The following is a 57671-nucleotide window of genomic DNA, read 5'->3' on the forward strand; positions in this document are numbered from 1 at the left end:
TTCGTGGCTCGTACATGTCTAATTGCTTGTCTACCCGCCTCTTTACTTTCGCTCTTATTGCATTGGACAAACAGCCATAATGCCGGATGCGCATAAAACCCCTTGGTAATACATGGAGTAAAAAGCGCCTTACCAGTTCTTGTGGCGTGAGTGTTAAAAGCGACTGCTTGCCAGAACGATAGTCTCGATATTGAAGGCTGATTTTATTGTTATTCCACACTTGGAAACGATTGTTAGATAAGGCAATACGGTGACTGTAACGCGCTAAGTAACTGACTAAGGATGAGCGATACTCAAGCGCTGATTTACAATAGACCACCCAAGGCTTTTGCATTAAAACATTCAGTAGCCGACTCACTTCCGTTTGGGATAACGCTGGCAGTAGCCCTTCGCTAAAAGCGGCTCTTAGTTGACTGACCATGGCACCTCTAAAACGATTTGATAACAGCTTTACTGGAAGAAAATAGTGTTTCCTCAGACTATGCCAGCCTTGATCTCTATACACTCCAGAAGGAACCAAGGCATGAAGATGAACATGTCGCACCAATGTTTGGCCCCATGTATGCAAGACTGCTGTCATACCTGCCCGTCCTTTGTGTTTTCGTTGACTTAACTCATTCAGCGCTCGCCAGGCAGCATGAAACAAGGCGTCATAAATGACTCGATCGTGTTTGGCTATCCAAGCGTTTAGCTCATGAGGCAGCGTAAAAACCAAGTGAAAATATGGTACTGGCAAACATCGTTCTTCCTGTCTCAATAACCATTGTTCGCTTGCTTTCTTTTGGCACTGAGGGCAATGCCTATCTCGACAGCTATGATGCCAAAACCAATGATGACCACAGCCATGACATTGATATTTGCCCGTGCCCATGCGCTCGGTTCGACAGTCTTCTATATGATGCAGCACTTGCCATTGTCTCGCATTGGCGTGTATCTGTTGTTGTTCGTGACAATAATGAATCACGCTCGCTAGGCTTACCCCACTCATGACGGACACCAGTCGGATGGCAATAAATCTTCGCTATCCCGTCTCTTTAGATCCATCATTGCGATCCATTGCAGATAACGAAACGTGGTTTGTATCTGCTTATGCCCTAATAAGGCTTGCAGCCGTGGTAACGGCATTCCAGCTAACAGTTGATGACAAGCAAACGCATGGCGCAGGCTATGAAAACGAATGCTCTTTTGAATCCCTGCTCGTTTCGCGGCTTCTTTCGTTTCTAATCGAAGGTATTTACTATGCAGAGGGCGGTGCTTATCCAATCCATAAATCACCACATCGCAAGGTTCGTATCGCTGCCAATAAGCACCTAACACCTGTTGTAAGCTTTGTGGAAACAAAACATAGCGATCTTGCTGCCCCTTCCCCTGCCTTACCTTGACGCAGTGATGGGTAAGGTCTAAATCATCGACTCGCAGCGCATTAATCTCACTGATTCTCACCCCTGTTGTATAAGCCAACACCATGGCGACATACACTTTTGGATGCTGACAGCATCTGATCATCGCTTGCACTTCATCTGGATAGAGCAAGTCGGGGATTTTCTGAGATTTATTAGGATGAGGAAGTGATACCGATGGCATCTCTTTGTTAGCGACTTTTCGGTATAGAAAGTTCAGAGCATGTAACGCTTGACGGCAACTTGACCAGCTCCATCCTCGTTCTCTAATTAGATACAACAAATATTGCTGGATATCGGTTTGGTTAAGCTGATCAGGAGGTAAACGAAAGTAGCGTGCCACTTCTGTCAGCTGATATAAGTAGGCTTTTTGAGTGGATAGAGAAAAACCCTCTAGGGTCATCTGATCTATCACCTGTTTGCGTAAAGGGGTCATGACTTAATCCTCCATTGTTGATTGGAAAATTAAGTGTGGTTCTAATTGAGGAAATTGGGGAATTCAAAGACCGCTCCGCGAAGCGGCTTAGTTCAACATTTTAATAGTGCGCATGCGCGTTTATACATATTTAAAACCTTCTTAACATCACTATAAGCAACTGACTTTAAAGCCATTAATAGAGATACCAACAAAATTCAAAACTGGAAAAACGAGCATGCGTGTTATTTACTTTATCCACAGCGCGTTATTTCGTCTGCCGATATTCTTATCCATTGATACTAAAAGACTTTCTTACTTCCTACCAGTACAAAACGCGCTCAACTGGTTTATTTAAAATGGCTAAACGCGCAAGAACGTTCACTATAAAAAATAAACTGTATATACAGACATAAAATACAGTTTTTTATTAGCTCTGAATCCGTTGTTTGTAGGGCTAAAGCCGCGACAATGAAAGCTCCGCTTTCAATCGGCACATTACGCTGCGCTCATGATGCCCTACCCTAGACCATAAGAGTTTGATTCCCGCCTTCTCGGGAATGACTTGTCTCAATTTTTTTTCCGCTCTAGAAGTCAGTTCGACGCAACGAAGTTGCGCGACTTTATGGAGTTTCAGAGTCATCAACAGAAAGACTCTCTCGAACAGCAAAACCAATCCATGCCTTACGATAAAAGTCGTGTTGCTAAACGCTACCTTAAACAAAGTGAATGAGACGTTTGGGCGATAGCCCGATAAAGAGACCTTTTGGTTACTTTTGCGGATCTGGGCAAAAGTTACCCGCTCAGCAGAGCGGAAAAAAGGTTGAGAATACAAAGCGTTTGAATGGAAACCAAAGAAGAGAACAACCCCACCCTAACCCTCACCTTGGAAGACATAAGGGGAGGGAATTTAATACCCAAGAAGTCAGTTCGACGCGACGAAGTTGCGCGACTTTATGGAGTTTCAGAGTCCGTTAAAAATTCCCTTCCTAGCACCCGCAAAAACAATCCATGCCTTACGATAAAAGTCGTGTTGCTAAACGCAACATAGACAAAGTAAATGAGACGTTTGGGCGATAGCCCGATGAAGCGACCTTTTGGTTACTTTTGTGTCGCTAGACAAAAGTTACCCGCTCAGCAGAGCGGAAAAAACCTGCAGCTAAAAGCAATTTAGAGGAAACAAATTCATTTGAAGACCCAAAGAACAACCCCACCCTAGCCCTCCCCTTGGAAGACATAAGGGGAGGGAAAAAGAGCTTTCGTCCCCTTGAAGAAAGGGGAGGGAAAAAGAGCTACAGTTCTATGACTCTCGCGTTGTCGCCGAGGCGACTTCCAACATGACTGACGAGGATTAGGATATCTGGTTTGTAGTCGTTTTGAAGCGAGTGACAAATGGTTTCTATGGTGGCTTTGTCTAGTCCGTCGAATGGTTCGTCTAGCAACAAGACTGGGGACTTTCTGAGTAATAGGCGCGCTAACGCGAGGCGTTTACGCTGTCCACCAGATAGGTTGCGGCCTTGTGCGCTGAGTAAGGTTTCTAAGCCGTTTGGTAGGCTGCGTGCCCAATCCCCCAAAGCCACGGCGTCTAAAACCGCCCAGAGTTCGTCGTCGCTGGCGTTGGTTTTACCAAGCAGTAAGTTGGCAGCGATGCTCTGTTGGAAAACATAAGGCGCTTGCGGTAAGTAGCTTAACTTGGCTTGGTAAGATGGGTTGCAGTAGATCTGGTGTTTTTCATTATTAATAAAGGCGTCGCCAGAAGATAGACAATCACCCGCGATAGAGGCAAGTAATGTGGATTTTCCTGAGCCACTTGTGCCTCGAATCCAAACAAATTCACCATGATTCACTTTAATGTCTGTAGCTGGGCTGCCCAGACCACTAGGAGCATGATAACCGCGCCATTGTTTGAATAGCAGCTGCTCGATCTGTGGGATCGGCTTTTCTACGATTGCTTCAGGTTGATGATGAAGTTGGTTGAGTCGACGTAAGCCAACTTGTGACTGTCCCTGTGCAACAAAAGATTGTACCAGTGGCAAGACCAGTTCATTGATGGCTAATATGGAAAGCACAAAGCCCACAATCCAAGTGCCCTGCACTGTGGTTATTAATGTCCATTTTCCTGTTTCTACATTAAAGCTGCTAACTAAATAAATACAGCTTACCAGTAATAAAATAGTGACAATGTAAGACAACAAACGCCCCAAACTTACGGCTTGCTGAATACGTATTTCCATACGACGCTGGCGTTCATCCAATTCGCATAGACGTTGCGCGTAATCTTCCCAGTGTCCACGGATGGTCAGAGTTATCAAAGCAGAAAACAAGCTGATAAAACGACTGCGGCGATGTACGCCTAATATTTGCCCAACGTGCACCTCGTGGCTCGCAAAGCGACCACACACATAAGGCACGACCAAAACATGCAACAAGGCAGCAATAGATAACGGCCACAAAAGTACAGGTGAAATAAAGTAAGCAAAAATAGAGACGGCTACATAAGCCAATAACGCATAAACCCAAGGTAAAAAGACGACTAAAGGCCAACGAATAATTTGATCAAGGTCGCTGACTAAGCGCTGTAGCAAATCCCCTCGGCTTTGTTGATGCAGGTTCGAAGCGTCTTTAGCCACGCGCTGATCCCAAACCCAAAGGCGCAAAATCCGCAGTAATCCCAGTAAGTGGTTGTGTGCGGTAACCTGTTCGCCATAACGCCCTGCGGTTCTTAGAATCGCAAGCCCTCGAACAATGGCGCCGGGGGTGAGATAGTTAAAGAAGATTCCCACGCCCATGGCAGTTGCCAACCCAGCAGCGGAAATAAACCAACCCGAAAGCCCTAATAACCCAACGCCCGCTAAGGTCGCGGCGATGCCGGTTAACAGGGGAATAACAAAGCCCCAAGGGTTTGCTAATAAAAGGCGCTTAAGCGATAGCTTGGCGGTTTTCTTTACGTGACTGCTCATGCAAACCTCCTTTTGTTAGCGTCCAATGTTTGTCAGCCCATAAAATCGGGTGAGTATCGTGACTGACGATCAATAATGTTTTTCCTTTGGATGCGGTTTTAACTGTATTGAGTACCGCTTGTGCTGTGTCGTTATCCAAACCGGAACAAGGTTCATCGAGCAGCCACATATCGGCTTTTGACAATAAAGCTCGGGCAATAGAAAGACGCTGCATTTGCCCACCTGACAGTCCAGCACCTAGCTCGGTAAGTGTCGTTTCTAGCCCTGCTGGTAGCGCTTGAATAAAGTCATCACATTGGCTTTCTCGCAGTGCTGCATTTATCTCGTCTTCGCTCGGGGTTTGAATCCCGAGCAATAAATTACGACGAATGCTGCCGTTTACCCATTCAGGCGTTTGTGGCAACCAAGCAAGTTTGGCTCGCCAAGAGGCGAGATCCAGTTCACTAAACGGCAAGTTATTGATAAGAAACGTCCCTTCGTAGCTGTCTTCAAACCCTAATAAGAGGTGCAGCAAACTGGATTTACCAACACCTGATTCACCACTTAACCAGACCCGTTCCCCTTGGCGAATTGTCCCGGTAATTGGTGCAAGTCGATAACGTCCCTCTTCACACCAGCTTAGGTTTTCAAACTGTATGGATGTCAGTTGATCAGCGATGGCAGAATTTTTCGCTTGCGTGGTACAAGAAGGTTCACTTTGTTGCGAAGCAGCGTTATGCAAAGGCGCGTCTAAAATTTCTAATAAGTCTGTCGCGGCGGCTTCGGCTTTTTGTTTCGCATGGTAGTCATTACCAAGCTGACGTAGCGGCAAATAAAATTCCGGCGCAAGCAACAAAAGAAACATAGCTTGCGTCAAGGTAACGGGGGAGCTGCCCACTTGCCATGGTAAGATTTCTAATAAGCCAAGCCCTAAATACAAGGCAATCATGGCAATGGATAAGGACGCAAATAGCTCAAGAGTAGCAGTCGATAAAAACGCTAATACCAAAACCCCCATGGTTGTCTTTTGGTATGAAGTAGCACTGTCGGACAAACGCTCGCGCGCTTCATCGGTTCTATTCAGGCGTTTTAATTCAGACAAGCCTTGGCTTAAGTCCATGAATTGATTAGACAACATGGCCAGTACATTAAACTGACGACGGTTGGCTTGTGCTGCTTTGTGGCCCACAAAGATCATGAAGATAATCACCAATGGGGCTGTCATCATGAAAACAAAGAAGGCGATCCATGAAATAGACACAACGGAAAGCAGGATCACACAAGGGATTAGGGTCACCATAAACACTTGAGGTTTATAGCGACTAAAGAAATCGTCTAACGCGTCTACTTGTTCGTAAACACGAGTAGAGAGTGCCGCATCTTCTTCTATTCTGAGGCGCGCTGGCCCAAGGTTTGTAAGGTGCGACACCAATTTACTGCGCAAGCCATAACGAATATCACGACTTGCGCTCGTGCAAATACGTTCTCGGCCAAAGTTCGCCAAGGCGCGTATTAATAGAGCAAATAAACCAATAACGAAAAGAGAAAGAGAAAAAGACTGGTGCAACGCCATGCCTGAAAACACATTAGCGAATGCCCAAGCCTGAAGCACCAAAGACACGGCAAACAACACACCAAAGCCTTGAGCAAGACGGTACTTTGATGACTGCTGATTCGCTAACTGGCCTAAAAACACGGTTTCCGGTGTTTTCATTCGACCAGTTCGACGGGCCTTTTGTGTTCCCTTTTCTCGCGTCATAAAGCTTACTTCTGCTCCTCTTCACCTTCGTAGCCGCTAAATTCTAACCATACGGCATTAACAATACCGAACGAACAGGCTAACAACACGCCTAGAACCCAAGCAAAATACCACATAACTTATTCCTCTATTTATTGCTAGAAGACAGAGCTCAAAGTGCTCTATCTTCTATATCAATGACTAGTAAAGTGAATGATTGTTTTCTTCGATGTGCTTCTTAGTCAGACGACCATACATCACAAAGTAGTTCCATAACGTGTAACCCAGAACAATCGGTACGAAGATACAAGCCACCACAAACATGATCATCATGGTGTTTTCACTTGAAGTCGCATCCCACATGGTCAAACTCATGTTTGGAAAACTTGAAGACGGCATCAAGAATGGGAACATTGACCCACCCGCTGTAACAATAATGCCAGCAATGCCCAGTGATGAACTCAAGAAAGACAAAGCGCCTTTTCTCATAACACTCGCCACAGCAGCCACTAACATACCAACAATACCAACAATCGGAGCCAACATAAGTGCAGGCACTTTGTCGTAGTTTGCTAACCATGCGCCAGGTTGAACTTCTGCTGTTTTCATCAAAGGTGTTACCACTGCATTGCCATCGATAGCGCTGGTCAAAACATAACCATCAATACCGTAAGCCAACCACACACCCGCTAAGATGAACAACACAGCCGCTAAGGCACCTGTGACTGCAGTGATACGACTGGCTTTTTCAAGTAGCGCATCGTCTGTCTTCATTTGTAACCAAGCACCGCCTTGCGTCATTAGCATTAACAAGCTTACCAAACCACAAAGAATCGCAAATGGGTTTAGCAGAGCAAAGAAAGAACCGGTGTAAGTGGCACGCATATATTGATCAAATTCGAACGGCACGCCTTGTAATAAGTTACCAAACGCTACACCGAAAATGATTGGCGGAACCGCTGAACCAAAAGTGATCCCCCAGTCCCAGCTTGTACGCCATTTGGTATTTTCTAGTTTTGAACGGTAGTCAAAGCCGATTGGACGGAAGAACAACGCGGCCAATACCAACAACATTGCAAAGTAAAAGCCAGAGAACGCTGTCGCGTACACCACAGGCCAAGCGGCAAATAACGCACCGCCTGCTGTAATAAACCAAACTTGGTTGCCGTCCCAATGAGGGGCAATCGAGTTGATCATGATACGGCGTTCAGAATCCGTACCACCGATCACTTTAAGCAGACTGCCTACGCCCATATCAAAGCCATCAGTCACAGCGAAACCGATCAGTAATACGCCGATCAATACCCACCAAATCACTTTTAATAATTCGTAATCCATCTTACACCCCTTGTTTTAGCTGAGCCGTTTCTTGTTCAAGTGCGTAACGCCCAGTATGCAAGCTAGAAGGGCCTTGTTTCGCAAAGCGAATCATTAAGTACATCTCAGCAATTAGGAACGCTGTGTAAAGAAGCCCGAAGCCTGCAAGGCTGATCCAGATCTCTGTTGCTGTTAAGCTAGAGACCGCAACATGAACCGGTAATATTTCACCAATAGCCCAAGGCTGACGACCGTATTCCGCAACAAACCAACCTGCTTCATTGGCAATCCAAGGAAGTGGCAAACAGATTACGATAAATTTCAGGAACAAAGGGCTTTGACCAATGCGACGACGCGCGTTTTGGTAAAAAGCAGCAGCGAAGACAAACAGCATTACGAAGCCACAGCCGACCATGATGCGGAATGCAAAGAACAATGGCGCAACCTGCGGTATAGAGTATTCAACCGCTTGATCGATCTCTTCAGATGTCACTTTGTTCATGTCTTCGTTGAATGCTGTTACCAACAAACCGTAACCAAGATCGTCTTTTACTTTGTCGAAGTTTTCTTTCACTAATGGATCGGTAGAACCATTACGTAGTTTTTCAAGCAGCTGGTTTGCATATATACCATTGATAATACGTTGGCGGTTATGCTCTTTCAGCTCTTTGATACCTTCTACTTCTTTGTCTAGAGAACGGGTCGCAATCAAGCCCATTAGACCAGGAATCTTGATGGCAAATTCGGTTTCTTGAAGCTCTTGGTTTGGGAAGCCGATCAGCGTGAAGTCAGCAGGCGCAGCCTGTGTTTCCCACTCTGCTTCTACCGCAGCCAATTTTACTTTTTGCACTTCACCAAGCTCGTAACCAGACTCGTCGCCTAGCAAGATAACACTTAGGATAGACGCCAAACCAAACGCAGAAGCGATGGCGAAAGAGCGACGAGCAAACGCAAGGTCACGGCCTTTCAATAAGTAGTAGCTTGAAATAACAAGAACAAACATCGCCCCTGTTGTGTAGCCTGCTGATACTGTGTGAACAAATTTTACTTGGGCTACTGGGTTAAGCAGCAAAGCACCGAAGTCCACCAATTCCATTCTCATGGTTTCGTAGTTGAACTCAGACCCTACTGGGTTCTGCATCCAACCATTGGCAATCAATATCCACAAAGCTGATAAGTTAGAACCTAGCGCAACACCCCAAGTCACCATTAAATGCTTCACTTTACTTAGGCGATCCCAGCCAAAGAAAAATAAACCAACCAATGTGGACTCAAGGAAGAAAGCCATCAAGCCTTCAATGGCCAAAGGCGCGCCAAAAATATCACCAACATAATGAGAGTAGTAAGACCAGTTTGTTCCGAACTGGAACTCCATTGTCAAACCCGTTGTTACACCCAGCGCAAAGTTAATACCAAATAACTTTCCCCAGAACTTCACCATGTCTTTGTAGACTTGCTTACCAGTAATTACATAGACAGACTCCATGATTGCCAATAAGAACGCCATCCCTAGTGTTAAAGGGACAAACAAATAGTGGTACAGAGCAGTGAAAGCAAACTGAAATCGCGATAAATCCACTACAGCTTCGTTAATCATATAGCTTCAACCCATTCATTTGATTGAGAAAAAAAGGCGATCGCAGACACTTTGCTTTACGCGGTGCTCTTATTATCCAACGCCCACCGAAGCCTTAAAAAATTTCAAGGCTTACTATAAGGCCAGATTATGAGTGCTGTTTTGATTTGAAACATTGCGTTAGATCAAGATAAAGAGAGTGAAAGGAATAAGTAGTAAAAAAGATGACAAAAACAAAAAAAATGACAAATTTGGAGTAACGAAAACACGAAAGGCAGAGGCATTATTGCAGTCAAGCGACCAAGTGATTAATCCCAATTACTGCGTCGCAAGCTTTTGATCTGGCCTTTTTGCTTTTTCTGATCCACTCGCTTTTTCTGTGAAGAGCGTGTTGGCTTGGTCGGTCTACGTGCTTTTTGTACACGAACCGCTTCAAGAATAAGCGCTTTAAGTCTTGCTAACGCGTCTTCTCGATTCAACTCCTGAGTGCGGTGTTGTTGTGCCTTAAGTACAATATCGCCCTCTTTCGTTAATCGAGAGTCGTTTAATGCCAACAAACGCTCTTTATAAAATTCAGGCAGCGACGATGCCGCCACATTAAATCTTAGATGGATAGCGGAAGAGACTTTATTGACGTTTTGACCACCAGCCCCTTGTGCTCGGATAGCGGTTAATTCTATTTCGTGATCTGGGATGGCAACGGCGCGAGTGATTTGCAGCATAAGATTGCTTAATTCTATCTAAATATCTATTTTAATTGCCCATTGTAACAGGCTTAAGAAGTGTTTGCTTTGGCGCATCGTTTCTCTGTACATTATCGGTTACAATCGCTGACTAATTTGAGACCTAATAGGAGTTTTTTGTGACCCAGTTCCGTCCTTGTATCGATCTACACCAAGGCAAGGTTAAGCAAATCATAGGAGGCAGTCTGAATGACAAAGGCGCCACTGAAAACTTTATCAGCGAATTTAACGCCGAACATTATGCCCTCATGTACAAAGAACATAACTTACTTGGCGGCCACGTTATTGCTTTAGGCAAAGGCAACCAAGAAGAAGCGCTGAGCGCATTACGTGCCTACCCGAACGGTTTACAATTTGGCGGAGGCGTTACCAGCAGTAATGCAGCAAGCTATCTAGAAGCTGGCGCTTCTCACGTTATTGTCACCTCGTATTTGTTTGAAAATGGTGAGTTCTCCTGGGACCGATTAGATAAAATCAAACGCGAAACGGGTACAGATAGACTGGTTTTAGATTTAAGCTGTCGCCGCACTAAAGACGGCTGGTACATTGCCACAGATCGCTGGCAAACTATTACGTCTACTCAAGTAAACCATGAAAACCTCATTGAATTAGCCAATCATTGTGACGAATTTCTAATTCACGCAGCCGATGTAGAAGGTTTGCAAGCGGGCATTGACGAAGATTTGGTTCGACTGCTTGGTCAAGGCTGCCCAGTGGCCGTGACCTACGCTGGCGGGGCTCGCTCTTTATCTGACCTTAAACGGGTCTGTGAATTGTCCTCAGGAAACGTTGATTTGACCATTGGTAGTGCCTTAGATATTTTCGGCGGACAAGGCGTTACACTGGACGAATGCATCCTGTGGAATCAATCTCAGCAATAAACTCACGTAAGAGGCAAGTATTTTGCTTGTCTCTTACGCTTTTCTCGACATAACCCCCGCCATACCTCATACTTAGTGGCCTATTTTTTCGCCTTTAATCTCAGGATTAGTTAATGCTTATACTTCGTTCTGGCCTTTTACTTGCGACGCTCTTACTTAGCGCCTGCTCGATGCCAATTTTTCAAGATTTACCGTCCTCCAAAACAGAGAATGTCGACCCAAGCGCATCCAACAACACGCCAGTAGACTCTGCGCAATCTACAGATGACACACCTATTTCATCGACGGCTGACAATACATCAAGCGAAAGCACATCAACCCCAGTTAATAAGGTGAGTGCGACTGATAATTTGACTCAGCAGCTTAGAACTCAACAAGCATTGGCTAAAGCCAATTATGCTGAGCTAACCAATCGCATGGGGAAAGCACCACAATTGCCAAGCATAGCTAATGTGAGCGGCTTGTCATCTCAACAGATAAATGACGCAACCCAACAGTTGCGCTCTTATGTGAGCAAAACGAACTCTACCCTAGCGTCTTTGAATGCACGTGTTGAAGATCGCCAAAAAGTGGCATTAAACGGAGATATCATTCGGATTTTCTTATCTGAAGCGACCGTTAGCCATGATAACCAATCATTTAAAGCTCAACCTTTGGTCGGTCAATGGATTCGAGGTGAAAGCAGAGCCATTCGTTTAAAAGACAATATTTTGTTTGAGGCTCCAAAATCAGAAGACCTAAACATCACCTTCTCTGAAACCTATCAGTTGATCGTTAATAACAAGGTTATTGCGACAATCAACCCTAACAGAGAAAAGAATGATGCGAACTTTACCGTTCCTACCCATGACAACAAAGGCTCTATAGTTGGCAAGCTAGACTTTAGAGTGGTAGAGGACGAATAGACGATCTATCTAAAAAAATGGCCTAACTGTCACCACAGTTAGGCCATTTTTCGTTGGGCGGCATGCAATGCCCATAACCAGCACTCGACTAAATTACCTTAGCATTGCTTCGCCATTGCTTCACCGTATCCAATCCCCTACGTAAATAGACCAAATAGTCTGCGATGACATTGGCAAAGACCTTGTCACCTAGTTGTCGTAGTAATACCTCAATTCTTTTTAGACTCCGCTCGTTTATCACCATCACAAGACTCAGAAGGCTCTGTCCTGTCGCCGCACCAAGTGCTGTCAAATACTCACGGCTGATATGGCCCGCCTCTTGGGTCATCATCTTTGAGTCTTCCAGCACATTACCAACAAAAGACAGCAAGCGATCAGCCAAGCGGCGAAACAAATAAGACAGCTTTTTAAAGCCATGCTTATCAATCGTGTTATCAACCCGTTCTGACAACGTCGCGTTGGCAAAAAAGCCATCAAAACACATAGAGATCATGTCATAAATCAACCCTGTGTCTTTATCAGACAGTGACCTTGTCGCTAAATCTCTATTGTTTATCACTATTGGCTCCTTTCAAAAAAGGGTGAGCTTTGTGCAAATACCGCTGATTAATTCCGTGTTTCATGAAAAGTCATGGGCTGCCCTCTTTGATCACCAGTAGCCCTATGATTTTATGAGCATACAAATTTGCACTCTATTCATTCAGGGAAAACGATAATGTCTTTACCAAAGCTTTTTTTGCATGTTCAAGATCCATTATTGGCTTCAGACCTGCTAGCGCTAAAAGGCGTTCAACAATATGAATTGAACGTCAGCTATCAAGAAGAATGCTGGCTGCAACAACTTGCCATTAGCCAATGTGATGTCGCCATTATTGAAGTGAGCTCTGCTGATAGCGACTCACTACAAGGGCTAGTTGATCATCCACTGCTTTCTCAAACCGAGTTTCTTTTTTTCAGTAAAGGTGAACCTGCACCTATGCTGGATCAGCTTATTCAAAAAGGCGCTGGTTTTCACTACCGAGCGCCATTCAATGTTAAGTCCGTTGAATCTTCACTTAACGAAGTTTTCAACGAGCTGAGTGTGCCGCAGCAATACGATAACCCCCAAGCCAGCTATCTAGATCAATTTGGCCTATTGGTCGGGTCTTCATCTGCTATGCACTCTCTTTACCGCACCATTCGCAAAGTCGCTAACACAAACACCAACGCATTTATTATTGGTGAAAGCGGCACAGGTAAAGAACTTATTGCTAATACTCTGCATGTAGTAAGTCACCGTGCAGACGGTCCATTTGTTGCGATAAACTGCGGCGCACTAAGTCCAGAACTGATTGATAGCGAACTGTTTGGTCACGTTAAAGGTGCTTTCACAGGCGCTCATAAGGATCACCAAGGTGTATTTGAACAAGCTGAAGGTGGCACATTGTTTTTGGATGAAGTCACTGAAATGCCTTTTGAGTATCAAGTAAAACTACTACGAGTCCTTGAAAGTGGTGAATACAAACCGGTTGGCGCTCAACAAGTCAAAAAAACCAACGTTCGAATTGTCGCCGCAACCAATCGCATATTGAGCGATGCCATCCGTGATGATGTCTTCCGTGAAGATCTGTATTTTCGCCTTGCGCAATTCCCTATTATGTCGCCACCTTTAAGAGAAAGAGAAGGTGACGCCTGCGGTCTGGCACAACACTTTTTGGCTTACCGAAACGCTCAAGATGGTCAACAAAAGCAACTTTCCGCCTCCAGTCTCGAAAAAATCAGCCAATATTCTTGGCCAGGTAATGTCCGCGAATTAAAACACGCTATCGAGCGCGCTTATATTTTGGCAGACCAAACCATTCTCCCAGAACACCTAATTACAAATGCGCTTAATGACCAAGCTGAAAACAGTAAAACATCCGGCATTCCTATTGGAATGCGCCTTGATGACATCGAAAAAATTGCCATCTTAAAAACACTCAAAAATAACGATGGCAACCGGACTGATACAGCCAATCAACTTGGTATTAGCATCAAAACGCTCTATAACAAGTTAGATAAATACGAATACGTTCAAGAATTGTAAGTATCTGACGCTTATTAACCTAAAGCCTTCCACTATCATTAAGCCACCAATAAGACATCACTGACTTATTGGTGGCTGACAGGATTAGCAATTTGTATTCGCGGCGTCTACGCCTTCTTTCACGTCTTCACACGTATCTTCCACCGCATTACCCGTGTCTGTCATAGTGTCTTCCACTGCATTACCAGCATTGTCTAAGGCTTCACTTGCGTTATCCATAGTTTGCTCGACTGCATCACCTGCACTAGACATTGCATCTTCTACTTTATTATTGTCTTCTGAATCTTGACCGCAAGCTGCTAGTGTTGCTGCTGTTACAAGAACCAATGCTGTGTTTAGTAAAGTACGTTTAATCGCCATAACAATAACCTCCATTTAACTTCTAAAATATTGAGTACGTTCAGCAAAATTGCCTGACGACTCACTAATTAACTCAATCAGCTCAGCACACTATGTTCGGGCTTTGCTGTTGATTCCCTTAGACTATTGCGAAGGCCGTGCCAGTTTTTCAAAAAAACCATAAGCGATTGATAAATAAGAAAATAATAAATTCAACCAGCAAAACCAAGTGGCTTTTATAACCACCTGACTAGTATTTTTTACAAAATCTCTCGGTAAGCCTTTCCGTCGAGCAATTGTAAAGACGGAAGAAATGTGGCCCTCACAGCCTAATCTCAGCAAAATAGACAAAAATCCACTTGAATGTTTGCGTCTCTACCATAAAATTGGCGAAAACCTTTATCCTAAAAAAGGTATCAAGTTTAACGAAGGATCCCCTATGAGCCAGTCGCTTTCTACCACCCCAAAACTAGATGGGTTTCGTATGCCTGCGGAACACGAGCCACAAGAGCAAGTCTGGATGGCGTGGCCAACCCGTGAGGACAATTGGCGAGATAGCGGCAAACCTGCTCAGGCTGAATTTGTTGCGGTGGCCGCCGCCATTGCTCAAGCAACCGATGTGACTTTTATTGTTGACGCCAAGCATTTTAATGAGGCTCGCACTGCATTACCAAGCCACATCCGCGTCATTGAAATTCCATCAGATGATTGCTGGATGCGTGATATAGGCGCAACTTACCTTGTTAATGACAAGGGTGATCGTCGCGCCAATAGCTGGGAGTTTAATGCATGGGGTGGCGAACTCGATGGTTTATACGACTCTTGGCAGCAAGATAACGCTGTCGCTGAGAAAATGGCGGCCATTACGGAAGACGACGTCTACTGTGTTCCTCTTATATTAGAAGGCGGCTCGATCCATGTGGACGGTGAAGGCACACTTTATACCACTGAAGAATGTTTGCTACACCCGAGCCGCAACCCAAATTTAAGCAAAGACGACATTGAAGGCTTACTAAAGACTTATTTGAATGTTGAAAAAATCATCTGGCTTAAAGACGGCCTTTATAATGATGAAACCAATGGTCACGTTGATAACATCATGCATGTCATCCGCCCAGGTGTCGTTGCGCTAACCGATTGTGATGACCCAAACGACCCACAGTATGCAATCAGCAAAGCGGCACTAAACGTGCTTAGCCAAAGTCATGATGCAAAAGGTCGAGCTTTAGAGATTATTAAACTTCCACTACCAGGGCCGCTTTTCGTTTCAGAAGACGAAGCCAAAAACCTAGTAGAGAGTGATTCAATGAATCGTCAGGCTGGAGAACGTCTGGCTGCGTCTTATGCCAACTTTTTAATAACCAATAATCATATTGTCTTTCCGACCTTTGGCGTTAGTACAGACAAACAGGCACAACAAATTCTGCAATCAGCGTTTCCTGATTATCAGATCATCGGCGTTTATGCGCGCAATATATTATTAGGTGGTGGAAACATTCATTGCATCACTCAACAAGTGCCGAAGAAATGCGTGGTTAAAGCAAATCCATAGCCTTTAATAGTGTTTAATTGATTATCCCGTTGCGACATTTTTTTGCTTGGGTAGTAATATTATAGAGGCTTGAATACGCCTTTTTTATAAGGGTAATATTTCTGTTTGTAGCTTACTCCCACTGTGCTAATCTCGCAGAGGTAACACCTTTTATATATGCGATGTAATGCATTGGTGTTTTGTGTAATTTTTGGCTAGAACATCAACATAATAGTTAATGTTTGGTTGTACTAATTGAAGCGCATTGCTTCTAATTTACGATGGCGTATTTCGCTTGGGGTAATATCAATGGATTCCACGTTTACTTTATTGGATCTAGGCTGGCAAGCTTACTTCCAACAACAGTTATCATTGGATGATTTAGAATCTAACCGTATTGCACGTATCTGCACTAAAACAGGCAGTCACTACGAGCTTGTTACTGAGTCTGGTTTTTTTACTTTAGAAGACCATTCGGATATGCCAAATATGGCAGTTGGTGACTGGATTGTTGCCGATACAGATAACAACTTCTTACGTCTTTTAGAATCGAGCTCTACATTTGAAAATATCGCGTCAAATATAGACACTGTATTTTTAATTTGCGCATTAAACCAAGATTTCAATCTCGCTTTAATCAAACGCTATCTAGAACTGACTCATGATGCACAAGCTGACGCTGTTGTTATCCTGACGAAAGCAGATACCTGTGATGACGTAATGGAAAAACGCGCACAAGTAGAAAAGCTGGACCCTTTACTCATCGTAGAAACAGTTAACGCCTTAGATTCGGAAAGCTTAACTTGCTTATCGCCGTTCCTTAAAAAAGGAAAAACCATCGCTCTATTGGGCGCGGTCGGCTCAGGTAAGTCAGCACTAATCAATACCCTGATGAAAACCAGCGATAGCACGAAGTCACCAGTAAACATTGGCACTTCCGGCTCATTGAAAATCATGCCTTCTGGCGCTATTTTGCTAGATACTGACAGTATGCGTGAGTTACAACTGAGCGAGTTTGATGGCACGACCATTGCCAACTTTGCCGATATAATTGCCCTAGAAAAGCACTGTCGCTTCAGTGACTGCCGCCACGAAGGTGAGCCAGGCTGCGCCATAAAAGCGGCTGTAAAAGCAAACCAGATTGACGAACAACGCGTCACTGACTTCTTGTTACTTCGCAATGAAGACGGCGATGACGATCAAGTGACTAAATCCAAGCCACAAGAAAAGTTCTATCGCAGTGCGCAATCTGATATCCGCGCGAGAAAGCACAGCTCTGCCGAGTAACATCTAGTACAGAGTCATACAGATGAACAGAAAGCGGGCTGTGTTTAACAGCTCGCTTTTTATATTTTCTACAATTTAAAAGCCTCCAGCCATGTCACTACCCTTTACAGCAAGCCGCTGAGTGTTTATAACAAGGCCTCAATTCATTTTTACCCCACTCTAACTGAGGCAGTTTTTCTGAATCTTCATGTCTAATACTCTATTGATTTACTCCACTACAGACGGCCACACCACTAAGATCAGCAAAAAAATACAAGCCATCATCGAGAGCCAAGATCATTCGGTCACGCTTTTACCTGTCGACGAAGTAACAACTGACACCCTAGCAAGCCATGACAAAATCGTAATCGGTGCCAGTATTCGCTATGGTAAACACCAAAAAAGCGTTGCGGATTTTATTGAGCAAAATAAAGCACTGCTTGAAAGTAAACTCAGTGCTTTTTTCACCGTCAATCTGGTGGCTCGTAAACCTGAGAAATGCCAGCCCGCGACTAACCCTTATATTATTAAATTCTTAGCACAATTAAATTGGAAGCCCACTGTTCAAGGCGTATTTGCAGGTAAATTGAACTATCAAAAATACAGCTTCATAGATCGCAATATGATTCGCTTTATTATGTGGATGACTAAAGGACCCACTGCCCCTTCTACCAATATGGAATTTACTAATTGGAATAGCGTTGAGCAATTCGCTCAAGCGGTGTGCGATATGCAGCCAACCGAATAGCGCTAACACCTGATAGAGATAAGAACATCCTCTTATTGAAAGCATAATAAGGAAACGATGAAATGACTGATGCCTTACTGTTAACCTTTATTTTTCTGGTTGCGGGAGTCATTTCTGTCCCGATTGCATCGCGGCTTGGCTTAGGTTCTGTTTTAGGCTATTTATTAGCTGGTATTATCATCAGCCCGCTGCTGACACTGCTCCAAGTGGATATCGTTTCCATTCAGCATTTTGCCGAACTAGGCGTCGTCTTAATGTTGTTCATTGTTGGTCTTGAGTTGAATCCCAAAAAATTATGGGAGTTAAAATCTAAATTACTCGGTTTAGGGGGCGGACAAGTTGCGCTAACCGCCCTTTTAATTACGAGTATAGGAATGTTTTTAGACCATGAATGGCGCACCAGTTTAGCTATTGGTTTGGTTCTCGCTCTTTCTTCTACCGCCATTGTGATCCAAACCTTGACCGAAAAAGGCTTGATGAAGTCAGATGGGGGTCAATCTTCGTTTGCAGTTTTACTCGCTCAAGATATCGTCGTTATTCCCATATTGGCTTTTATTCCCCTACTCGCGACACCAGAGTTAATCGCTTCTTTAAGCGATGCGGCAGCCGCATCTCAAGGTGATAGCCACTCTGTCTCTTTGGTAGATGGCTTAGAAGCATGGCAAACGGCTCTCGTCACTATAGGCGCTATTGGGATTGTAGTTTTAGGCGGTAGCTTCTTAGCCACACCTATTTTCCGTTTTATTTCAGTGGCCCAATTAAGAGAGCTGTTTACCGCAACTGCATTAATGTTTGTGATCGGCACGACTTTACTCATGTCTTTGGTTGGTTTGTCTCCAGCCCTTGGCACCTTTCTAGCGGGAGTGGTGTTGGCGAACTCGCCCTATCGCCATGAGTTAGAAAGTGATATCGCGCCATTTAAAGGCTTGTTACTCGGGCTCTTCTTCATGACCGTTGGCGCGGGCATTAACTTCTCTCTATTGTTTAGTGATTTCGCCTCTATTCTTGGTTTAACCATGGGGCTCATTTTCTTAAAAGCGACCACGCTGCTTATCTTAGGGCGCCTGTTTCACATTCGTGGCTCGAACAAATGGCTGTTTGCCCTCGGCCTCGCTCAAGCAGGTGAATTTGGTTTTGTATTGCTGTCTTTTACTGTCAGCAATGCCGTGATTTCGCAAGAAGTGGCCGATGTGTTGCTACTAGTCGTGGCACTTTCGATGCTGCTTACCCCCATATTATTCATTATTTATGATCGCATCATCGCGCCACGTTATGCCTCAGACCAAACAGCGGGCACCCATGACGAAGAAATGCCTGATGATAATAAAATCATCATTGCCGGTTCTGGGCGAATGGGCAGCACAATAGACAATCTGCTGAGATTAGCGGGTTACCACTCAACCGTGATTGACTTCAGCGTTAAGCGACTAAGAGCCCTAGAAAAATTTGGCGTGAAAAACTATTTTGGCGATGCCACTAGACCCGACTTGCTGCATGCCGCTGGTATAGATGAAGCATCCTTGCTGATCATTGCTATTGATGATCCTGAGCAAATCACCAAACTCGTCAAATACGTACGAGAAAGTCATCCAGACGTACACATCATAGCGAGGGCTTTCGACAACAATCACGTTTACGATTTATGGGCATCAGGTTGTCGGGACATTATTCGTGAAAACTTTGACAGTAGCTTACGGATGGGGCGATCGGCCTTTGAGGCGCTGGGCATTGCTCATCACAAAGCAGAGCAAATGATCGATGTCTTTAGCCAGCATGACAAAGTGTCTATGGTAGAAGTCGCCGATGCCCATCAAATCGGCGTCCCCTCCCATGAAAACAAAGTCTTTATTGATCGACTTAAAAAATATTTGGAAGAAAAGAATCCACAACTTAAAAAAGCCATGGAAGACATTCAAAAACAAGCCGATTAATGCAACAACTCTCTCGATTGCAGCTTGGCAAGTCGTTCATTCCATTTTCCACCATGAGAGCGCTCGCAGGCTTCTTCTGTGTCAAAGCTAAGCTGCTGACGTAATTTGTGATGACTGATATCCACCGCGCTTAGCTCACGCTTAATAAGTTGGTAAAAGTAGTCATCCTGCTTAGCGTCAATGGCACAGGCTAGAGCGTCATCCGTATCAAACACACAAATGATCTTTAATGAATGAGGAAATGCATTGTAATTGACTAAGTGCGTTAACCAAACAAATCCCTCCACGTTACCAAGCGCCGTTTCGCATACATTGGTCAAGGCGCCTCTTAATGCGTTATCGATTTTTTTGTCAGACTTCTTCATAAAAATACAGGGTAAAATGGGTAAGGTGAAAGTGTAACCTGTCGTGAGAGCATGACCAAGGCAGCCAGTACAATAGTGCCAAAACAAACTTTTTAAAGATTAAGCGTTTTTATCAACTATTCAGTCGCACCCTGATGCATTACACTATTTGTAACCATAGAATTCTTCTTAATTATTCGATAGAAAAGCAGATCATGCGTCTAAACGGCCTGCTTTTACTTTGAGACAAGACACCCAGTAAGGAATTACGCTGTGAAAAAAGTATTTATTGATGGCGAAACAGGTACTACCGGCCTTCAAGTAAAAGACCGCCTTGTAAAGCACCCGCACATTGAAATCATCAGTATCGATCCGGATAAAAAACGCGACGTAGAAGAAAAGCGCCGCCTGATGAAAGAAGCCGATGTAACGGTACTTTGTCTGCCTGATGACGCAGCAAAAGACAGCGTTGTGTTAGCAAAAGAAGAAGGTTGTCGTATTCTGGACGCCAGCTCTGTTCACCGTGTTGCTGAAGGTTGGGTATACGGTTTACCGGAACTTGATGCAAGCCAACGCGAGAAAATCAAAAACGCGCAGTTTGTCTCCAATCCTGGTTGTTACCCAACAGGTGCGATCTTGCTATTGAAACCATTGATTGAAGCTGGATTATTGTCTGCATCTTATGATTATTCTATCAACGCTGTATCTGGTTACAGTGGCGGTGGTAACGCGCTAATTGACCGTTATGAAAGCACTAACAATGCGCCGATATTCGGTGCTTACGGTTTGTCTTTCAACCATAAACACCTAGCCGAAATGAAAAAATGGTCAGGTTTGGATAATGCACCGATTTTCGTACCAAGCGTGGGCAACTTCCGCCAAGGCATGCTGACCTTTTTGCCTATCCATCTGAAAGACGGTGTCACCATGGCGCAACTACAAGCGAAACTGGCAGAAGTATACGCCGGTGATCGCTTTGTGACGGTTAATGAGCTGAATGCTATTGCTGATAGCGCAGCGCCATTTTTGACTCCTCATGGACTTGAAGATACCAACCAAATCGAATTGTCTGTATTAAGTGAGCCAAGCAATACATCCGGCATACTGGTTGCCAAACTGGATAACCTTGGCAAAGGCGCCTCTGGTGCAGCCGTACAAAACCTAAACATCATGTTAGGTTTTGACGAAGACATCGCTGTTAACCTTCGCTAAACAATTCAGGGTCTTCTTGATCAATCAGGCAGACCCTGCACCGTTACCCGATGCAACCTTCGGGGTTGATCTCCATAATCCGTGACCGCAAAATGCTGCGTCACTCGATTATCCCAAATCGCAACGGTACCTGCTTGCCATTTAAGTCGAACATGAAACCTATCTTGTCGGGCAATCGCAAAAAGCCGATCTAATAACGCTTGGCTCTGCGCGTCTTCCCATCCTTGCACCGAACGCGTGAATTGTTCATTGATAAACAACACCTCATCACCAGTTTCGGGATGGCGCGTCACCATAGGTCGCACAATCGACGGATAAGCCTGAGACTTTTGTGCTACACGGCTTTGCCCATTTGCATCTACCGCATCGTAGCGACTGCCTTCAAACGCATGTAATGCATGTATGGTGTTTAGTGTACGTAAGTGGTTTTGCTCTTCGTTCGATAAGTCTGCAAATACCGCAGCCATGTCACACCAAAGCGTGTCACCCCCAACGGGCGGAACGTACTGTGCGTGTAAAATAGAACATTTAGGCGGTATGGCTTGCCATGTCATATCGGTGTGCCAAAAACTCTCCCCAGGCGGATTACCGAGACTGGTTTCAATGATAACAACTTGATCATGTTGCGCTAAATGTGGAAAAAATGGATGGGCAAGCTCAAGCTCACCAAAGCGCTTTCCTAACGCTAAGTGCTGCTCTGGCGACAAGCTTTGGTCGCGAAAAAACAAGACTCTGTACTGTAAAAAAGCCTTATAAAGCACTTTAAACACCTCAGCGTTTAGTGTCGCTAAACTTACGCCATCAACAAATGCACCTAATGCAGCCCCACAGGGACGAATCACCATAAACCCACCTTCTTTGCCTCGCTTGCAGCTATTGTCGAAAATCCCTTAACCTAATCGCTCATTTTTATCAGCTTTTTAAACGAAAATATCGTATTATCCACGCTATTAGCCATTGACCCAGCATTCTAATTATTGATTCCTATGATACGACTTTCCAATATCCAACTTCCTCTTGATCACGATGCCAGCGCATTAGAAAACGCTATTTTAGCTATGCTTGAAATAACAGCCGACAAGCTAGTTAGCTTTAATGTCTTTCGACGTGGTTACGATGCACGTAAAAAAACCAACATCATGTTGATCTACACTCTAGATGTTGAAACAACGTGTAACGACGCTTTGCTCAGCCAATTCGCTGAACACCAGCAAGTAAAAGTCACTCCAGATCTAGAATACCATCCAGTGGCACAAGCACCAGCGACTTTAACTGAACGCCCGATTATTATCGGCTTTGGCCCTTGTGGCTTGCTAGCGGCTTTGGTTTTGGCACAAATGGGATACAAGCCAATCGTACTAGAGCGCGGCAAAGAAGTGCGCGAACGCACCAAAGACACCTTTGGTTTTTGGCGTAAGAAAATTCTAAACACCGAATCTAACGTACAGTTTGGTGAAGGTGGTGCGGGGACTTTCTCTGACGGTAAACTTTATAGCCAAGTAAAAGATCCAAAACAATACAGCCGCAAAGTCCTTAATGAATTTGTTGCGGCGGGTGCGCCAGACGAAATCCTCTACGTCAGTAAACCTCACATTGGTACTTTCAAACTGGTGGCCATGGTCGAAAAAATGCGTGCACAGATTATTGAGCTTGGCGGTGAAATTCGTTTTAGCTGCCGTGTAGATGATCTGCATATTGAAGATGGTCAGATTACTGGTGTGACACTTGCTGATGGTGAGCAACTGCACTCTAAACACATTGCCATCGCTATTGGGCACAGTGCTCGCGACACATTCGAAATGCTTCACAACAAAGGCGTATATATCGAAGCCAAACCTTTCTCTGTTGGCTTTCGTATTGAACATGAGCAATCCGCTATCGATAAAGCACGCTTTGGCCCAAATGCTGGCAATGAGATTCTTGGTGCAGCAGATTACAAACTGGTTCACCACTGTAAAAATGGCCGTTCTGTTTACAGTTTTTGCATGTGTCCTGGCGGCACTGTGGTTGCTGCGACGTCGGAAGAGAATCGCGTTGTGACCAACGGTATGAGCCAATATTCTCGTAACGAACGCAATGCAAACAGTGCCATTGTCGTAGGCATTGATCCTTCTGATTACCCTGGCGGCCCACTTGCTGGCATTGAATTCCAACGCAAGTTAGAAAGCTTGGCTTATGAATTGGGTGGAAGCAACTACGATGCGCCAGCACAAACCGTTGGCGCCTTTTTACGGAATGAAACACCTGAAAAATTGGGTACGGTCGAGCCGTCTTTTAAACCAGGCATTAAATTAACAAACTTAGCCGATGCCTTACCTGACTTTTGTATTGAAGCGATACGTGAAGCGATTCCAGCCTTCAATAAGAAAATTCGTGGTTTCGCATTTGACGATGCATTATTGACTGGCGTAGAAACTCGTACCTCTGCACCAATCAACATCAAACGCGATAGCGAAAGCCTAGAAAGCATTAACACCAAAGGCTTATATCCAGCCGGTGAAGGCGCAGGCTATGCTGGCGGTATCATGTCGGCAGCGATCGACGGCATCAAAATCGCCGAAGCCATGGCATTAAGCATTAACGCAAAAGCTTCGGCGTAAAACAAAAATGGGAATGCAGATTTCTCTGCATTCCCATTACCTATTGCGATATCTATATAGGTTAAATCACATCAAAACAAATCAGCTTATCACCCTGATGGGTAACACAATTCTCACCTAAAGAATCCGCGACAGCCACTAGTCCATTCAGGGTTCCAGTAATAAAAAAGTAGTCTTTATTACCATAACCACGTTGAACGCACTGAAGTATCCCTTGCGTTACGATATCTTTTTTCTCAGCCACGAGTGCATCTATGTCAGCTGAAAAAGTGTAGTCATTGCTACCACCTTCAAACGTCAAGCTTGCGCCAACCGCTTTAGAGGAAACAAAAACACCGTAGTTAAAATAAAAGTCGCAGGCCGAATGATTTGAGGGATGAATCTCACCGCGAATCAGTTCCACCGCAGCCAAGGGATCCAGTGATGCAACAAGATTTTCGACGCTATCCACCGTATCAGGAACGGCTATTTGAAAACACACTTCTAGCTCTGTACCACGAATCGCTTGGTGAGAAATTTTCTCTCCCATGCAAGAAAATACTTGGAAATCAAAAATGGGTGAAAGAATAATCACCCCGTCCTTGTTAACTATCTTCCAGCCAGCGATGGTGGCGCCCTTAGCAACGATCTGCGCAATTAACGCATCCTGCGCCTTACATACGTCATCAAAATGGCTTGTTAATGACAAGCCATTTTGATGCTCAAAACCTTTAACTATCTGAGAATATTCTTCGAAATTCATACAATGACAACTTTAAAATAAACGGTAAAACATGAGTTCAGAGCAGCTTCAATTCACTGCTTGTCTTCCCGAACATCATTTGGCTCTCAATTAATTTACGCTAAACGTTTGTCCATTGTATTGAGTCAGCAAGCAGTCTCCGCCCTTTTCTTTTAGCATCATGCAAAAATCCGAACTAAACGACTTACTATTAAATGGCCCTACTTTGACTTGATACATCATTCGACCATTCACCTCTTTTTCATTAATTAGAGGAGTTAAACCTTGAAACGACGTAGGAGATTTTTTTTGCATAGCTTGCCAGCCAGTAATAGCGTCTTCTTTTTTAAGATAAGCGGCAACCTGAACACCGTATTCTGATTTAGACGTCGCTACTGGTGCCGAAGCGACCGGAGCGGAAACAACAGGGGCAGCAGAACTTTCCATGGCAACGCTTGTCGTCATGCCGGTGTCATCTGTCTCTGAAGTGGGCGTTACTGCTGGGGCCACATTCACAGCGGCCATGCTTTGATCCGAAACGAGGTTTTCTTTAGGTTTAACCTCTTCCATGTCACCGGCATTCCCTTGTTTCAATGCCGCAAGTTCCGCTTCTAAGGCATCGATTCGATCTAATTTAGGTTGAATTGCCTGCCATTGCTCGTCATGAGCAATTACCTTATCTTGTAAGTCGTTATATGCCATGAAAGTGTTCTTTTCATCCACTGATGAGCAAGCACCAAGCGACAAGCCGGCAATAGCAACAACAAGTATTTTTTGGGATGTTTCCATAATTCTATTCTCCATGTACTTTATTTAGGCTTTCGCTTACGTTCACCTGAATAATCCAGTTATGAATTATCAGGCAAACAGTAAGTGTTGACCCCACAAAACTAAGGCATAACGAGCTGCTTTGCCAATAAAAACCAAGGGTAAAAAATACCAAATAGGCGTTCTTAACACACCTGATACTAATGCAATCCCATCACCCACAATAGGAAGCCAAGTAAACAATAAACTAACCATGCCATAACGATTGAAAAAATGCTCGGCTTTCTGACGAGAGGCGGCACTTATTGGGAACCACTTAGCCCCTTCAAAACGAATTAAATAACGCCCAATTAACCAGTTAGTTAAGCCACCTAAGGTATTACCTAGACTGGCTACCCCCCATAATAGGAATATGGATAAAGTCGCATCACTAGCATAATAAAGTAATATCCCTTCTGATCCCATAGGCAAAATCGTTGCCGAAAAAAAGGATACGAGAAATACCGATAAGTAACTCCACACAATATTGCCAACCTAATCTCTTAATTGAAAATTACTTTCTAAATAACAAAATATTGATCCAGCTCAATTTTATTGACTAGGCAATTTGCATAAAAACATCTAGTCTGTGGAAAATGTTTTTACGTGTTTATCTATTCAATTCATTCCCTAAATGAGCAGAAACTGTATCTGAGCTCTGGTTCGGTCTACTAAAACTAATCTAAATATTTCACCTATTCGGAGCAGGCATGCTGGAACGTGTTAATGATATCAAAATTCGCTATAAGCTATGGGCAATTATTGGCTTAATGTCTATGGGAACAGCCGCTCTTATTCTTGTTTCACTCACGTCCTTGTTTAACAGTCATGTGGATGCTCGTAAAGATCGAACTCAAGATATATTAAAAATCGTCAACACCACCATACAGCCGTTTTATGAAAAACAACAATCAGGTGAACTCACAGAAAGTCAGGCTAAGCAACAAGCCTTGACGCTATTGTCATCCATTAGATATGGAGACCAGCAAAGCCTTTGGATAATGGATCAAGGTAGCCAATTACTTCTAAGCTCACCTGCATCCTATAACAACACAACACCGCCAACCAGTTTGCAAAATGCACTAAAAAGATCGGCATCCACCCTAGCGACCAACCGCTATCAACCAGTCGAGTTTGAGTACCAAGGCAATAACAGTGTTACACATAAAATGATCGCCACAGCGTCAACTTTTGCCCCATGGAAAATAACCATTATTGCGACCACGTCGCTGAACGCTGTCATAGATTTCTTTCTGCTTGCTTTGGTGGATTATGGCATTCTTGTGGGTGTATTAACGGTAGTGGTTGGAGGCTCAGCTCTTTACATTATTCACCTAGTCACAAGTCGCGTAACATCACTCTGTAAAACGATGACATCGGTACAACATTCTGGAGATTTGACACAACGAGTCGAGTTTACCGGCAAGGATGAAATGGGAGAAATGGCTCATGCCTTTAACAGCATGATGAGCGATTTCCAATCCATAGTTCGTAACGTTAGCCACTCCAGTGAAACCCTAGACAGTATTGTTGACCAAACTAATAAATCGACCACCAAAACCGCCCAAGGCGTTACTAAACAGCTATCGAATACAGGTCAAGCAACAGAGTTAATGCAAAGTGTGATGACCTCAGTAGAAGATACCCTTTCTATTGCAGAGCGCGCTAATACCACTACCCAAGAGCTTGGCCAACATTCTAAACAAGGTCTTGGCGTAATGAACAAAGCAAACCAAGACATACAGCAGCTGTCTGTGGAAGTGGGTGAAGCGGCATTACAAATCCAAAAATTAAGAGAAGACGTGACCCATATTAGCGATCGATTGGGCATTATTAGCGAAGTGGCTGATCAAACAAATTTACTGGCTCTTAACGCTGCCATTGAAGCGGCTCGCGCCGGCGAGCAAGGCCGAGGATTTGCTGTCGTAGCAGACGAAGTACGCCAACTTGCACAGCGTTCACAATTGGCCGCAACAGAAATTGGCGGCTTAATAGAGCAACTGACTCAGCAAACACTGGATACAGTGAAAGTCATGGAATCTGCTCGCAATACCGCAAACCAAGGCGCAGAGCAAACTTCTCAGGCTGGGCAGGCGTTTTCTGAAATTGCCAATGGCGTATTGTCTATTTCTAAACTCAATGGCGACATAAGCCAAGCGGCTGAGCGTCAATTTGAATCTTCGCAAACCGTGCATCAGACACTCGAGAATATCGCCATTATCTGTGAAGACACCAACCACAACTCAAAAGACATTCAAGCATCCGTTAATAACCTGCAACAATGTGCCAGTCAGCTTCGACAACTTGTTCATCAGTTCAGTACCTAAAATGAGTCACTGCCTTGAGTTGTTGCTCTGATATCGTGCATAGAAATAGGATTTCGTTAAAATCACCACTTTTTTATACGCTATGTAAAAAAGAAGTCTTTTTACTGCTTTAACTTATTGGTGAGTCAGATTAAGTTTGGGTATAGTGATTTAAACCGAATCCATTCACAACGCTTGGATTGGGTAACAGGTCTTTAACGATACGTTTTTGAAGGATCGAACATGGCGTCTGACAACCAAGATAAGCTAGATTCTCTATATCAACATATTCAAGCGGTCATCTTATCCCGCCAGCATCCTGTCACAGGGCTCTTTCCAGCAAGTACTAGCATTAATAATCACGGCAACTATACCGATGCTTGGGTGCGAGATAACGTTTACAGCATTCAGGCAGTCTGGGCTTTACATCTAGCCTATAAACGCGCCTCTAACCCACATAAACGCGCGCATGAACTTGAATTTGCCTGTGTAAAAATGATGCGTGGCTTGCTATTCGCCATGATGCGTCAATCCCACAAAGTAGAGGCGTTCAAACACAGCCTTGATCCCAAAGATGCTTTACACGCCAAGTACGATACAAAAACAGGTTTAGAAGCCGTTGCAGACGATGCCTGGGGGCATTTGCAAATTGATGCCACCAGCTTTTATTTGCTGATGCTTGCCCAAATGACTAAAGCAGGCAGCAAACTTATCTTTTCACGCGATGAGTTTAATTTCATTCAAAACCTTATCTACTATATTTCCCGTACCTATCGAACCCCAGATTACGGCATTTGGGAGCGAGGAAATAAAGTAAACAACGGCAAAGCAGAAATAAACGCCAGCTCGGTTGGCATGGCAAAAGCCGCTATGGAAGCGATGGATGGATTGAATCTGTTTGGTAACGATGGTCCGGAATGGGCTGTGGTTCACTCTTTTGCCGATGCGGTTGCTCGAGCTGGCTCAGTACTCCAATCTCTATTACCAAAAGAGTCACGTTCTAAAGAAGTCGACAGCGCCATTCTCAGCATTATTGGCTTCCCCGCTTTTGCTGTAAACGATGAAAAACTCACCCGCCGCACACGCAAAGAAATCATTAATAAACTGGGTGGTGAATACGGTTGTAAACGCTTCTTGCTAGATGGGCACCAATCCGAATTGGAAGACCAAAGCCGTATTTATTATGAACACGATGAGCTGATTAATTTCGAGCATATCGAATCAGAATGGCCGCTATTCTTTACTTACCTTTATATTGACCGTTTGTTTGCCAGAGACTGGGAAAGCGCCAACTTCTACCGTCATAAGCTTGAGTCTCTCATGGTCGAAAAAGACGGCCAAATGCTGCTTCCTGAACTGTATTATGTACCACAAGAAAGTATTTTAGCGGAGAAAGAAAAACCGGGGTCACAAAAACGCTTACCCAATGACAACTTGCCCTTAGTATGGGCGCAAAGCCTGTTTCTAGTGGGTAAAATGCTTGATGAAGAGTTGATAACTACGGATGACCTAGACCCGCTTGGGCTTCATCGTATTCAATATCGCCCAAACAAAGTCACCACATCTATGGTGATATTGGCGCAAAATGACAAAGTAAAACAAAAGCTACTGAACGCGGGTTGTCTATGCCAAACACTGGAGGATATTGCCCCACTTAAAGCCATCAGTGCAGATCAGTTAGTTGAAACCTATCAACACCTTGGCGACTCTGAGGCGCTAGGTTTAACCGGTCGTCCCAATCGCGCATTAAATAGTTTGGCCACGTCTCAGGCATTTAATATCGATGGGGAAAGCTACTTATGTCTGTCTTGGATTCAGAACGAAGACAAAGACTACCGAAAAGTGGACCCAGCTCTTTTTCAAGCGCATATTCGTAACGAGCTTAAGATCATTGCCGAGCATTGGTATTACCAAGCCAATGCGGTTTTCAGCATACTCATAGACGAAGCTATGAGTGATATGCAAGGCAGCGATGAACTGTTTGAATTCATCCGTTTATTACAAAAACGAGAACATGAAGAGTTTCGTGTTATTCCGCAATCCGCTAAGAATGCGTTCAAGTCAGGCAACCGTCGATCCATTATTATTAATGCCACTAACCAGCAATCCTTATCTGCAAAATTGCCGGTTCATGGTTCGCCTTGGCCGTTATCAGACAAGCCCAAACCTTACGATGCCGCCGAAATAAAAACAGCCGAAACCAATACGCTATTGGCAAGATTGACTGACACTCCAAGTATGGCAGAGGCAATTGATTGTCTTATGGAATTGGGCGCTCGCAGGGCCTTGATGAATACCATACCTAATTCCAACCCTGCTGCTACCGCCTATAAAGTCTTAAATAGTGTTTATTTTCAAGCACTTCTTGCCGAAGACTGGCACTCAGCTCGACGCTTGTATTCTTTGGTTCTTAAACCTTCCACAGACTTGGCCACGTATATTGCGGATATTACCGTTCGACAGCGTTTACTGGTCATCGGAGAAACGCCTGAAACCGAGCTAGACATCAGTTCACCGCTGCATCAAGACGTTATTTTAGACATGCTAAAAAGCGTCTCATCGTCCCCTATTGGCTTAGTGATTTGTCATGAACTGGTGGCGATCGCTGGGACCTTAATTAAGGTTCATCCAGAGTTTTTCTCTGGTGTGCGCACAATCCGTATTCACAATTTAGCGATGCTTTGCGCTCGGCAATTTGACCCTGAAGACGACGCGCCTGTTTTTGACACTTTATCAAAGGTTTCCCCAAGCGAGCTTTACGAAGCCCTCAAACAAGTGTTACAACAAAAGCACGATGAATTCGCACATGTCGCCAATACCATGCGTTATCACAATACGACCGATGCGCAGAGTAAAATGAAAGATGTGGATTGGTTCGATTGGCGCTCAGAACAAGGCATGATTACCAAGTTACCAGAATCCATGCTGTTGCAACTCTGGGAAAGTTTAAGTAATGCCAATACGATCGTCTTTGGTGATGTGCAAAGTAACACCGCGCTAGACTGTAAACGCACTCTAAGCTCAATGACTCCCGGTGAAGACACCTTCGCCCTTTTAATAGAAACACTGACGTCCGATATTCATCCGAGCTGGTATAAGAGTCTTATTTTTGAAGGTCTGTATGCCTTCATACGATTCTGCCAGCAACATAAAAATTGTAAATTTGAGCAAGAAATAAACTTACCGGTTCTTGTTTCCCAAGCCGCTCTGGATCATGCCAAGCAACACCAAGCAGAACATCCAGAGGACAGCAGGGTCGAGGCGGCTCTAGATGAGTTCGCACAAATAACACCGAACAAAGTAAACCAATATTTGCGTTGGGCAGTGAGCAAGCTTCACAGTCATCAGCACCAACACTCATCGAGTTAATACGCTCACTCTTGCTGGAGAAGTGAATGGATCTAATCAAAAACGCCCTAACAAATGATGTACTGAACACTCGATGTTCAGACCCATTTGGCTGTTTGGGACTACAAGAGACGCCTTCTAAGAAAGGTTTATCGTTAATCGTCTGGCAGCCAGAAGCCGCCTCTATACGAGTATTGGCTATCGATTCAGACAAAGAGCTTGCCAAAATGAGCGAGACCGATAATCAAGGCCTCTTTCTGGCTGAATGGCCAAAAACCACCACACGCTTTCATTATCGTCTCGAAATCACCTACAAAGATGGCAGCGTATACACCCTCGTTGATCCTTATCAATTTCCTAACACCACCTTTGTAGACCCAGAACACCATCAAGCCAGCTTATACAAAAGCCAAGGTGCTATTCGTGCTGGCGCTAAAGTGAATGACCAAATTACTATCCAAGGAACACGGTTTGCCGTTTATGCTCCTGCAGCGCGCTCAGTCTCTGTGGTGGGGGACTTTAATGCTTGGGATGGTCGAATTCATCCAATGTCGAGTAATGGCGATGGTGTGTGGCGCTTATTTATTCCTGATGTGAACCATGGCGCTCGCTACAAATTCGAAATTCGCTCCAAAAACGGTGACGTTCTTCCTCATCGTAGTGACCCTTATGCACAACGTATCGAACAGTTTCCATCGTTTGCCAGCGTCACTTGCTTTGATGATAAGCACGTTTGGCAAGATCAAGCTTGGGTAAACCGTAAAATTGAAGACATTTACGAAAAACCCATGAGTATCTATGAGCTGCACATTGGTTCATGGCGTCGCAGTGGCGACAATCAGCCGCTGACGTATCTTGAAATCAAAGACCAACTGGTGCCTTATGTTAAAGAAATGGGCTATACCCATGTTGAGCTTTTACCGATTACTGAATACCCATTTGATGGTTCATGGGGCTATCAGCCCGTCGGTTTGTACGCGGTTACCTCTCGATTTGGTACACCTGAAGACTTTAAAGCCCTAGTCGATGCGCTGCACCAAGCCAATATCGGTGTGATTATGGACTGGGTTCCCGCTCATTTTCCTGCCGATAGCCACGGTTTGGCGAACTTTGATGGCTCCAAACAATACGAATACCCAGACCCTAAAAAAGGCTGGCACCCTGAATGGAACTCTTTAATTTACGATTTTGGCAAAGACCATGTAGTGAATTATCTCATCAGTAATGCCGTGTACTGGCTTGAGGAATTCCATATTGATGGCTTACGTGTCGATGCCGTTGCATCCATGCTTTATCTCGACTATTCCCGTGAAGACGGCGAATGGATTCCAAACAAAGACGGTGGTAACCACAATTACGAAGCCATTGATTTTTTACGCCGTTTAAATGAGACCGTGTATTTAAATCATCCTCGCTGCTTTACCGTAGCTGAAGAATCCACAGCGTTTCCGGGTGTCTCTAAGCCTACTTATATGAATGGATTAGGTTTTGGCTTTAAATGGAATATGGGCTGGATGAACGACTCTCTTACCTATATAAAAAGAGACCCAATTTATCGTCAACACCATCAAGGCGAGCTCAGCTTTAGTATGGTTTATGCCTACGATGAACAGTTTGTTTTGCCTATTTCTCACGATGAAGTCGTCCATGGTAAGGGGTCGATGATTGCAAAAATGCCCGGCGATGCTTGGCAAAAGTTCGCCAACTTGCGCGCTTTTTCGGCTTATATGTATTTTCACCCAGGCAAAAAGCTCAATTTTATGGGGAATGAATTCGCTCAAGGCCAAGAATGGAGCCATGAACGCTCTTTGGATTGGCACTTGTTGGATATTGATTTTCATAAAGCCCAACAAACCTTGTCGAAAGACTTGAACCACTTGTACCAAAATGAGCCAAGCCTACAGTACGATCACTCTCACCACGGTTTCGAGTGGATCAGCTACGACGACAGTGCCAACAGTATTTTAGCCTTTGCTCGTAAAGCAAAAGACAGTGAAGAGCATACTGTTGCTATCATTAACTTTACCCCGACCCCACATGGTAACTACCGTATTGGCGTTCCTAGAGCTGGTCGCTATCAAGTTATTATGGATACTGATGATACGCACTACACTGGCAGTGGTTATGCTCAAATTAAAGAGTACAACACCGAGTTTTCTGTTAGCCACGGTCGTGATCAAAGCATTGAGCTGCAAGTACCACCACTTTCTGGCGTACTGTTAAAATGGCTGGGCGAATCGTAAAAGCAACACCAAGCAACCGTAACCCAAATAGCATCTAGAGGTCTTCATGAACCCAGCGTACCAAGTTTCCAATGGCTCTTCTTTTCCTTTAGGTGCAAAGGTCACGGAGCATGGCGTTAATTTCGCTGTTGTGTCTGAAGATGCTCATCAACTGTATCTATGCTTATTTGACCCAGATGGCAAAGAACAAGAGCCAATACCATTTATCAATAAGCACAAAGGTATTTGGCACATGGAAGTGCTTGGCTTAAAGGAAGGTCAACAGTATGGGCTACGAGCCAAAGGTGACTTCAAACCAGAACAGCAGCTGCTATACAATGAACAAAAGCTACTGATTGATCCTTACGCAAAAGAGCTTAGCGCAAAGCTTATCTGGCACGAAGACCAAGCCGCGATCACCAAAGAGGGCCAAGTACATCAAAGCGATTCCGCCCATTGCGTACCTAAATCCATTGTACGAAATATCAAACCGCTGCCGGAGCGCCCTGCTCGCGTCAATGTCACCCCCTCTAGCCGCGCCTTGTATGAATTGCATGTCAAAGGATTCAGCAAAAACCTACCGATTGAAAGCGAACTACAAGGGACTTATTTAGGCGTTATCTCCTCGGCTGGTATCGAGCATTTAAAAAAGCTAAATATCACTACGATCCAGCTGATGCCATGCTTTAGCTTTATGTCAGAGCGTCATCTTCAGCAATTAGGGCTCAACAATTATTGGGGATATAACCCGATTAGCTTTTTTGCAGTGGAGCCCAGTTACGCAATAAAAGACCCTATTACTGAATTCCAACAAATGATAGACGGACTTAGACAAGCGGGTTTTGAAGTGATTTTAGACGTGGTTTACAACCACACAGCGGAAAGCGAACTTGACCAATCTAGCGTATGTTATCGCGGTTTAGACAATGCTCGGTATTATCGACATAAAGACGGGCAATATCTGAATTACACCGGCTGTGGCAATTGTGTTGATACTTATAACCCCACAAGCATCCGTTTGATTTGCGACAGTATGCGTTATTGGGTTGAGATAATGGGTGTGGATGGTTTCCGCTTTGATCTAGGCGTTGACCTGGGCCGAACTGACCATGAATTTTCAGCAAAAGCCCCCTTGCTGCAAGCCATTCTGCAAGACCCTGTTTTAAGCGAAACCTGCTTGGTAATGGAACCTTGGGATATTGGTCCAAATGGCTATCAAGTAGGGCAATTTCCACGAGGTTTTCTGGAATGTAACGATCAATATCGAGATACTGTTCGCCGTTTTTGGCGCGGTGACCGTGGCTCCGTTCCTGAATTCGCTACTCGCCTAATGGGATCAAGAGACTACTTTCACAAAGGCCAAAAAAGCGCGCTTAATTCGGTCAATTACATCACCTACCACGATGGCTATACAATGAAAGACTTAGTGTCTTATCATCACCGTCACAACCTCGCCAATATGGAAGAAAACCGGGATGGCCATGGCGATAATATTAGCCAGAACTTTGGCGCGGAAGGCGAAACAGATGATAAAGCGATTCAAGAAAAACGCCTAAATCAGCAGCTTTGCTATATGGCAACATTATTGTTGAGCCAAGGCACTCCGCATATTTTGGGTGGTGACGAGTTGTCTCATACGCAGCAAGGCAATAACAACGCTTACTGCCAAGATAACGAGATCACTTGGCAACATTGGCAGGACGCTAACAGCGAAATAACGGATGCTAGAAAAGCCATTCAAGACACCATATCAACCTTGATGACCTTGCGCAAAACCTACCCAATCTTGGCGGAAATACGCTTAGAAGACGACCCACTTTATCAGCATACATCAGCAGACAAGATTCACTGGCTCAACGAACACAGCGAAGCAATGTCGATCGAAAATTGGGCTGACGATCAACGTCGCTTTATTGCGCTCACACTCACGCCTTCTGATCACTCAAATACATTCTGGATCGTATTCTATAATGATGATTCACCGCTTAGCGTGCCATTCCCAGACGCAAACAGCGACCTAGAAGTGCTTTATCAGACACCGGGGTTATCCATCGCGAGCCACGAACTTCATTGCGCCTATCGCGGTGTATTTATCGGCCGATTTTAAAGAGCCTATAAGCCTCAAGGCTCAGGCTTAAATCCCATTCTAAAGCCACCCCAGTGTTTTCCATTTACAAAAATAGGCACAGATAGGTCGTGGAGGATTTCACCGGTATCGCGTTTATAGGTTTGCAGTAAGAAGCTGTCTGTATGAGCGCCACATCGACTACCAGTCGCATCATTAAAAATACGCTTAGAACGGTTATTCACTAAATCTTTTTCATAATCACCGGTTAATGGCTGATTAAATTTGTTGTTATGGGTCGGGAAGTAACCATTCACATCCACTGCCCCTGCAAACATGACTTGCTGATATTTTTCTAATAAGGCCTCTTGCACCGTAGGGAAAAACTGATCACTAAATGCATCATAAGGTGTACTGTACTTTTGTGGATTCGTATTACTAATAGGTTGATAATCTCTGGAAAACACAGCCTGCTGAGTCAATTCACCTTTTTCAATCGCCTCTTCAAATAGACAGCCAATGGCTTGCGCTGCGGCTTTGGCTTCATTAAGCAATGTGGAGAAAAACAAAGAATCATTTACTTTATCTAATTCCCGAAAAACGACTTCTGCACCATTACTTAGGCCTGCCGCTTCTTTAGTTAATTGATCACTGCGCACTGAAATATCATGCAAAGAGTGACTAATACGAGAAATAGACCCGTTGATCTGAGTACTCGCCGTCCCTAGTTCTTCACCTGCACTCTCCACTTCAGACAGTACTAAAGAAGCATGCTGCACCTCTTTTGTTAACGATATAAAACGCTGAGTTTCCCCTAAGAGCGTCGACGATAGCGATTCTGTTAGTTCTTTTAATGACGACATTTCAAGGTTTGTTCGTTGGCTATTTTGACGAACATCGGTCAATAACCGTGAAATCTGTTCTGAGGCATCGGCACTTTTCCCCGCTAATGATCGCACTTCATCAGCCACCACCGCAAAACCTCGGCCCTGCTCACCTGCACGTGCTGCCTCAATAGCCGCATTAAGTGCCAATAGATTGGTTTGTTCTGAAACGGCTTTTATCACAGCGGTGATACTGTCTATGTCATCAGCACTTTTTGTTAATAGAGCCAGCTGTTCACTGGCGGTTTGTACCTTTTCGGTCAGCTCATGTATTTGCTCGGCACTTTGCGACAGAGCATTTTGGGCAATATGGCTAGATTTAGCGGTTTCAGTCATGGTGACAGCCAGCTGGCCCAGACTGGTTGATAAGGTTAATCCCGTTTCTGAAAGGGTGACAACGGCTTGCGTGATCTGCTCGCTGTCATCACTAGTGAAGTGAATGTCTTTACTTAAAGTATCAACAAAGTAAGAAACTTCCGCGGCTCCCATCGCCATTTTAGAGGTTGCATGAGTCACTTTCTGACTCATCTCTGACAGTGCATTCTCCGATGTCTTGCCTTTTTCGTGCGATTCATTGGATCTGAGATGAGAGCGATTACGATCACTTACAAAATTCGGAATAAGTAAGCAGACGGATAAGATAATGCCAACTAAAGCAAAGTATTGCGGTATAGAGCCTTGCAAGAAACCAAAAACAAACAGAGCCAAAAGCCCTAATGCTCCACCAAATCGGAAATAAGCCATCATCATCCCTTATTTTAATTGTTATTTTTATTTTCTAGTGTTTAACGACAACAAAGTAAGGTCAATACAAAACGAGACCCATAAGACTAAAGTCGTATCCCCTAATACTGCAGAACCGTCTACCAGCAACCTTGGTGAAGCGGCTTTGACAGACATAAAGCATCCCTAACATTAATTTTTACATATCATTCCCAGCGTTTTTCTCACGTTAGGGCTACACTAAAAAAATCGCCCACAAAGCGAATAACAATAAATAACGTTGTGCACGATCTGCCGACGATTAGCATGAGGACTACCCCATGATGACGAATAAACTCATTACAAAGCCTTTTTATCTTGAACTTGGCCAACTTAGCCCTGAAAGCGTTAACCACCTAACTCCTTCCTTTGAACAGTTACCATCCAATCCATACGCTGATGGTAAGTTTCGCTTACGTCGCTATTCACGTTTTACGGTAGAACACGGTTCGCTACAGCGCCTTCCAGCAAAAGCGTTTGTACAAGATGAAAGCATTAATCATTTTCAAGGCAATGTTGTGCGTCAATATGAAGAAATAGATGACAAGACTGCATGCGACCCAGCATTTATTGAGTTATTTCACTATTTTCAACAAATGGCCAGTATGTCTGATGGTACGCCAATTGAGGTACACCAATTACGTGTTTTTGCCGACCATAAAAGTGCAGAAGTCGCCCCTGAAGGTATCCACCAAGATGGCTTCGATAGAATCGGTATTTACGTCATGCAGCGCCATAATATTGAAGGCGGTAATATCAATGTTCACCTAACAGAAAACAGTCCAGCATTAATGAGCCATAACTTTGATCATGGCGAATTTGTTGTCCTGAACGACCGTAAATTCTTCCATAGCGCACAAGCGATAAAGCCCATAAATGGCGAATTGGGGTACATGGATATTTTTGTTCTCACAGCAAATATATTGCATTAAATAATGAACAAGTTTAAGACCCTTAATTTTCCAACTTACTGAACTAAAAGTACTTTGTAGCTCCCATAAAACGTGATATAAAACGCCGCTTGTAACTTTTTGTAAATATTCACGTTGTTTTGTAAGCACTCAAACTAGGGAAAGTTAATCTGTGACAGGTACACCCACAAAAAATGCCAAAGCGGTCAAAGAAGATGTCAGCAAGAAGACCGTCTTAATTATTGAAGACATGAATGAAATGCGCCTAATGCTGAAATCTATGATGCTTTCTTTAGGCTATACAAACATAGAACTTGAAGCCTCTGGGCAAAGCGCGCTTAAACGCATGGAAGCGAAAAGCTTTGATATTATTCTTTCTGATTATAACCTTGGTGGCCAAATTAACGGTCAACAAGTGTTAGAAATATCTAGAAAAAACAACCTGCTCAGCCACTCCAATATTTTCATAATGATAACCGCAGACACAGGTTATGATAGCGTGGCGAGCGCCCTAGAACACAGACCTGACAGCTATATGGTGAAACCCTTCACGCCATCAACGTTGCATCGAAGACTAGACCGTATAAAGAAACAAAAGAGCATCTTTTCGTCTGTGTATGAAAGTCGAAACAACGACAATTATGAAAAGATGGAAAAAGAAGCCAAAAGCATCATGAACAAATATCCCCAATATCGCAATTTATGCCTAAAGGCTATTGGGGAATCGCTACTTTCTAGAGCAGACTATAAAGCAGCCAAAATACACTACATGGGAGTGCTCAAGGAGAACAAAGAGCTTTGTTGGGCGCACTTTGGTGTTGCTCAATGTGACTTAAGTTTACAGCAACCAATGTCTGCGATAGAGAACCTAGAAAAAGCCATTAATATTAGTCGTCACTTTCTACCCGCTTACGATAACCTTGCTGATGCCCATGAAGAATTAAGAGACTTCAAAGGGGCCCAGAAAGCCATGGCAAAAAGCCTAGAAGTATCACCTAGATCCCTGGCAAGAACCAAACGCCTTGGAAAGCTGAGCATTAAAATAAAAGACTGGAAAACGGCTGAGCAAGCTTATTCACGAGTCATTCGTTTAACAAGAAACACTCAGCATGAAAAAATAGAATACTATTATGAACATCTAAAATGCCTTATTGCGATCCAGGAAAATGACGCTCAAGATCCGCAAATTGCAGAGAAGCTAAAACGCTCTTTGACAAGGTTACGACAGTTAGGGAAAGACAACCCAACTGCCGTTACGAATTCTTTCCGTGTAGAAGTTCAGCAATACCTACACCGTTCGCGTCGAGAAGATGCTATTAAATCTTGGAAGCAATGGAAGCAACTCATCGCGTCAGGTAAAGCCTCATCAATCACACGAGAACAAGAACTAACCTTACAAAGAAAACTAGGCATCGCTTAATGTCCAAAAGAGATCAAAAAGGAACAAACACTTTTTGATCTCTATCGTTTTTCATATCAACAACCACGCCTCTGATCTTTCAAGTACGCAAAAACACGCGCTAAAAAAGCAACTCGGCTTGCTATAATCCAAGCACATCGTTATGGTCATCGACATTTCTTTTTTTAGCATCAGAGTACTCCTTTATGACGGCAACCCATTCTTTCTCAACGCTTGTTCCTGATGTCATCTTAGATGCGGTGGAATCCACCGGTTTGTGGAGTGATTCACGTATCTATCCACTTAACAGTTACGAAAACCGTGTATACCAAATTGGGATCGAAGACAGCTCCCCCGTTATTGCAAAATTTTATCGCCCTGAACGCTGGAACGAAGCGCAAATTCAGGAAGAACACCAAACCCTACTCAAACTGAAAGCGGCCGGTGTTCCAGTAGTGGCACCATTAGAATTTAATGGCGCTAGCTTGTTTGAGCATAAAGACATGTATTTTTGCCTATATCCAAGATTGGTTGGACAACACCCTGAAGCGGACAATTTAGATCAGCTATATCAACTTGGCGAACTGATTGGAAAGCTTCATCAAGCCTTATCAACAACAATGTTTAAAGAGAGACTGAACGTTTCTCCGCTAGCACAAATGGATGTGGCAGCAAATCAAATTTTAACAGGCAACACGCTTCTCAAAGCCCCTCTGCCAAAGGCATTACAGCTACCAGAAAAGCTTAAACCCTTATATATAAAGCAAATTGCTAGGTTAAGAGAATTAAGTGAGGCAAGAATCCAAGCATACTGGCCCACTCAACTTAGACCCATCCATGGTGACAGTCACCGCAGTAACCTCATGCTTCATGAGGGACAATTTCATTTATTGGATTTTGATGATTGCCAAAATGGCGTTGCCGTACAAGACTTATGGCTACACATCACTCAAACAGAAAACCCTAGACAACAATTGAGTGAGATTATCGAAGGTTATGAATCTTATCAGCCTTTTGAAACGCGTGAATTGGATTTGGTGGATGTATTCAAAAGCGTTCGCGTCATCAGCTATGCCGCTTGGCTACAGAGCCGCTGGCATGACCCTGCATTCGTCAAAGCGTTTTCATGGTTTGGTTCTGAAGAATATTGGATAAACCATTTAAACGAGTTAAAAAGTTGCGAATTGGAATGGGGGCAAATTTCTCGATGATCTCATTAGAGCAAAACCTGCATTCACTCTTTGGCTTTGGTGAGTTCCGTGAGGGGCAACAGCAAACAATTGAACAACTCTTATCTGGGCACTCTTCTCTGGCGGTTTTTCCAACAGGGTCGGGTAAATCCTTATGCTACCAATTTACAGCGACACAACTACCACACTTAACCCTAGTGATCTCGCCATTAATTGCCCTGATGCATGATCAATTAGCCTTTCTGTCATCAAAAGGTATCAATGCAGCCTGTTTGGATTCCAGTCAGAGCAAAGATGAAAGCCAGGCGGTCATGTCTGGCGTCCAAGACGGCTCGATAAAAATCTTGATGATTTCTGTTGAACGCTTCAAAAACGAGCGTTTTCGCCGCTTTATTAAACACATCCCTATTTCTATGTTGGTTGTGGATGAAGCACACTGTATTTCTGAATGGGGTCATAATTTCCGACCGGATTATCTAAAGCTGCCCTCTTATCAACAAGAGTTAACTATTCCTTTGGTGCTATTGTTAACCGCAACCGCAACACGTCGGGTTCAACGTGATATGGCGCAAAAATTCACTATTCACCCAGAACACATAGTGCAAACGGGGTTTTACCGCCCAAACTTAGACATCGACCTGATTGCTGTCGACAGTAGCAACAAACTAGTGACCTTAAAAAGCCAAATCGACGAGACCCAAGGCGCGGGCATCGTGTACGTAACTCAGCAGAAAACGGCCGAAGATGTGGCTCGCCATTTACAAACCAGCGGCTACTCTGCGACGGCTTATCACGCCGGATTAGACAGTGAGACGCGACGCACTATTCAAGCCGATTTTATGGCTGGTAAAACGCGCATCATAGTCGCGACCATCGCGTTCGGTATGGGCATAGACAAAGCCGATATCCGTCTCGTTGTGCATTTTGATTTACCAAAATCCATTGAAAACTACAGCCAAGAAATTGGCCGTGCAGGTCGAGATCGTCAACCAAGCCGCTGCGTACTACTCGCCAGCCTTGAAGGCCTGAGCACACTCGAAAACTTTGTCTATGGCGATACACCAGAACCGCAAAACATAGATACTCTGCTCAACAGTATTACAGAGCAAACCTCTCAGTCTACACACTCTTACAATAGCACTCAGTCATTGTGGGAAACGCAGTCATACAGCTTATCTATGCAGACCAACATCAGAGCTTTGCCATTAAAAACACTGTTGGTACAGCTCGAATTGCTCAACGTGCTGACGGCCAAGTACACCTATTATTCTGATGTCAGACTAAAATGGGAAGGCGACCGAAACGAATTTGCTAACCGTATTCCCGATGAATGGCAAGCAGCCTACCAAGCATTATTGAAAGGTATTCAATATAAAAAAATTTGGGGCACACCTGATTTTGACAAGCTATTTAACGAAGCGGGATTATCACGAGGCGATGTACTAGAAATATTAGAATACGCTGCAGATAACAATGTCCTGACACTAGAAAGTAAAGGTTTAACCGACGTCTATGAAGTGCATACTGAGCACTTTCATCACCAAACATTAGTCAGCCAGCTGCATCATTATGTAGAAGAAAAACAAAACGCTGAGATTGCAAGAATCGCCACCATGATTCGCTTTTTCCAGCTAGATCGCTGCTTAAATAATAATCTAGCACGATACTTTGGTGATCAGCATGCACCTGAGCATTGTGGCCATTGTTCAGTTTGCAGAGGAAACATTTTGGTATTTGCGCCACCAGCACAACAGGGAGCAGAAGCTTGGAGCAATATGGCTGAATACGTTAGAGAGTTTACCCACTACCTCAGTAGCAAAAGCCCACCCACTAAGGTTACTGCGGTGTTAATCACTCGTTTTCTGACGGGGTTAACACAGCCTATTTTTACGAAAGTGAAAGCTCGTCAACTAAGTGGGTTTGGCGTTTATGAGGAAAAGAGTTATTCATCTGTGCTTGACGCGGTTACTCAACTTCTTGGCCATCATTAAGTGGCTCTTCGTAGACACTCACTTCAATGAGATTATTATCAAGATCATTAAAATAAACAGACTGAATTGGCCCTTGTGCTCCAGATTTAGACACGGGGCCTTCAAGAATAGTGACATTATTGGCTTTTAGATGAGCAATCACTTCGTCTAACGACCAGTTCGTTATTAAACATACATCACCAGACCCTTCCATTGCATGATTTCTTAACTCTTGCCCAAGCACTTGGAAATTGATTTTTTGCTGGCCAAAGCGCACAGCCTTTCTTCCATTAGCAAAGGTAAATGATTCAAGTTTAAGTGTAGATTCATAAAAAGCGACTGCTCTGTCTATATCCGCCACAGTTAAAACAATGTGGTCAATGTGGCTAATCATCACCCCTTGCCTCCCTTTGAAAGACCAATTAATGGTTTAACATGCTACGAATGATTTCTTAGAAAAACAAGCGCAAAAAAACCTTTATTCGTCTGTTTGTTGGTGCAAATCAACCAGCTTAATGCCCCCATCAATTAAGCCCTGTTTTTGACGGCGTTTTAGCTTTTTCACTCGATATTCCAGTATTAATGCCTCACTCTTTGAACCGACAGACTGAGACCAAACCAGCTCTAGCGGCCCCTTTCCTCGAAGATACCGAGCCGCACGTTTACTGCTACCAGAATGCTCTTTAAAACGTCGCTCCACATCCGTACTGATACCAGTATAAAGCGTGTTTAAACGAGTCTTTATTATATAAAGACTCCATTGAGCTTCTGTTAAAGACGCTTTCTGCTCTTTATTTTCTTTCACCTTATGCCCTTTCAACGCTTAGTAACTCACCATCAACTGCCAATCATTAAAAACAATGTTGATGCGGTCGCTGTCCCCATTGTTAGATTAAACAAACCCCCAGCAATGACAAGGAGCCATCTATCCTTGCGCCCTCCTAGCGTTTTTCACCCTCAACACAACATCACGCAATAGCTGCAAGAAAGTTGCTTGAGACACTTCTATTTGTTGGCGCTCTTTGGTCATGCCAATGTCATTAAGTTGCTCTGCGCTAAGTTTTGCAAGCTTTTTACGTGTTTGAAAACGCTCAATACTTTGCTGAATACAAACAAATAAGCTAACGATTAACATAACCTTCTCCTTCTGAGTGGCACCCTGCAATACGTCATAGGTGCTATGTGTATGAGTAACCACTTTAAGAGAAGACAGAAAACCAATACAGCCTCAGAAAACCACTTTAATAAACATACAGATCACCATTCAATTCGCCTGTATGGCAAAATAACCTCAAATCTGTATGGTAATTTACCACTGTTTATCTTTATATAATCAATACAGACACAGAGACACACAGAAGCTTCAAAGGAAAGACCATGACACTGTATCAAAAGCTTGCGACTCGCCTACGTGAACACATACAGCATGACTTTTATAAGTCTGGCGATAAATTACCTTCAGTACGACAATTGGCGCAAGAACATGGTGTGAGCATTTCTACCGTACAAGAAGCCTATCGTCAGCTTGAACAGGAACAGCTTGTTGAAGCCCGTCCGAAATCTGGCTACTTTGTCTGTATACCTAAAAAGGATAATTTACCCAGTATTTCTCGCCCCCCTCAGCGCCCTTTGGAAGTCTCCCAATGGGAAGAAGTGCTCAACATGTTAATGAATCGCAGTGGCAACAAAGGAGTGCAGTTGCAACACGCCATGCCTGACATGAAAGCCTCAACCTTAAAGCCTCTGCTAAAGACCTTATCTGACTTAACAAAACAGAAACCAGAATTGGGTCTAGGTTATTCGGACGTTAGAGGATCAGAGGAACTGCGCATGCAACTTTGCCGTCTAACGGTAGCCTCTGGTTGCCAACTTCACCCAGACGATATCGTCGTCACATCTGGCTGCCAAGAAGCGCTATCCGTTTGCTTACGAGCGGTGACAGAACCTGGCGATATTATTGCTATTGAATCTCCAAGCTTTTATGGCTCCATGCAGGCGATTAAAGCCGCTAACTTAAAAGCTATGGAAATCCCCACTCACCCAGAAACAGGGATAAGTCTAGAAGCCCTAGAGCTCGCGCTTGATCAATGGCCTATCAAAGCGATTTTTGTGACTCCCACCTGCAACAATCCAATGGGATACAATATGCCCGAGGAGAAAAAGGAACAGCTGTACCGACTGGCGCAAAGTTACGATATTGCCATCATTGAAGACGATATTTATGGGGATATTTCCTATCAATTTCCTCGTCCCAAAGCAATCAAAGCCTTTGACCAAGATGGTCGCGTATTACTCTGCTCGTCTTTTTCCAAAAGCATTGCGCCGGGAACGAGAGTTGGCTGGATTGCGCCTGGACGTTATCGAGATAAAGTCACCCATATAAAATATGTCAGCAGTTCTATGTGTCCCGTTCTCCCGCAACTGGCAATCGCAAAATTTATCCGTATAGGTGGCTATGCCAAACACATACGCCAGATGAGACAGAACTACGAACAACAACGCGATCACATACTCAATGCGATCAAAATACATTTCCCCAGTAACACCAGGGTCAGCTTCCCCGTTGGGGGCTTCATTTTGTGGGTTGAGCTTCACCCAAGTATCGATACGATGAAACTCGTCGAACGTTGCCGCGAAGAAGGCGTAAACTTTGCTCCTGGGCCATTATTTTCAGCAACAGGCAAATATCGTAACTGTTTTAGGTTAAATTTCAGTGAACAAAATAAAGAAAAAAGAGAGTGGGCAATAAAGAGGTTGGCCGCTATTTTGCACGATTCCGACACTCGGATAGAACACAGTGCGCCAGAGACGTCTGCATTGATATAAGATCGAATGTAAAGAAACGCAAATACTCTTAAGGCATTAATTTAAAGGCGACATAATCTTAAAAAGTAAACACTGGACGTATTAAACTAGCGTATAAACACAACATCGACTAGGCCCTTTTCACTAGGATAATTTAATGCTTAAACGGTCTTTCTTAACCATCACAATACTGAGCCTAAGCTTGATACTAGCCGCCTGCAGCAGTTCACAACAACGTGAAGACTATGCTGATAAAGCGCAACAAGAATTAGACTCCGTGAGCGAATCAACAAGCTCACAATGGCAGTCAATGGACGACGTTGCTCCGACCAGTTATTTAACCGACCTCATAAAAGACGAACAACTTGATGAGCTAATACACAAAGCACTCGCAGCAAACCCAAGTTTGCAGAAAACTCAGCTTACCTTAAAAGCGAGTTTATGGAGCCTAAGTTCCCAGCAAGGGAACTCACTGCCCAGCGTGGAAGCAGGTTTATCAGGCAATAAAACCGAAGGCAGCGACACCGCCTATAAAGCAAACCTAGGCATAAGCTGGGAACTGGATTTATGGCAAAAGTTGGCTCAGTCTGAACAAGCTTCAGCAAAATCGCTTGCCAGTGACGAAGCGCTCTATCAGGCCAGCCGCGATACATTAGTGGCGAATGTGATAAAATCCTGGCTCTCCATTACAGCCAAACAACACGCGATAGAAATCGAGCAGAAACGTTTAGCCTTATTGCAATCAAATGAAAAACTGATCCTAAGACGCTTTAGAAATGGCTTAGGGACACTAGAAGAAATGGATGAATCCCGCACCGCCACCTCTCAATCCAAAGCAGATTTAATCGAATACCAAGAAGATCTGGCGATTGAAAAACGTAATTTGCAGCTGTATCTCGGAGAAAATCGGCTTCCCAGCTTTATTGCCAACCCACAATATCCCCGAGTTATTCTGAGCTTAAACGAGCTGCCTCAACAGAGCTTACAGCGCCGACCAGACTTAAAAGCCGCCTACCTTGCCATTGAAGCCGCGGATTTAAGTACATCGGTAGCCTACAAAGATATGCTCCCTAGTATCAGTTTAAGCGCGACATTAAGTGACACAGCGTCATCTCCCAGTGCCGCCTTATTCGGTTCTCCTATTTGGTCTTTACTCGCCCAAATCACCCAACCTATTTATCAGGGAGGGCAACGAAAAGCGGCGGTAGAAATTGCTAAATTGGAAACGGCTCAAGCGTATCAAAACTACCGAGAAACTCTGCTCACTGCAGTCAATGACATCGAGAATACGCTAGGTCAAGAACGCGTATTATCCCAACAAGTCCTGCACATAAAAGACGCCTTAAATAGCGCTCGAAAGAACTTAACTCAATATGAACAAAAGTACCGCTCTGGCTTGGTTGAACTAAGCGATTTAATCAATGCCCAAACCACAGCATTTAATTTAGAAGCGCAGTTAGACAACTTAATTTATCAGCAACTATCCAATAGAGTCGATTTAGGGCTCGCACTCGGGCTTGGAGTAAAACCTTAATGAAACATCTTTCACAGTGGATCACCTTATTATTAGCGGGCGCTGCGATTGCCGGTGTGTATGTCTATGTCACCAGCGCCATGGATGCGCAAAAAAATAGAGTGCGAACACCACGACCTGCCGCACCAGAACAAGCCCTTGAGATTACCACCATCACAGCCGAAGCTGGCAGTTATGCTGCGACCATTACGGCATCTGGGATAGTCAAAACACGCTATGCATTGACCATGACCAGCCAAGTCAGTGGTGAAATCACTCGCTTATCAAATCATTTTGAACCTGGACAAGTCATCAGCAAAGGGCATGTGTTAGCACAGTTGCAAAACACAGAGCTAAACAGCAATGTTGCCAGCGCAGAAAATGCTCTAGCGGCGGCAAACCTCGCGTTAAAAGAAGAAATGCGCCAAGGTGAACAAGCCAGAGCCGAATGGGAAGCGGCTGGCTTTAAGGGGGATCCAGACTCTGATCTAGTGCTAAGAATGCCACAACTTGCCGCGGCCAAAGCCGAGCTTGATGCTGCCAAGGCCGCGTTAGACAATGCAAAATCTAAACTGCAACACACAAAACTAACGGCTCCATTTAATGCCTTAGTGGTGACTCGCGAAGCCTCACTTGGCTCATACATTAGTTCTGGCAGTGAAATTGGTACGCTTTACAGCACCGATCGTGCAGACATAAAAATCGATTTATCCAACAACGACTGGATGAAACTCCCTGATATGAACACTCTGCTAAGCAGTGATTGGCCTGTACAAATTTCAAGCATGGATAAACAGGACACATGGCAAGGCAAGATTCTTAGTGTCAATCAACATATCGATGAAACCACCCGAATGCGCAGTCTATTGGTTAGCCTGGACAATCCTTTGAGCCAAACGCCTATTTTACTGCCAGGGTCATTTGTTGAAGTTTCCATTAAAGGCAAACAACTGAATAACCTATGGAAACTCCCCAATACTGCGCTTAGCCAAAAAAGTGAAATCTGGTATATAGACGAAGACAGTCGTCTTGCCGCGTTTGAAACCACACCGCGTTTTGTCGATTCCAAATACGTTTATATCCAAGTACCGTCCCACATGCTTGACGCTTCTTACCAAGTGATTGTTCAGCCCTACAACAGCTATTTAAAAGGCACCCTAGTGAAGTCACTGAACCTACCAGCCAATAAAGGCGCGCAATAATGACTCCTATTGATCAACCCAAAGGCATTATTCCATGGTTTGCGAATAACCCTGTTGCGGCCAACCTATTGCTTATTTTGGTCATTAGCCTAGGCGTTCTGAACATGGGCTCCATTAACAAAGAGGCCTTTCCAAGCTTAACGCCAAATCGCATTGCTATTTCAGTCAGTAACGACAGTGGTTCAGCAAAAGAAAACGAAGAAGGCATCGCTATTCCGTTAGAAAAAGCGCTGCAAGGTGTATCAGGTATTAAAAATATCACCACCTCCTCTACAGCCAAATCCACCAGCACCACCATCGAAATGCTGGACGGCTATGATATCGACACGCTGTTTGACGATGTGAAAGACAAGGTCGCCCAAATTTCTTCCTTTCCTGATGAAGCAGACCCAGCAGTGGTCAGTAAAGCAACACGGGAAGAGCACGCTATTTGGATTCAATTATACGGTGACGCAGATCGACGAACGCTCCAAAAATTGGTCAGCGAACTGGAATCCGATTTATTGGCAAACGAAAACATCAGTTCGACCTCGATATCTGGTTGGCTAGATCCAACCATCATGATTGAACTCGACAAGAATGCCTTAGAAGCCTATGGGCTTACCTTGTCGGACATAGCGACAGCCATCAACGCTGAATCATCGCCAGCCCAAGTCGCCACACTGCGTGATGAAGCTATCTACCTCACCATTAGTGCCTCAGAGCAAGCGTATATGAAAAGCGAATATGCTCGCATTCCAGTGCAATATAACAGCTCAGGTGGAAAACTATTATTGGGTGATATTGCTACCATTCGCGATGCTTTCGATGAAGATGAATACGTATTGTCACGTTTTAATCGCCAGAATAGCTTAGGTATACAAGTATTAACCACAGGCAATAGTGATATTTCTAACTCTGTTGTAGGGGCAAAAGCAGTAATAGAAGAATGGCAGAACAGCGGACGCTTGCCAGCCAATGTAACACTGGGCACTTGGTATGACCGGAGTGAATCTATTAATCAGCGCCTTGATTTGATGATAGGAAATGCCGTCACTGGCGTATTGCTGGTGTTTATTTTATTAGCGATCTTTCTAAACGTTACCGTGGCATTTTGGGTTGCTATGGGGCTGCCTTTTATCTTTTTCGGCACCCTATTTTTCATGGGAACAGAAAGTGTCGGCCTGACCTTAAACATGTTCACCACGTTTGGCTTTATCATGGCGTTGGGCATAGTGGTCGACGATGCGGTTGTGGTTGGAGAAAGCGTGTACACGGTTCGCTCTAAAGAAGGCGATACCATAGGCAATACCATTAAAGGCACCATGATGGTAGCAGTGCCGACTCTTTTTGGGGTATTCACCACCGTTGCTGCATTTTGGGCGCTATCCAATATCGAAGGTCGTTTAGGTCAACTTTATGCTCAGTTTGCAACCGTGGTGGCAATTTGTTTGATCCTCTCTATCATTGAATCTAAGCTTATCTTGCCTGCTCACCTCGCCCACATAAACACCCAAAAATCCACTAAAACGAATCCACTATCTGGTGCATGGGCCATGGTCCAACGTGGAGCTGATTCTGGCTTACAGTGGTTCAGTAACCGTATTTATAGCCCCACTATAGAGCTCGCGCTTCATTATAGATACGCGGTTTGCGTGCTGTTTATCGCTGTTTTTATATTGGTTATTTCCATGCCATTTACTGGCGCGATTCGGATGAGTTTCTTTCCTCAAATTCCAGGGGATACTGTGCGCGGTACATTGACCATGTTCAACGATGTCAGCTATGGACAGACGAACAAGACCTTATTCGAACTAGAACAAAAAGCCTACCAAGCAGACGCTGTATTACGCAGTACGCCAACAAACACCCAACCAAGCAATACCCAAGTAGCTAGAGAAGCGCAAACACCCAAGGGAGAGGTGGCCATTAAAAATATACAAGTCACCGCAAGCGGTGATCAATCCGGTAACATCCGCATAGAACTTGACGAGAATAGACCCTATACCTCGGCACAATTCGCCAGTAAATGGCAGCAACTTGCAGGCATGCCAGAAGGCGTAAAAAACCTGCGTATTCGTAGTGCTCGTGAAACAGTCGATGCATTAAAAATTGAACTACGAGGCAATGATACCAGTGTCCTTGATGGCGCTATGGAAGAGTTATTAATGCAGTTAGCCACACTTCCCGCTGTCACTGGGGTTGAGCAAAACAACACGCCAACCGAATCAAGGCTCATTTTAAAACTAACAGATCAAGGGCGCTTATTAGGTTTGTCTACCAGCGCTCTCGCTACTCAAGTAGCACGCAATTTTGACGGCCAAGTCGTACAAAAATACCAGCGTGATAATTCAGAAGTTGAAGTTCGCCTTGGCTACCCTAATGACCAAAAAGAATCTCCTGCTGCCGTCATGAATACCAAAATTGTTTTGGAAGATGGTACTCGGGTTCCTCTTTCTACCGTCGCCACACTGTCTCAAGAAGACGCAGAGACGCGTATTATCCGCATCGACGGCAAACGTTCTTTGTATTTGTCGGCAGAAGTCGATAAAGACACCATGTCATCTACCGAAGTGGTTGAATACTTACGAAACGCCGTGGTGCCACAGATGAAGCGTCAGTTTGCCGGAGTTTCGATCTATTTTTCTGGGGAAGCTGAACAAAGAGAAAAGACACAGTCATCTATGTCGGAGATGTTTCTTATCGCCCTGTTGATCATTTATGGACTTTTGGCGATACCGCTAAAATCTTACTCGCAACCGCTTATCATTATGATGGCGATTCCATTTGGTATCATTGGTGCTTTGTTAGGCCATTGGATGAACAACTTAGCACTTGGGATCTTCTCTCTTAACGGCATACTTGCGCTCAGCGGTGTTGTGGTAAATGACAGTCTGTTGCTCGTGTCTCGCTTCAACGACCTTCGTCATGAAACCAGCCACGTCAAAAAAGCCATCAGTCTCGCTTGCCGCAGCCGCTTGCGTGCGGTATTGCTGACGTCTTTCACCACTTTTGCTGGCTTAATTCCGATTCTTTGGGAAACCTCAAGACAAGCACAGATGCTCATTCCTGCGGCGGTTTCTCTCGCTTATGGCATCATGTTTGCCACCGTTATTACGCTGATTTTAATCCCCGTACTGCTCATGATAAAAGAAGATATCCATCTGCTTATAAATCGATTAAAAAACAAGACAGTAGAAGTATTAGAGCCAATTAACGAAGGCAAAGAATAATAAAAGAAGACTCCTTGCCTTGGCCAGACAGGGAGTCTTTATGCTTATTTAATACACTAGGAGGCTAAGCGACTTCATCCCATTCTGGGAAAGGATCAGGCAAAGCAGCCCAGGCATTTTTTCCAGCCAGTAGCTCTTGGTCGCTTAATAAGCAGCGGTCTAATGCTTCTATTACAGCCTCTTTATTCAAGTTCTGACCAATAAACACCAGCTCTTGTCGCATATCTCCAAAAGGTTCGACCCATTGCTCTGCTATCGACTCAAGGTATTCTGGGTCTTGTGGCCATTTGTCTTTGGGTACCGCCTTCCAAAACATACCAGCAAAACCATAATGCGCAATGCCACCGGCTTGGCTCCATTGACCAGCAAACTCGGGGCGGGTCGCTAGCCAAAAAAAGCCTTTTGAACGTAGCAGTTTTCCATACGCTTCTGTTCCATGAAGAAAATCATAAAAGCGCTGAGGATGAAAAGGTCGTCGAGCCAAATAGGAAAAACTGCCAATGCCATATTCTTCCGTTTCTGGCACATGCTCACCACGCATTTCTTTTAGCCAACCCGCCGCTTGTTGCGCTTTTTCAAAGCTAAATTTACCTGTGCCTAGCAAGCGTTTCGGCTCTATTTTGCCTCGATAAATAGGAATAATTTCCGCTTCTGTATTAAAACTACGCAGGATGGATTCAAGCTGTCGTAACTCCGCCTCATTCACCAAATCGGTTTTACTGATCAAGATAACATCAGCAAACTCGACTTGATCGATCAATAAATCCGCCACGCTGCGTTCATCCTCTTCACCAAGAGACTCCCCCGTTTCCTGCAGCGAGATAGCAGCGTCATAGTCTTTCATGAAATTCACGGCGTCAACGACAGTTACCATGGTATCAAGGCGAGCAATATCCGATAAACTCACACCGTCTTCGTCGGCAAAAGTAAAGGTTTCCGCAACGGGCAAGGGCTCGGAAATACCGGTTGATTCAATAACCAAATAGTCAAAGCTATTGTCCTCGGCAAGCTTTCTAACCTCAATCAACAAGTCTTCTCGCAACGTGCAGCAGATGCAGCCATTGCTCATTTCAACGAGCTTTTCCTCGCTACGATTTAGCGACACTTCTTGCTTAATTGTCGCCGCATCAATATTGATCTCACTCATATCATTCACAATCACCGCGACTCTCAAGCCATCGCGATTATTGAGTATATGGCTTAAAACGGTCGTTTTTCCCGCGCCTAAAAAACCAGATAATACCGTCACCGGTAATTTACTCTGCACACTGTCCATAAATCTCTCCCACAAGAATCTGCATGAAATGTTATGATATAACATTCCATGCAGATTAAACAGAAATGAAAAGTGCTAAATACCGCCAATTAATCCGCAGTATTGGAAAGTAAATCTGGATTGGTTATTAGATTTCTCACACCATGAGCATGATCTTCTTTATAGATGTTTTCGCTATCGCACCACACCCCTACTGAATGAATATCAACCTTCGTCACTCTGGGTCGAACATTCCATGTCACTTCAAAAGGTGAGGCTTTTTCATTGTAGTCTGGGCCTGTTGTGGAGCCTGCATAAGTAACAGGATCACCAGTATCAGTAGGAATCCCCGTTGCTTGATACAAACCATCTCTTACATCATGAGATGCCAAAGTATTAAAATTTAATGCCTTATCATCATTAACCACGACATACACTTGAGCCTCTACTCGCAACTGTGGCATGGCTTCACCCTTCACAACACAGGCGGCTAAAGTTGGTCCAGGTTGAACTTCAGCACTGGAGTACACATAATGCACTTCGATAGTATCACCGGGAAAAAGCTCACTATGCTTCCCTTTACAAATCGCGCCAGCTTTAACAGGTTCCAATTCTCTTTGGCTTAGATTACCCGAATAGACATAACCTGTTTGAAACCCTTTTCCATCGCCATTGCCAGCATACTGAGTAAACTCTCCGCCCTTGTGCTCGGCATTTTTGTGAAAATGAATATTACACAGATTCATCTTGTTCGATGCTGGCGCTGGCGCGAACGTGTGTAGGTTACGACCAAAGATCCTATCAATATCCCGTGGAGATTGTGGCCCTACATCCAACCCTGCTGTGTTTCCTTGTAATGCTTGGCGCTGTCTTAGAATTTCTTCATCTGACACAGCCCCTTGATTCGCGGCAAAGGCCAAACCTGACACTAAAGCTAAACCAACACCACCCATAACACTCATCACTTTCATACCTATCCTTAAATGGAAATCCCTACAACATTGTTTAACGCGATATTGAGACTACAAAGCCCAGAGAACATTCCACACAACCCTTGCATTGCTATTTTTTTTCACTTAGCCCCGTTTTATTTACTTTTCCCTTAAATAATTGACATTTAAACGCCATTTTTTCGCGCCAAATAAAAAACGCAATTCCACTATTCAGCACAATGCAAGAATGAGATTGCAGAAGAGAAGAAAAAACACGACAATTAGAAATATATTTCTAAAAAAACCAACAAAAAGAGAACAAAATGCATTTAGATTACATAGATTTGCAACTACTTGCCTTAATTCAAAGTAATGATAGTATTTCCACAGAGTCTATGGCTCAGCAAGTTGGCCTATCCAAAACCCCTTGCTGGCGACGGGTTCAAAAGCTAGAAAATGCAGGCTTTATCAAGCGCCGCGTTGCTCTCTTAGACGCAGATAAACTGGGCCTTGGCGTGTCCGTTTTTGTACAAGTGAAAACCAATCAGCACGATGCAAACTGGGCAGAAGAATTTGCTCACGTTGTGGCGCAATTCCCTGAAGTCGTGGAGTTTTACCGCATGGCTGGGGAGTACGATTATTTATTGCGAGTGCTGGTCAAAGACATCCCTGCGTATGACAAATTTTATAAACGATTAATTAGTGCCACCGCATTAACCGACGTCACCTCTAACTTCGCTATGGAACAGATCAAGTGGACAACTCAGTTGCCCTTACCTAGTCCAATAGAGTGAACGGCAGTAGATTGATTAATGCGGGAAGCCAAGAAAAGGAAACCGCCATGTCCATTGCTGTCGCAGAAAAAAGCGTCAAACCAAACACGAAAGAGCTGTCTAATGAAGAGGCTCTACTTGCCCGTATTCGCGACGGCATCATAGGTAAGGACACGCAAATTGATACACCATTTGGCGCAAGAACCCTCACCTACGCCGACTACACGGCATCGGGTCGTAGCCTAGATTTTATTGAGGACGCCATTCGTCAACATGTGCTGCCGCTTTATGCAAACACGCATACCGAAGCCAATGCCACAGGCCAACAAACCACCACGTTTCGTGAACAAGCTCGCCAACAAATACGTGAAGCCGTCAATGCATCAACAGAGGACTTAGTCGTATTCTGCGGCAGCGGTGCCACCAGCGCGATCAATACCTTAATTAGCCAATTAGGCTTACGCAAACTTAGCACGGAAGAAAAGTCCCAGACGACAGTATTCATTGGGCCTTATGAACATCACTCCAACGAATTACCTTGGAGAGAGTTAGGAATTGAAGTGATTCGAATTCCCGAATCAGAAAGTGGCGATGTATGCTTAGTCACCTTAGAAAAGCAATTACAGGCAAACAAGAATAAGCGCCTTATTGGTAGCTTCAGTGCCGCATCGAACGTCACTGGAATTTTGTGTAACCAAGATGCCATCACAGCCTTGTTACATCGTTATAACGCCTTGGCTTTTTGGGACTTCGCGGCCGCTGCACCTTACGTCGCGCTGGACATCAACCCAAGCTCAGACCCAACCCTTGCCAAAGATGCCATGTTTTTTTCCACCCATAAATTTATCGGTGGTCCTGGCACGCCGGGAATTCTCGTCGTCAAAAAAGCCATTATCGCCAATCAAACACCCAGTCATGTTGGCGGTGGCACCGTATCTTTTGTGACCCCAGAAGATCATACCTTCCTGCCTGTTAGTGAACGTAGAGAAGAAGGCGGCACTCCAAGCATCATTGAATCGATTCGTGCTGGGCTAGTGTTCCAGCTGAAACAAGCCGTTGGCGAAAAAACCATCGAAGCACGCGAGCACGAGCTTGTGCAATTGATCGACAAACATTGGCATAATCACCCGAACATCGAACGTCTTGGACACGCTGATGCCGCACGCTTATCCATTACCGCGTTTCGCATCAAAACCGAATTAGGCTATTTACACCATGGATTTGTCACCGCGTCATTAAATGACTTATTTGGTATTCAAGTCCGCGGCGGTTGTTCATGCGCTGGACCCTATGGGCACCAGCTTTTAGGCATAGACAAAACGGAATCAGAGCGCATTCAGCTGGCATTGAAAAAAGGCGAGAAACTAGTAAAACCAGGTTGGGTTCGCTTCAACTTGAACTATTTCTTAGACGATGCGGAAGCGGTATTTATTCTGGATGCAATCAATTTTGTGGCGAAACACGGCACAACTCTCTTACCGTATTACGCTTATGATCAAACTTCAGACTTATGGCGCTTCCAAGGACAGTCAAACACACCTAAATCACTTGCAAACTTGCTTTGGCAGCAACCAAAAGCGCAACAAAAGCCAAGCTCGACACAAGACAGAAGTCACTACCTAACCCAAGCAGAAGAGATAGTTCAAAATTGCTTGGCAGGAAAATACATCCCGCAACCACAACCCTTCAATCAAGAGTTTAGTGATATTAAGCGTTTTGTGTTGGCTGAGGATTTTGCCTAACTAGAACGGACCGAAGATCATTAATGGAAGGATCCAGAAAAGGGCTAATTAGCGCTTTTCTGGATCAAATTAAACTGCATTCCAGTTCGTAAGATACCTGTGCTCAACACATTGGCTCTTAAACCTCCACGGTGTAGCCAAGCTCTCACTACCTGTGGTGAAGAGATAGAGTCATTCGCCAATGATTTTCCTAATGAGCCACAAGGTTCACACAGTTCGACACCATAAAAGCGCACATCACCAATAGAGAATTCTTGTCCAACTAACTGGTTCAGTCGCACGCCTTGGGTAACAATGTTTCTTCTGGTCGCTGAAAGACTAATACTCTGCCCAAAATTAGCGTTAAACGCCGCAATCTCTTCGCTTTCAACAAAGGTGATGTTTGGGCCATCTAAGCCCTTTTTCCCATAATACCTGTCGCCTACGATACCTTTACCAACGTCCACTTTGACGGCATCAATTCCCATCTGAGATTGTTTAGACTTTTTCGATACGAAAATTGCTTGAATCACCCTTTGTCTCCTAAACAAGTCTTTCGCTGTTTGATCGGATTAACATGGTACAGATTTAATTTAGCCACTCCAATCCGTCATAGGGTTTAACTTTTAAAGAATCAAGACGCGTAGCAAGTGAACCAGAATGCAATTCTAATTTATGACCGTCTGGGTCTTTAATGTACAAGGAATCGCCTTCGCTGCTGTTAGATTGCCACTGTCTCACAGCCTGAAAAGCCGTTTTTAGTTGAATTTGAGTCATAGCGTCTGAATCATAAGTAAACGCAAAGTGCGTGTAATCCTGACAAGGCTTAACGTCGCCCAAGGATAAACACAGCCAACAATTTTGATATGACAAATACGCACCGGTTTTCCAGCGCACCTCTCCCTTAAACCCTAGCAGACCACAATAAAATTCAATTGATGCGTCAAGATTGGACACACTTAAAGTCAGATGGTTGAAGCCATTATGCTGGACGATGGGCGATGACTGGAAAGCCGAAGCATCATCTAATGAGGCTACCATGGCGTAGATCTTAGTGGCTTTTTCAAAGTGATTTAATTGATGCTCTTCTATCCACCAGCGCGCAACCGCCATTAAAGTAATAGGGTCATGGTTTTTATTCGCAAAAAATGCATAAAAAGAGACTTGAACACCGTCGCCTTTTTGTTTGATTTTGTCAGCACATACCGAGAGAATCTTCTGTTTAATTTCTGTATTCAACGTTTTTCTTTCCTTTTTTAAGACTCTCTCGCACGAATCTCGTATAGAGCACTTCCAATATAAAATCACACTATGCGACTAAAGTCTGACTTCTTATCCATCGACTGCCTGCTAAATTAACAAGGCGTATAAAAATAATTATAAGGAGATCTACCATGTCAGATCATAACAATAATGCAGAAAAATACTGGCAAGCAAACCTAAGGCTGATACTAGGCAGCTTGGTGGTTTGGGCGCTAGCCTCATATGGCTGCGCTATCCTACTTCGTCCCATGCTCTCAGGCATTATGATCGGAGGCGCTGATTTAGGCTTCTGGTTCGCTCAGCAAGGTTCCATTCTTGTATTCATCGTTTTGACTTTCTTCTACGCTTGGAGAATGAACAAGCTTGATGAAGAATTTGGCCTTCAGGAGTAAGTCGCATGGATCAGTTTACTATAAATTTGCTTTTCGTCGGTGGTTCCTTTGCGCTTTACTTCGGTATT

50 protein-coding genes and 1 pseudogene (1 of these 51 running past the window's edge) are annotated in these 57671 nt (G+C 44.2%); 26 read left to right on the forward strand and 25 right to left on the reverse strand.

The features are described 5' to 3' along the window. A partial coding sequence (locus tag DFP75_RS07515; RefSeq protein WP_245927003.1) for an IS91 family transposase occupies positions 1 to 988 on the reverse strand: 988 nt, incomplete at its 3' end. Next, positions 985 to 1836, reverse strand: a complete 852-nt coding sequence (locus DFP75_RS07520; RefSeq protein ID WP_110573847.1) for a tyrosine-type recombinase/integrase — start codon at positions 1834 to 1836, stop codon at positions 985 to 987. The genes DFP75_RS07520 and DFP75_RS07515, both read right to left, overlap by 4 nt. A gap of 544 nt (positions 1837 to 2380) precedes the next feature. On the opposite strand from DFP75_RS07520, the gene DFP75_RS18400 reads away from it, so the two are divergent. Next, complete coding sequence (locus DFP75_RS18400; RefSeq protein ID WP_181417006.1) at positions 2381 to 2548, forward strand: hypothetical protein; 168 nt, start codon at positions 2381 to 2383, stop codon at positions 2546 to 2548. Between the two features lie 559 nt (positions 2549 to 3107). Here DFP75_RS18400 and DFP75_RS07525 read toward each other — a convergent pair. The 6 genes from DFP75_RS07525 to arfB all read right to left on the reverse strand — a co-directional run bounded on the left by DFP75_RS07525 (position 3108) and on the right by arfB (position 10107). After that, positions 3108 to 4775 carry an amino acid ABC transporter ATP-binding/permease protein gene (locus tag DFP75_RS07525; protein WP_110573849.1) on the reverse strand — a complete coding sequence of 556 codons (1668 nt, stop codon included), beginning with the start codon at positions 4773 to 4775 and terminating at the stop codon, positions 3108 to 3110. Further along, positions 4735 to 6513: a thiol reductant ABC exporter subunit CydD gene (cydD, locus tag DFP75_RS07530; protein WP_110573851.1), complete on the reverse strand. Its 1779-nt coding sequence runs from the start codon at positions 6511 to 6513 to the stop codon at positions 4735 to 4737. Before cydD ends, DFP75_RS07525 begins: the two co-directional genes overlap by 41 nt. A 5-nt stretch (positions 6514 to 6518) precedes the next feature. After that, entirely contained in the window at positions 6519 to 6629 is a 111-nt protein-coding gene (gene cydX / locus DFP75_RS07535) for a cytochrome bd-I oxidase subunit CydX (protein WP_110573853.1), read from the reverse strand. 64 nt (positions 6630 to 6693) lie between these two features. Further along, the gene (gene cydB / locus DFP75_RS07540; RefSeq protein ID WP_110573855.1) at positions 6694 to 7830 is read right to left on the reverse strand and encodes a cytochrome d ubiquinol oxidase subunit II; all 1137 of its coding nucleotides are present in this window, start codon (positions 7828 to 7830) and stop codon (positions 6694 to 6696) included. Position 7831: 1 nt separating this feature from the next. After that, complete coding sequence (locus DFP75_RS07545; RefSeq protein ID WP_110573857.1) at positions 7832 to 9406, reverse strand: cytochrome ubiquinol oxidase subunit I; 1575 nt, start codon at positions 9404 to 9406, stop codon at positions 7832 to 7834. A gap of 287 nt (positions 9407 to 9693) precedes the next feature. Then, positions 9694 to 10107, reverse strand: coding sequence for an alternative ribosome rescue aminoacyl-tRNA hydrolase ArfB (gene arfB / locus DFP75_RS07550; RefSeq protein WP_110573859.1), 414 nt, complete (start codon positions 10105 to 10107; stop codon positions 9694 to 9696). 140 nt (positions 10108 to 10247) lie between these two features. On the opposite strand from arfB, the gene hisA reads away from it, so the two are divergent. Both hisA and DFP75_RS07560 read left to right on the forward strand, forming a co-directional pair. Then, complete coding sequence (gene hisA, locus DFP75_RS07555; protein ID WP_110573861.1) at positions 10248 to 11009, forward strand: phosphoribosylformimino-5-aminoimidazole carboxamide ribotide isomerase; 762 nt, start codon at positions 10248 to 10250, stop codon at positions 11007 to 11009. Between the two features lie 113 nt (positions 11010 to 11122). Continuing rightward, the gene (locus tag DFP75_RS07560; RefSeq protein ID WP_110573863.1) at positions 11123 to 11914 is read left to right on the forward strand and encodes a hypothetical protein; all 792 of its coding nucleotides are present in this window, start codon (positions 11123 to 11125) and stop codon (positions 11912 to 11914) included. Positions 11915 to 12002: 88 nt separating this feature from the next. Here DFP75_RS07560 and DFP75_RS07565 read toward each other — a convergent pair whose 3' ends face one another. Next, positions 12003 to 12473 (reverse strand): hypothetical protein, encoded by a 471-nt coding sequence (locus DFP75_RS07565; RefSeq protein WP_110573865.1) that lies wholly within the window; start codon positions 12471 to 12473, stop codon positions 12003 to 12005. Between the two features lie 156 nt (positions 12474 to 12629). Here DFP75_RS07565 and DFP75_RS07570 point away from each other — a divergent pair, with 156 nt between their 5' ends. After that, on the forward strand, positions 12630 to 13979 hold the full coding sequence (locus DFP75_RS07570; protein ID WP_110573867.1) for a sigma-54 interaction domain-containing protein: 1350 nt from the start codon (positions 12630 to 12632) through the stop codon (positions 13977 to 13979). Between the two features lie 84 nt (positions 13980 to 14063). Here DFP75_RS07570 and DFP75_RS07575 read toward each other — a convergent pair whose 3' ends face one another. Then, positions 14064 to 14339: a hypothetical protein gene (locus DFP75_RS07575; protein ID WP_110574461.1), complete on the reverse strand. Its 276-nt coding sequence runs from the start codon at positions 14337 to 14339 to the stop codon at positions 14064 to 14066. 418 nt (positions 14340 to 14757) lie between these two features. Here DFP75_RS07575 and aguA point away from each other — a divergent pair, with 418 nt between their 5' ends. The 4 genes from aguA to DFP75_RS07595 all read left to right on the forward strand — a co-directional run bounded on the left by aguA (position 14758) and on the right by DFP75_RS07595 (position 19794). Continuing rightward, positions 14758 to 15870 carry an agmatine deiminase gene (gene aguA, locus DFP75_RS07580; RefSeq protein WP_110574463.1) on the forward strand — a complete coding sequence of 371 codons (1113 nt, stop codon included), beginning with the start codon at positions 14758 to 14760 and terminating at the stop codon, positions 15868 to 15870. Between the two features lie 288 nt (positions 15871 to 16158). Continuing rightward, complete coding sequence (gene rsgA, locus DFP75_RS07585; RefSeq protein ID WP_110573869.1) at positions 16159 to 17136, forward strand: GTPase RsgA; 978 nt, start codon at positions 16159 to 16161, stop codon at positions 17134 to 17136. A 187-nt stretch (positions 17137 to 17323) separates the two neighbouring features. Beyond that, positions 17324 to 17863 carry a menaquinone-dependent protoporphyrinogen IX dehydrogenase gene (gene hemG / locus DFP75_RS07590; protein WP_110573871.1) on the forward strand — a complete coding sequence of 180 codons (540 nt, stop codon included), beginning with the start codon at positions 17324 to 17326 and terminating at the stop codon, positions 17861 to 17863. Between the two features lie 62 nt (positions 17864 to 17925). Continuing rightward, complete coding sequence (locus DFP75_RS07595; protein WP_110573873.1) at positions 17926 to 19794, forward strand: cation:proton antiporter domain-containing protein; 1869 nt, start codon at positions 17926 to 17928, stop codon at positions 19792 to 19794. Here the strand turns inward: DFP75_RS07595 and DFP75_RS07600 are convergent. Beyond that, positions 19791 to 20114, reverse strand: a complete 324-nt coding sequence (locus tag DFP75_RS07600; protein WP_245927004.1) for a Fis family transcriptional regulator — start codon at positions 20112 to 20114, stop codon at positions 19791 to 19793. The genes DFP75_RS07595 and DFP75_RS07600 overlap by 4 nt on opposite strands. 297 nt (positions 20115 to 20411) lie before the next feature. Between DFP75_RS07600 and argC the strand changes: the two genes are divergently transcribed. After that, positions 20412 to 21350 (forward strand): N-acetyl-gamma-glutamyl-phosphate reductase, encoded by a 939-nt coding sequence (argC, locus tag DFP75_RS07605; RefSeq protein WP_110573877.1) that lies wholly within the window; start codon positions 20412 to 20414, stop codon positions 21348 to 21350. 20 nt (positions 21351 to 21370) lie between these two features. Here argC and DFP75_RS07610 read toward each other — a convergent pair whose 3' ends face one another. Then, positions 21371 to 22195 carry a TauD/TfdA dioxygenase family protein gene (locus DFP75_RS07610; RefSeq protein ID WP_110573879.1) on the reverse strand — a complete coding sequence of 275 codons (825 nt, stop codon included), beginning with the start codon at positions 22193 to 22195 and terminating at the stop codon, positions 21371 to 21373. Between the two features lie 141 nt (positions 22196 to 22336). Here DFP75_RS07610 and DFP75_RS07615 point away from each other — a divergent pair, with 141 nt between their 5' ends. Further along, positions 22337 to 23950, forward strand: a complete 1614-nt coding sequence (locus tag DFP75_RS07615; RefSeq protein WP_110573881.1) for an NAD(P)/FAD-dependent oxidoreductase — start codon at positions 22337 to 22339, stop codon at positions 23948 to 23950. Positions 23951 to 24011: 61 nt separating this feature from the next. Here DFP75_RS07615 and DFP75_RS07620 read toward each other — a convergent pair whose 3' ends face one another. From DFP75_RS07620 to DFP75_RS07630, 3 genes are all read right to left on the reverse strand, one after another. After that, the gene (locus tag DFP75_RS07620) at positions 24012 to 24692 is read right to left on the reverse strand and encodes a hypothetical protein (RefSeq protein ID WP_110573883.1); all 681 of its coding nucleotides are present in this window, start codon (positions 24690 to 24692) and stop codon (positions 24012 to 24014) included. Positions 24693 to 24782: 90 nt separating this feature from the next. Then, a complete protein-coding gene (locus DFP75_RS07625) occupies positions 24783 to 25460 on the reverse strand; it encodes an SPOR domain-containing protein (protein ID WP_110573885.1) in 678 nt (225 codons plus the stop codon). A gap of 69 nt (positions 25461 to 25529) precedes the next feature. After that, the gene (locus tag DFP75_RS07630; protein ID WP_245927005.1) at positions 25530 to 25904 is read right to left on the reverse strand and encodes a YqaA family protein; all 375 of its coding nucleotides are present in this window, start codon (positions 25902 to 25904) and stop codon (positions 25530 to 25532) included. 284 nt (positions 25905 to 26188) lie between these two features. On the opposite strand from DFP75_RS07630, the gene DFP75_RS07635 reads away from it, so the two are divergent. The 4 genes from DFP75_RS07635 to glgX all read left to right on the forward strand — a co-directional run bounded on the left by DFP75_RS07635 (position 26189) and on the right by glgX (position 35461). After that, a complete protein-coding gene (locus DFP75_RS07635) occupies positions 26189 to 27805 on the forward strand; it encodes a methyl-accepting chemotaxis protein (protein WP_110573889.1) in 1617 nt (538 codons plus the stop codon). A 222-nt stretch (positions 27806 to 28027) separates the two neighbouring features. Next, positions 28028 to 31153 (forward strand): phosphorylase b kinase regulatory subunit alpha/beta, encoded by a 3126-nt coding sequence (locus tag DFP75_RS07640; protein WP_110573891.1) that lies wholly within the window; start codon positions 28028 to 28030, stop codon positions 31151 to 31153. Positions 31154 to 31179: 26 nt separating this feature from the next. Beyond that, on the forward strand, positions 31180 to 33375 hold the full coding sequence (gene glgB / locus DFP75_RS07645) for a 1,4-alpha-glucan branching protein GlgB (protein WP_110573893.1): 2196 nt from the start codon (positions 31180 to 31182) through the stop codon (positions 33373 to 33375). 46 nt (positions 33376 to 33421) lie between these two features. Continuing rightward, a complete protein-coding gene (gene glgX / locus DFP75_RS07650; protein WP_110573895.1) occupies positions 33422 to 35461 on the forward strand; it encodes a glycogen debranching protein GlgX in 2040 nt (679 codons plus the stop codon). Between the two features lie 14 nt (positions 35462 to 35475). Here the strand turns inward: glgX and DFP75_RS07655 are convergent, their stop codons facing one another. Beyond that, complete coding sequence (locus DFP75_RS07655; RefSeq protein ID WP_110573897.1) at positions 35476 to 37047, reverse strand: methyl-accepting chemotaxis protein; 1572 nt, start codon at positions 37045 to 37047, stop codon at positions 35476 to 35478. Between the two features lie 27 nt (positions 37048 to 37074). After that, entirely contained in the window at positions 37075 to 37203 is a 129-nt protein-coding gene (locus DFP75_RS18685) for a hypothetical protein (RefSeq protein ID WP_281270052.1), read from the reverse strand. A 143-nt stretch (positions 37204 to 37346) separates the two neighbouring features. On the opposite strand from DFP75_RS18685, the gene DFP75_RS07660 reads away from it, so the two are divergent. The 4 genes from DFP75_RS07660 to DFP75_RS07675 all read left to right on the forward strand — a co-directional run bounded on the left by DFP75_RS07660 (position 37347) and on the right by DFP75_RS07675 (position 42556). Continuing rightward, positions 37347 to 37997 carry a 2OG-Fe dioxygenase family protein gene (locus tag DFP75_RS07660; RefSeq protein WP_110573899.1) on the forward strand — a complete coding sequence of 217 codons (651 nt, stop codon included), beginning with the start codon at positions 37347 to 37349 and terminating at the stop codon, positions 37995 to 37997. Between the two features lie 151 nt (positions 37998 to 38148). Further along, complete coding sequence (locus tag DFP75_RS07665; RefSeq protein ID WP_245927006.1) at positions 38149 to 39396, forward strand: response regulator; 1248 nt, start codon at positions 38149 to 38151, stop codon at positions 39394 to 39396. Between the two features lie 185 nt (positions 39397 to 39581). After that, a complete protein-coding gene (locus DFP75_RS07670; RefSeq protein ID WP_110573901.1) occupies positions 39582 to 40586 on the forward strand; it encodes a serine/threonine protein kinase in 1005 nt (334 codons plus the stop codon). Further along, complete coding sequence (locus DFP75_RS07675; protein ID WP_110573903.1) at positions 40583 to 42556, forward strand: RecQ family ATP-dependent DNA helicase; 1974 nt, start codon at positions 40583 to 40585, stop codon at positions 42554 to 42556. Before DFP75_RS07670 ends, DFP75_RS07675 begins: the two co-directional genes overlap by 4 nt. Here DFP75_RS07675 and DFP75_RS07680 read toward each other — a convergent pair. The 3 genes from DFP75_RS07680 to DFP75_RS07690 form a co-directional block, all read right to left on the reverse strand. After that, positions 42531 to 42929 (reverse strand): VOC family protein, encoded by a 399-nt coding sequence (locus tag DFP75_RS07680; RefSeq protein ID WP_110573905.1) that lies wholly within the window; start codon positions 42927 to 42929, stop codon positions 42531 to 42533. The two genes, DFP75_RS07675 and DFP75_RS07680, sit on opposite strands and share 26 nt — an antisense overlap. Positions 42930 to 43013: 84 nt before the next feature. Beyond that, positions 43014 to 43340, reverse strand: coding sequence for a GIY-YIG nuclease family protein (locus tag DFP75_RS07685; RefSeq protein ID WP_110573907.1), 327 nt, complete (start codon positions 43338 to 43340; stop codon positions 43014 to 43016). A gap of 120 nt (positions 43341 to 43460) precedes the next feature. Then, positions 43461 to 43670 (reverse strand): YjiS-like domain-containing protein, encoded by a 210-nt coding sequence (locus tag DFP75_RS07690; RefSeq protein ID WP_110573909.1) that lies wholly within the window; start codon positions 43668 to 43670, stop codon positions 43461 to 43463. A gap of 242 nt (positions 43671 to 43912) precedes the next feature. Between DFP75_RS07690 and DFP75_RS07695 the strand changes: the two genes are divergently transcribed. The 4 genes from DFP75_RS07695 (at position 43913) to DFP75_RS07710 (ending at position 51267) form a co-directional block, all read left to right on the forward strand. After that, positions 43913 to 45361, forward strand: a complete 1449-nt coding sequence (locus tag DFP75_RS07695; RefSeq protein WP_110573911.1) for an aminotransferase-like domain-containing protein — start codon at positions 43913 to 43915, stop codon at positions 45359 to 45361. 136 nt (positions 45362 to 45497) lie between these two features. Then, positions 45498 to 46874: a TolC family protein gene (locus DFP75_RS07700; protein WP_110573913.1), complete on the forward strand. Its 1377-nt coding sequence runs from the start codon at positions 45498 to 45500 to the stop codon at positions 46872 to 46874. Further along, on the forward strand, positions 46874 to 48055 hold the full coding sequence (locus tag DFP75_RS07705) for an efflux RND transporter periplasmic adaptor subunit (RefSeq protein ID WP_110573915.1): 1182 nt from the start codon (positions 46874 to 46876) through the stop codon (positions 48053 to 48055). The genes DFP75_RS07700 and DFP75_RS07705 overlap by 1 nt, the downstream gene beginning before the upstream one ends. Beyond that, positions 48055 to 51267, forward strand: a complete 3213-nt coding sequence (locus tag DFP75_RS07710; RefSeq protein ID WP_110573917.1) for an efflux RND transporter permease subunit — start codon at positions 48055 to 48057, stop codon at positions 51265 to 51267. Before DFP75_RS07705 ends, DFP75_RS07710 begins: the two co-directional genes overlap by 1 nt. Positions 51268 to 51331: 64 nt before the next feature. Here DFP75_RS07710 and zigA read toward each other — a convergent pair whose 3' ends face one another. Together zigA and DFP75_RS07720 are read right to left on the reverse strand one after the other, a co-directional pair. Then, positions 51332 to 52543, reverse strand: coding sequence for a zinc metallochaperone GTPase ZigA (gene zigA, locus DFP75_RS07715; protein ID WP_110573919.1), 1212 nt, complete (start codon positions 52541 to 52543; stop codon positions 51332 to 51334). 89 nt (positions 52544 to 52632) lie between these two features. Further along, positions 52633 to 53493: a delta-class carbonic anhydrase gene (locus DFP75_RS07720; protein ID WP_110573921.1), complete on the reverse strand. Its 861-nt coding sequence runs from the start codon at positions 53491 to 53493 to the stop codon at positions 52633 to 52635. 284 nt (positions 53494 to 53777) lie between these two features. Here DFP75_RS07720 and DFP75_RS07725 point away from each other — a divergent pair, with 284 nt between their 5' ends. Continuing rightward, positions 53778 to 54248: an Lrp/AsnC family transcriptional regulator gene (locus DFP75_RS07725; RefSeq protein ID WP_110573923.1), complete on the forward strand. Its 471-nt coding sequence runs from the start codon at positions 53778 to 53780 to the stop codon at positions 54246 to 54248. A gap of 47 nt (positions 54249 to 54295) precedes the next feature. Beyond that, positions 54296 to 55969, forward strand: coding sequence for an aminotransferase class V-fold PLP-dependent enzyme (locus DFP75_RS07730; RefSeq protein ID WP_110573925.1), 1674 nt, complete (start codon positions 54296 to 54298; stop codon positions 55967 to 55969). Between the two features lie 44 nt (positions 55970 to 56013). Here DFP75_RS07730 and DFP75_RS07735 read toward each other — a convergent pair whose 3' ends face one another. The 3 genes and pseudogenes from DFP75_RS07735 to DFP75_RS18585 all read right to left on the reverse strand — a co-directional run. Continuing rightward, the gene (locus DFP75_RS07735) at positions 56014 to 56481 is read right to left on the reverse strand and encodes an MOSC domain-containing protein (RefSeq protein WP_110573927.1); all 468 of its coding nucleotides are present in this window, start codon (positions 56479 to 56481) and stop codon (positions 56014 to 56016) included. Positions 56482 to 56536: 55 nt separating this feature from the next. Beyond that, entirely contained in the window at positions 56537 to 56989 is a 453-nt protein-coding gene (locus DFP75_RS18690) for a VOC family protein (RefSeq protein ID WP_110574466.1), read from the reverse strand. A 6-nt stretch (positions 56990 to 56995) separates the two neighbouring features. After that, positions 56996 to 57256 (reverse strand): annotated as a pseudogene (locus DFP75_RS18585) (DUF6500 family protein); the annotation flags it as partial. An 86-nt stretch (positions 57257 to 57342) separates the two neighbouring features. Here DFP75_RS18585 and DFP75_RS07745 point away from each other — a divergent pair. After that, entirely contained in the window at positions 57343 to 57603 is a 261-nt protein-coding gene (locus DFP75_RS07745) for a DUF4212 domain-containing protein (RefSeq protein WP_110573929.1), read from the forward strand. Between the two features lie 5 nt (positions 57604 to 57608). After that, on the forward strand, positions 57609 to 57671 hold the beginning of the coding sequence (locus DFP75_RS07750; RefSeq protein ID WP_110573931.1) for a sodium:solute symporter family protein. The gene runs 1704 nt beyond the window's last position; 63 of the gene's 1767 nt are visible here — the first part of the coding sequence; it begins with the start codon at positions 57609 to 57611; the stop codon falls past the right edge of the window.

Origin of the sequence: Marinomonas alcarazii, assembly GCF_003208215.1 — a bacterium.
Lineage (GTDB): Bacteria > Pseudomonadota > Gammaproteobacteria > Pseudomonadales > Marinomonadaceae > Marinomonas > Marinomonas alcarazii.

Coding starts and splice junctions, on each gene's coding strand:
- DFP75_RS07520 (WP_110573847.1), bottom strand. CDS start 1,836: ATGACCCCTTTACGCAAACAGGTGATAGATCAGATGACCCTAGAGGGT.
- DFP75_RS07525 (WP_110573849.1), bottom strand. CDS start 4,775: ATGAGCAGTCACGTAAAGAAAACCGCCAAGCTATCGCTTAAGCGCCTT.
- cydD (WP_110573851.1), bottom strand. CDS start 6,513: ATGACGCGAGAAAAGGGAACACAAAAGGCCCGTCGAACTGGTCGAATG.
- cydX (WP_110573853.1), bottom strand. CDS start 6,629: ATGTGGTATTTTGCTTGGGTTCTAGGCGTGTTGTTAGCCTGTTCGTTC.
- cydB (WP_110573855.1), bottom strand. CDS start 7,830: ATGGATTACGAATTATTAAAAGTGATTTGGTGGGTATTGATCGGCGTA.
- DFP75_RS07545 (WP_110573857.1), bottom strand. CDS start 9,406: ATGATTAACGAAGCTGTAGTGGATTTATCGCGATTTCAGTTTGCTTTC.
- arfB (WP_110573859.1), bottom strand. CDS start 10,107: ATGCTGCAAATCACTCGCGCCGTTGCCATCCCAGATCACGAAATAGAA.
- DFP75_RS07560 (WP_110573863.1), top strand. CDS start 11,123: ATGCTTATACTTCGTTCTGGCCTTTTACTTGCGACGCTCTTACTTAGC.
- DFP75_RS07570 (WP_110573867.1), top strand. CDS start 12,630: ATGTCTTTACCAAAGCTTTTTTTGCATGTTCAAGATCCATTATTGGCT.
- DFP75_RS07575 (WP_110574461.1), bottom strand. CDS start 14,339: ATGGCGATTAAACGTACTTTACTAAACACAGCATTGGTTCTTGTAACA.
- aguA (WP_110574463.1), top strand. CDS start 14,758: ATGAGCCAGTCGCTTTCTACCACCCCAAAACTAGATGGGTTTCGTATG.
- rsgA (WP_110573869.1), top strand. CDS start 16,159: ATGGATTCCACGTTTACTTTATTGGATCTAGGCTGGCAAGCTTACTTC.
- hemG (WP_110573871.1), top strand. CDS start 17,324: ATGTCTAATACTCTATTGATTTACTCCACTACAGACGGCCACACCACT.
- DFP75_RS07595 (WP_110573873.1), top strand. CDS start 17,926: ATGACTGATGCCTTACTGTTAACCTTTATTTTTCTGGTTGCGGGAGTC.
- DFP75_RS07610 (WP_110573879.1), bottom strand. CDS start 22,195: ATGGTGATTCGTCCCTGTGGGGCTGCATTAGGTGCATTTGTTGATGGC.
- DFP75_RS07615 (WP_110573881.1), top strand. CDS start 22,337: ATGATACGACTTTCCAATATCCAACTTCCTCTTGATCACGATGCCAGC.
- DFP75_RS07620 (WP_110573883.1), bottom strand. CDS start 24,692: ATGAATTTCGAAGAATATTCTCAGATAGTTAAAGGTTTTGAGCATCAA.
- DFP75_RS07625 (WP_110573885.1), bottom strand. CDS start 25,460: ATGGAAACATCCCAAAAAATACTTGTTGTTGCTATTGCCGGCTTGTCG.
- DFP75_RS07630 (WP_245927005.1), bottom strand. CDS start 25,904: ATGGGATCAGAAGGGATATTACTTTATTATGCTAGTGATGCGACTTTA.
- DFP75_RS07635 (WP_110573889.1), top strand. CDS start 26,189: ATGCTGGAACGTGTTAATGATATCAAAATTCGCTATAAGCTATGGGCA.
- DFP75_RS07640 (WP_110573891.1), top strand. CDS start 28,028: ATGGCGTCTGACAACCAAGATAAGCTAGATTCTCTATATCAACATATT.
- glgB (WP_110573893.1), top strand. CDS start 31,180: ATGGATCTAATCAAAAACGCCCTAACAAATGATGTACTGAACACTCGA.
- glgX (WP_110573895.1), top strand. CDS start 33,422: ATGAACCCAGCGTACCAAGTTTCCAATGGCTCTTCTTTTCCTTTAGGT.
- DFP75_RS07655 (WP_110573897.1), bottom strand. CDS start 37,047: ATGGCTTATTTCCGATTTGGTGGAGCATTAGGGCTTTTGGCTCTGTTT.
- DFP75_RS18685 (WP_281270052.1), bottom strand. CDS start 37,203: ATGTCTGTCAAAGCCGCTTCACCAAGGTTGCTGGTAGACGGTTCTGCA.
- DFP75_RS07660 (WP_110573899.1), top strand. CDS start 37,347: ATGATGACGAATAAACTCATTACAAAGCCTTTTTATCTTGAACTTGGC.
- DFP75_RS07670 (WP_110573901.1), top strand. CDS start 39,582: ATGACGGCAACCCATTCTTTCTCAACGCTTGTTCCTGATGTCATCTTA.
- DFP75_RS07675 (WP_110573903.1), top strand. CDS start 40,583: ATGATCTCATTAGAGCAAAACCTGCATTCACTCTTTGGCTTTGGTGAG.
- DFP75_RS07680 (WP_110573905.1), bottom strand. CDS start 42,929: ATGATTAGCCACATTGACCACATTGTTTTAACTGTGGCGGATATAGAC.
- DFP75_RS07690 (WP_110573909.1), bottom strand. CDS start 43,670: ATGTTAATCGTTAGCTTATTTGTTTGTATTCAGCAAAGTATTGAGCGT.
- DFP75_RS07695 (WP_110573911.1), top strand. CDS start 43,913: ATGACACTGTATCAAAAGCTTGCGACTCGCCTACGTGAACACATACAG.
- DFP75_RS07700 (WP_110573913.1), top strand. CDS start 45,498: ATGCTTAAACGGTCTTTCTTAACCATCACAATACTGAGCCTAAGCTTG.
- DFP75_RS07705 (WP_110573915.1), top strand. CDS start 46,874: ATGAAACATCTTTCACAGTGGATCACCTTATTATTAGCGGGCGCTGCG.
- DFP75_RS07710 (WP_110573917.1), top strand. CDS start 48,055: ATGACTCCTATTGATCAACCCAAAGGCATTATTCCATGGTTTGCGAAT.
- zigA (WP_110573919.1), bottom strand. CDS start 52,543: ATGGACAGTGTGCAGAGTAAATTACCGGTGACGGTATTATCTGGTTTT.
- DFP75_RS07720 (WP_110573921.1), bottom strand. CDS start 53,493: ATGAAAGTGATGAGTGTTATGGGTGGTGTTGGTTTAGCTTTAGTGTCA.
- DFP75_RS07725 (WP_110573923.1), top strand. CDS start 53,778: ATGCATTTAGATTACATAGATTTGCAACTACTTGCCTTAATTCAAAGT.
- DFP75_RS07730 (WP_110573925.1), top strand. CDS start 54,296: ATGTCCATTGCTGTCGCAGAAAAAAGCGTCAAACCAAACACGAAAGAG.
- DFP75_RS18690 (WP_110574466.1), bottom strand. CDS start 56,989: ATGGTAGCCTCATTAGATGATGCTTCGGCTTTCCAGTCATCGCCCATC.
- DFP75_RS07745 (WP_110573929.1), top strand. CDS start 57,343: ATGTCAGATCATAACAATAATGCAGAAAAATACTGGCAAGCAAACCTA.